This is a genomic window from Flavobacterium oncorhynchi (assembly GCF_002217355.1).
GTDB lineage: Bacteria > Bacteroidota > Bacteroidia > Flavobacteriales > Flavobacteriaceae > Flavobacterium > Flavobacterium oncorhynchi.
Window position 1 is genome coordinate 57672 of sequence record NZ_MUHA01000017.1, and the last position, 57671, is coordinate 115342.

The 57671-nt window shown below is 32.9% G+C and carries 46 protein-coding genes and 1 pseudogene (2 of these 47 cut by a window edge); 15 read left to right on the forward strand and 32 right to left on the reverse strand.

The genetic code is table 11. The annotated features are described in order from the left end of the window. Positions 1-1107, forward strand: the 3' portion of a protein-coding gene (locus tag B0A75_RS12400) for an FAD-binding and (Fe-S)-binding domain-containing protein (RefSeq protein ID WP_089054586.1). It extends 1800 nt beyond the left edge of the window; 1107 of the gene's 2907 nt are visible here — the last part of the coding sequence; its start codon lies beyond the left edge, outside the window; it ends in the stop codon at positions 1105-1107. A gap of 467 nt (positions 1108-1574) precedes the next feature. On the opposite strand, the gene B0A75_RS12405 is transcribed toward B0A75_RS12400, so the two are convergent. Continuing rightward, entirely contained in the window at positions 1575-3734 is a 2160-nt protein-coding gene (locus B0A75_RS12405; RefSeq protein ID WP_089054587.1) for a S9 family peptidase, read from the reverse strand. A 474-nt stretch (positions 3735-4208) separates the two neighbouring features. Here B0A75_RS12405 and B0A75_RS12410 point away from each other — a divergent pair, with 474 nt between their 5' ends. Together B0A75_RS12410 and B0A75_RS12415 are read left to right on the forward strand one after the other, a co-directional pair. Continuing rightward, complete coding sequence (locus B0A75_RS12410; protein ID WP_089054588.1) at positions 4209-6140, forward strand: amino acid permease; 1932 nt, start codon at positions 4209-4211, stop codon at positions 6138-6140. 148 nt (positions 6141-6288) lie between these two features. Next, entirely contained in the window at positions 6289-7383 is a 1095-nt protein-coding gene (locus tag B0A75_RS12415) for a DUF695 domain-containing protein (RefSeq protein ID WP_089054589.1), read from the forward strand. A gap of 166 nt (positions 7384-7549) precedes the next feature. Here the strand turns inward: B0A75_RS12415 and B0A75_RS12420 are convergent, their stop codons facing one another. Continuing rightward, positions 7550-8752, reverse strand: a complete 1203-nt coding sequence (locus tag B0A75_RS12420) for an aminotransferase class I/II-fold pyridoxal phosphate-dependent enzyme (protein WP_089054590.1) — start codon at positions 8750-8752, stop codon at positions 7550-7552. A gap of 269 nt (positions 8753-9021) precedes the next feature. On the opposite strand from B0A75_RS12420, the gene B0A75_RS12425 reads away from it, so the two are divergent. Next, entirely contained in the window at positions 9022-9480 is a 459-nt protein-coding gene (locus tag B0A75_RS12425) for an Lrp/AsnC family transcriptional regulator (RefSeq protein ID WP_089054591.1), read from the forward strand. A gap of 221 nt (positions 9481-9701) precedes the next feature. On the opposite strand, the gene B0A75_RS12430 is transcribed toward B0A75_RS12425, so the two are convergent. From B0A75_RS12430 to B0A75_RS12450, 5 genes are all read right to left on the reverse strand, one after another. Further along, a complete protein-coding gene (locus B0A75_RS12430) occupies positions 9702-10109 on the reverse strand; it encodes a hypothetical protein (RefSeq protein ID WP_089054592.1) in 408 nt (135 codons plus the stop codon). 137 nt (positions 10110-10246) lie between these two features. Continuing rightward, positions 10247-10690, reverse strand: a complete 444-nt coding sequence (locus B0A75_RS12435; RefSeq protein ID WP_089054593.1) for a hypothetical protein — start codon at positions 10688-10690, stop codon at positions 10247-10249. Positions 10691-10860: 170 nt separating this feature from the next. Further along, positions 10861-12000, reverse strand: coding sequence for a tetratricopeptide repeat protein (locus B0A75_RS12440; RefSeq protein WP_165765123.1), 1140 nt, complete (start codon positions 11998-12000; stop codon positions 10861-10863). Between the two features lie 109 nt (positions 12001-12109). Further along, positions 12110-12799, reverse strand: a complete 690-nt coding sequence (locus B0A75_RS12445) for a hypothetical protein (protein ID WP_089054595.1) — start codon at positions 12797-12799, stop codon at positions 12110-12112. 4 nt (positions 12800-12803) lie between these two features. Next, on the reverse strand, positions 12804-13382 hold the full coding sequence (locus tag B0A75_RS12450; protein ID WP_089054596.1) for a hypothetical protein: 579 nt from the start codon (positions 13380-13382) through the stop codon (positions 12804-12806). Between the two features lie 583 nt (positions 13383-13965). Between B0A75_RS12450 and lpdA the strand changes: the two genes are divergently transcribed. Then, complete coding sequence (gene lpdA, locus B0A75_RS12455; RefSeq protein ID WP_089054597.1) at positions 13966-15369, forward strand: dihydrolipoyl dehydrogenase; 1404 nt, start codon at positions 13966-13968, stop codon at positions 15367-15369. A 54-nt stretch (positions 15370-15423) separates the two neighbouring features. On the opposite strand, the gene B0A75_RS12460 is transcribed toward lpdA, so the two are convergent. The 3 genes from B0A75_RS12460 to B0A75_RS12470 form a co-directional block, all read right to left on the reverse strand. Further along, a complete protein-coding gene (locus tag B0A75_RS12460; protein WP_123872367.1) occupies positions 15424-16077 on the reverse strand; it encodes a hypothetical protein in 654 nt (217 codons plus the stop codon). 564 nt (positions 16078-16641) lie between these two features. Further along, positions 16642-17016: a DoxX family membrane protein gene (locus tag B0A75_RS12465; protein ID WP_089054599.1), complete on the reverse strand. Its 375-nt coding sequence runs from the start codon at positions 17014-17016 to the stop codon at positions 16642-16644. A 210-nt stretch (positions 17017-17226) separates the two neighbouring features. After that, the gene (locus B0A75_RS12470; RefSeq protein ID WP_089054600.1) at positions 17227-18120 is read right to left on the reverse strand and encodes a DUF4349 domain-containing protein; all 894 of its coding nucleotides are present in this window, start codon (positions 18118-18120) and stop codon (positions 17227-17229) included. Positions 18121-18384: 264 nt separating this feature from the next. Between B0A75_RS12470 and B0A75_RS12475 the strand changes: the two genes are divergently transcribed. The 3 genes from B0A75_RS12475 (at position 18385) to B0A75_RS12485 (ending at position 23316) form a co-directional block, all read left to right on the forward strand. Further along, positions 18385-19671, forward strand: a complete 1287-nt coding sequence (locus B0A75_RS12475) for an anthranilate synthase component I family protein (protein ID WP_089054646.1) — start codon at positions 18385-18387, stop codon at positions 19669-19671. A 232-nt stretch (positions 19672-19903) separates the two neighbouring features. After that, a complete protein-coding gene (gene tilS, locus B0A75_RS12480; protein ID WP_089054647.1) occupies positions 19904-21214 on the forward strand; it encodes a tRNA lysidine(34) synthetase TilS in 1311 nt (436 codons plus the stop codon). After that, positions 21214-23316 (forward strand): protein-disulfide reductase DsbD family protein, encoded by a 2103-nt coding sequence (locus B0A75_RS12485; RefSeq protein WP_089054601.1) that lies wholly within the window; start codon positions 21214-21216, stop codon positions 23314-23316. The genes tilS and B0A75_RS12485 overlap by 1 nt, the downstream gene beginning before the upstream one ends. Before the next feature lie 138 nt (positions 23317-23454). Here B0A75_RS12485 and B0A75_RS12490 read toward each other — a convergent pair whose 3' ends face one another. The 3 genes from B0A75_RS12490 to B0A75_RS12500 all read right to left on the reverse strand — a co-directional run bounded on the left by B0A75_RS12490 (position 23455) and on the right by B0A75_RS12500 (position 29457). Beyond that, on the reverse strand, positions 23455-24771 hold the full coding sequence (locus tag B0A75_RS12490; RefSeq protein ID WP_089054602.1) for an ammonium transporter: 1317 nt from the start codon (positions 24769-24771) through the stop codon (positions 23455-23457). A 341-nt stretch (positions 24772-25112) separates the two neighbouring features. Beyond that, a complete protein-coding gene (locus tag B0A75_RS12495) occupies positions 25113-26420 on the reverse strand; it encodes an amidohydrolase family protein (RefSeq protein WP_089054603.1) in 1308 nt (435 codons plus the stop codon). Between the two features lie 37 nt (positions 26421-26457). Further along, positions 26458-29457 carry an amidohydrolase family protein gene (locus tag B0A75_RS12500; RefSeq protein WP_089054604.1) on the reverse strand — a complete coding sequence of 1000 codons (3000 nt, stop codon included), beginning with the start codon at positions 29455-29457 and terminating at the stop codon, positions 26458-26460. A gap of 202 nt (positions 29458-29659) precedes the next feature. On the opposite strand from B0A75_RS12500, the gene B0A75_RS12505 reads away from it, so the two are divergent. The 5 genes and pseudogenes from B0A75_RS12505 to B0A75_RS12525 all read left to right on the forward strand — a co-directional run. Further along, positions 29660-31195 carry a YifB family Mg chelatase-like AAA ATPase gene (locus B0A75_RS12505; protein ID WP_089054605.1) on the forward strand — a complete coding sequence of 512 codons (1536 nt, stop codon included), beginning with the start codon at positions 29660-29662 and terminating at the stop codon, positions 31193-31195. Positions 31196-31850: 655 nt separating this feature from the next. Next, complete coding sequence (locus B0A75_RS20525; RefSeq protein ID WP_165765124.1) at positions 31851-32015, forward strand: hypothetical protein; 165 nt, start codon at positions 31851-31853, stop codon at positions 32013-32015. Positions 32016-32076: 61 nt separating this feature from the next. Continuing rightward, positions 32077-32793, forward strand: a complete 717-nt coding sequence (locus B0A75_RS12515) for a GLPGLI family protein (protein ID WP_089054607.1) — start codon at positions 32077-32079, stop codon at positions 32791-32793. A gap of 9 nt (positions 32794-32802) precedes the next feature. Next, positions 32803-35472, forward strand: coding sequence for a carboxypeptidase-like regulatory domain-containing protein (locus B0A75_RS12520; protein WP_089054608.1), 2670 nt, complete (start codon positions 32803-32805; stop codon positions 35470-35472). A 150-nt stretch (positions 35473-35622) separates the two neighbouring features. After that, positions 35623-35739: pseudogene (locus B0A75_RS12525) on the forward strand (magnesium chelatase subunit ChlI family protein); the annotation flags it as partial. A 149-nt stretch (positions 35740-35888) separates the two neighbouring features. On the opposite strand, the gene B0A75_RS12530 reads toward B0A75_RS12525, so the two are convergent. From B0A75_RS12530 to gltB, 18 genes are all read right to left on the reverse strand, one after another. Beyond that, positions 35889-37478 (reverse strand): ABC-F family ATP-binding cassette domain-containing protein, encoded by a 1590-nt coding sequence (locus tag B0A75_RS12530; protein ID WP_089054609.1) that lies wholly within the window; start codon positions 37476-37478, stop codon positions 35889-35891. Positions 37479-37629: 151 nt separating this feature from the next. Beyond that, positions 37630-37998 (reverse strand): nuclear transport factor 2 family protein, encoded by a 369-nt coding sequence (locus B0A75_RS12535; RefSeq protein WP_089054610.1) that lies wholly within the window; start codon positions 37996-37998, stop codon positions 37630-37632. 35 nt (positions 37999-38033) lie between these two features. Continuing rightward, positions 38034-38720: a GNAT family N-acetyltransferase gene (locus B0A75_RS12540; protein WP_089054611.1), complete on the reverse strand. Its 687-nt coding sequence runs from the start codon at positions 38718-38720 to the stop codon at positions 38034-38036. A 5-nt stretch (positions 38721-38725) separates the two neighbouring features. After that, a complete protein-coding gene (locus tag B0A75_RS12545; RefSeq protein ID WP_089054612.1) occupies positions 38726-39592 on the reverse strand; it encodes an alpha/beta hydrolase in 867 nt (288 codons plus the stop codon). 83 nt (positions 39593-39675) lie between these two features. Continuing rightward, the gene (locus B0A75_RS12550) at positions 39676-40173 is read right to left on the reverse strand and encodes an SRPBCC family protein (RefSeq protein ID WP_089054613.1); all 498 of its coding nucleotides are present in this window, start codon (positions 40171-40173) and stop codon (positions 39676-39678) included. A 43-nt stretch (positions 40174-40216) separates the two neighbouring features. After that, positions 40217-40717, reverse strand: a complete 501-nt coding sequence (locus B0A75_RS12555) for an SRPBCC family protein (protein WP_089054614.1) — start codon at positions 40715-40717, stop codon at positions 40217-40219. Then, on the reverse strand, positions 40707-41033 hold the full coding sequence (locus tag B0A75_RS12560) for an ArsR/SmtB family transcription factor (RefSeq protein ID WP_089054615.1): 327 nt from the start codon (positions 41031-41033) through the stop codon (positions 40707-40709). The genes B0A75_RS12555 and B0A75_RS12560 overlap by 11 nt, the downstream gene beginning before the upstream one ends. Before the next feature lie 208 nt (positions 41034-41241). Then, a complete protein-coding gene (locus tag B0A75_RS12565) occupies positions 41242-41796 on the reverse strand; it encodes a hypothetical protein (protein WP_089054616.1) in 555 nt (184 codons plus the stop codon). 43 nt (positions 41797-41839) lie between these two features. Next, positions 41840-43024, reverse strand: a complete 1185-nt coding sequence (locus B0A75_RS12570) for a hypothetical protein (protein WP_089054617.1) — start codon at positions 43022-43024, stop codon at positions 41840-41842. A 260-nt stretch (positions 43025-43284) separates the two neighbouring features. Then, positions 43285-43665 carry a VOC family protein gene (locus tag B0A75_RS12575; protein ID WP_089054618.1) on the reverse strand — a complete coding sequence of 127 codons (381 nt, stop codon included), beginning with the start codon at positions 43663-43665 and terminating at the stop codon, positions 43285-43287. Beyond that, positions 43662-44024 carry a hypothetical protein gene (locus tag B0A75_RS12580; protein WP_089054619.1) on the reverse strand — a complete coding sequence of 121 codons (363 nt, stop codon included), beginning with the start codon at positions 44022-44024 and terminating at the stop codon, positions 43662-43664. The genes B0A75_RS12575 and B0A75_RS12580 overlap by 4 nt, the downstream gene beginning before the upstream one ends. A 58-nt stretch (positions 44025-44082) precedes the next feature. After that, complete coding sequence (locus tag B0A75_RS12585) at positions 44083-44532, reverse strand: hypothetical protein (protein ID WP_089054620.1); 450 nt, start codon at positions 44530-44532, stop codon at positions 44083-44085. A gap of 62 nt (positions 44533-44594) precedes the next feature. Further along, the gene (locus B0A75_RS12590; RefSeq protein ID WP_089054621.1) at positions 44595-45236 is read right to left on the reverse strand and encodes a hypothetical protein; all 642 of its coding nucleotides are present in this window, start codon (positions 45234-45236) and stop codon (positions 44595-44597) included. 93 nt (positions 45237-45329) lie between these two features. Beyond that, on the reverse strand, positions 45330-45728 hold the full coding sequence (locus B0A75_RS12595; RefSeq protein ID WP_089054622.1) for a helix-turn-helix domain-containing protein: 399 nt from the start codon (positions 45726-45728) through the stop codon (positions 45330-45332). Positions 45729-45905: 177 nt separating this feature from the next. Beyond that, positions 45906-46187: a GIY-YIG nuclease family protein gene (locus tag B0A75_RS12600; protein ID WP_244284392.1), complete on the reverse strand. Its 282-nt coding sequence runs from the start codon at positions 46185-46187 to the stop codon at positions 45906-45908. 285 nt (positions 46188-46472) lie between these two features. Beyond that, positions 46473-47696, reverse strand: coding sequence for a diaminopimelate decarboxylase (gene lysA, locus B0A75_RS12605; protein WP_089054623.1), 1224 nt, complete (start codon positions 47694-47696; stop codon positions 46473-46475). 553 nt (positions 47697-48249) lie between these two features. Next, a complete protein-coding gene (locus B0A75_RS12610; RefSeq protein WP_089054624.1) occupies positions 48250-49704 on the reverse strand; it encodes a glutamate synthase subunit beta in 1455 nt (484 codons plus the stop codon). Between the two features lie 95 nt (positions 49705-49799). Then, positions 49800-54314 carry a glutamate synthase large subunit gene (gene gltB / locus B0A75_RS12615; protein ID WP_089054648.1) on the reverse strand — a complete coding sequence of 1505 codons (4515 nt, stop codon included), beginning with the start codon at positions 54312-54314 and terminating at the stop codon, positions 49800-49802. Between the two features lie 415 nt (positions 54315-54729). Here gltB and sucC point away from each other — a divergent pair, with 415 nt between their 5' ends. Next, on the forward strand, positions 54730-55923 hold the full coding sequence (gene sucC, locus B0A75_RS12620) for an ADP-forming succinate--CoA ligase subunit beta (protein ID WP_089054649.1): 1194 nt from the start codon (positions 54730-54732) through the stop codon (positions 55921-55923). A 209-nt stretch (positions 55924-56132) separates the two neighbouring features. Here sucC and B0A75_RS12625 read toward each other — a convergent pair whose 3' ends face one another. Beyond that, positions 56133-56930, reverse strand: a complete 798-nt coding sequence (locus B0A75_RS12625) for a DUF5694 domain-containing protein (protein ID WP_089054625.1) — start codon at positions 56928-56930, stop codon at positions 56133-56135. Positions 56931-57152: 222 nt separating this feature from the next. Here B0A75_RS12625 and B0A75_RS12630 point away from each other — a divergent pair, with 222 nt between their 5' ends. Then, positions 57153-57671, forward strand: the 5' portion of a protein-coding gene (locus tag B0A75_RS12630; protein ID WP_089054626.1) for a sensor histidine kinase. The gene runs 522 nt beyond the window's last position; the window shows 519 of its 1041 coding nt (coding positions 1-519); its start codon is at positions 57153-57155; the stop codon falls past the right edge of the window.

The following is a 57671-nucleotide window of genomic DNA, read 5'->3' on the forward strand; positions in this document are numbered from 1 at the left end:
TTACGTGAATATTTAACGTATTCTGAAAAAGAAAACAAATTTGATCAGAAAGAATTATACGAAGTTTTTGAGTTGTGTGTAAGCTGTAAAGCCTGCGCGAGCGAATGTCCAAGTAATGTTGACGTTGCAACTCTTAAAGCAGAATTTTTATATCAATATCAAAAAGCAAACGGATTTTCGACCCGAAGCAAGATTTTTGCCAACAACGCAAAATTGAACAAAATGGGAAGTTTGTTTCCGTCGATTACGAATTTTATTTCGAATCAGCCGCTGGTTAAAAAATCAATGGGAATTGCGCCAGAAAGACAAGTACCGCTTTTGGCTAAAAAGACTTTCAGAAAATGGTATGAAAATAACAAACCTAAAATTGCAGATTTTCCAAACGGAAAATTGTATTTATTCGTTGATGAATTTACTAATTATTACGACGTAAATATTGGGATTGATGCTTTTGAATTGTTGACAAAATTGGGGTACGAGGTTTTAATTACAGATCACGAAGAAAGCGGAAGAACGTATCTTTCAAAAGGATTTTTAGAAGAAGCCAAAAAGATAACTGATATAAATGTCAATATTTTCAAGGATTTAATTTCGAGCAATACATCTTTAATCGGAATTGAACCTTCGGCGATTTTGACTTTTAGAGATGAATATCTGCGATTGGCATCGGATAAAGAAAATGCCGAACGAATTTCGCAAAATGCCTTTACAATCGAAGAATTCTTCAAGAAAGAAATAATCGATGGAAAAATCAGACCAGATTCATTTTCTGAAGAAACAAAAGAAATTAAGATTCACGGACATTGTCATCAAAAGTCTTTAAGTTCTGTTGAAGCCACTTTTGCGATGTTGAATTTACCTAAAAATAATACGGTAACCATTTACAATTCGGGTTGCTGCGGAATGGCGGGTTCTTTTGGATATGAAAAAGAGCATTATAAAGTGAGTATGCAAATGGGTGAAGATACTTTGTTTCCAAAAGTTCGCAATACTGCCGAAAATGTAAAAATTGCCGCTGCAGGAACCAGCTGTCGTCATCAAATTTATGACGGTACAAAACGTGAAGCGCAGCATCCGGTTAGTATTTTGAGAAATTGCTTGAAGTAAAGAGGAAGGAAGCCTGAGCGTAAAGAATTACATAAGGGAACACTAAGAAAAAAAGTATCCAGATAGCTATCTGGTTACTTTTTTTTCACGCAGATTTGGCAGATTTCTTTTTTTGACTTTATAAATAGTAAAATCTGCATAGATCTGCCAAATCTGCATGAAAACTATTTTGACACAGATTACAGGATTAAAATTATTTTTTTTCTCATCTTATGACATTTCGACTGAAAGGAGAAATCACACGCGGAAATCTGCAAAGGAAGTCACTAATCTTTGTCGATGTACTAGTGATTTCTCCTTCGTCGAAATGACAAACTTTGAGTGTTTGTTATTAGTTTATTTTAAGATATTCTGTAAAAATCATTCTTAATAAATGGTGAAAAAAAGCGTAATCCATTAAAACGACTAAGCCCCATTATTCCGAAGAATAACAGGGCTTAAAAATGACAAGTTTACATTTTTGTAGATTATTTGGCGCCAGGAGGACAATGCTCTTTGATGTACTTTGTAAAAGTATCAGCAAGATGTTTTGTTGTTCCTTCTCCCTCGTATATACTGTGTGAACGATTTGGATAAATCATCAAATCGAACATTTTATCATATTTTACCAATTCATTAATCAGAACCTCGGCATTTTTATAATGTACATTATCATCGCCCGTTCCATGAATGTATAATAAATTTCCTTTCAGGTTTTTAGCATGAGTTACAGGTGAAGCCTTTATGTAAGTCGCTTCGTTTTCACTTGGTAAGCCCATATATCTTTCCGTATAAATATTGTCGTAAAAATGCTGATCTGTAACCGCTGCGATCGCAATTCCCGTTTTGTAAATTTCAGGAAATTGAAACATCAAATTCAAAGTTACAGCGCCGCCGCCGCTCCATCCGTGAATAGCAACTCTATCAGAATCAATAAAGTTCCATTTCAAAACTTCTTTCGCAGCCATAGCTTGATCGTGCGTATTGATAATTCCGATGTTTTTGTAAATCGACTTTCTCCATTTTGTACCTTTCAATACAGGAGTTCCGCGGTTATCCATTGCAATTCCAATATATCCTTCAGGAATTAAAGAGGCAATAAAGGGATAAAAATACGGTTCATCGTTTGCAACAGACGCCATTGGTTCGCCATAAACATAAAAAAACACAGGATATTTTTTAGAAGCATCAAAATTCAAAGGTTTTGCCATAACGCCGTCTATTTCGATTCCGTCAACAGTTGTGACTTTAAATTTCTCTAATGAATAATTGCGTCTTGGTGCCGAAAATGAATCTGCAGCAGCTGGAAGTATTTTTTTATGACCAGATAAAGCAACTAAACGCTTGTTGTAATCGCGATTGATATTCGAATTTACGTGCTTAGCATATTTAGCATCAGTCGAAAAACTGTATTCATTTGTACCTTCAAATTCTTGAGGAGTTACACGTTTCGTTTTCTTTGTATTTAAATTAGTTTCGTACAAATAACGTTGTGTAGCATCTTTTGGGCTGGCAATAAAATAAACAGATTTTGTTTCTCGATTGTAAGCTTTGTAGTAAGCATCAAAATTTTCAGTTGTAACAAGTTCTTTCTTTTTGCCGTCGCTGCTGATTTTGTAAATATGCATCCAGCCGTCAGCATCTGAACTCCAAAGAAACGATTTTCCGTTATCTACAAACTGACACGGAAAAACATCATATTCGCCAGAAGAAATATCAAATACATCAATCCAAGAATCTGATTTTTCCTGATAGATTAAATTCGCCGTTCCAGATTTAGTATCACATTTATAAATAGAAGCTTGATTTTGATTTCTATTTAATTGAATAACCATTACATTTTGATTGCTGATCCATTCCATACGAACTAAATAATTATTATCAGGCTCGCCTGGAATATTCAACCAGTTTGTTTGTAAAGAAGCAATATCAATTATACCAATTTTTACAGATGAAGGTTTTTCTCCAGCTTTAGGATATTCTACCGGAATCGTAAACGGATAAAGAGCATCAGTATTATTGATCATCAAATGAAACTTCGTTTTTGAAGCATCTACACGCCAAAATGAAATACTCTTTCCATCAGGACTCCATCTAAAACCGTCACGAGCAGCAAGTTCTTCTTCATAAACCCAGTCAAAAGTTCCGTTTATGATTTTATCTGTACCATCTGTTGTCAAAGGCGTTATTTTTCCAGAGTTTAAATTTTCAAGATAAATATTATGCTGCGAAACATAAGCCACATTTTCGTTATCGTTAGAAAATTTAGCAAACATCAGTGACGACTTTTCTAAGCTCGTTCCCAGTTGTCTTCCTTTGCCTGTTGCTAAATCAAAATACCAAAAATCTCCTTTGGTATTGGCTCTCCAGACTTTTTTAGAATTGGTAAAAACCAACACTTTCGTTTTGTTTTCATTCCAAACCAAATCTTCAATTTCTCCCGTAAAACCAGATTTTTTTAATTGATCATCAGTTAAAATAGTTTTCTTTTGATTTAGTTTGTCAACATCATAAACCACAACATTGTCTTGAGAGTTTACCCAAAAAGAGTGTGAGTTTGGCAGCCAGTTTAGTTGATTAATATCAATATCCTCTTGTGCAAAAACGCTGGAGCAGATTAATAAAAAGAGTAACAAATGTTTCTTCATTATATAGGTGTTTTTAGTTTGTTATAGTATTGTATTTTGAAGAAGTAAATATAATAAGTATTTTGTCTGACTAGGAATTAACTTATGAACTCTACTTAAATTTAGACATTATTTGAAGAGTATTAATATAAGAAGAGAAAAATAGAAGCGGCATTACTTTAAATTTTACACTGAAATAAGTTGGGATAAAAATACTATAGGCTTCCCTTCAAAATTTGTATTATATTACTATTTAATAGCCGAATATTATCTTATTTTGGGTTAATATATTATTGTTTTGAGTTTGGTTTAATTGCTTTAAGAAAAAAACTTAAATGATTATTTTGATTCAGTTTATTCCTGTTTATTTTGTTTGAATATCTATTGAAGAAAACAAAATCGTTTTATATATTTGAAATCACGATAAAAATTGCATTATTTGCAAAATAAAAGCATAATCACTACTATAAATTAATTTAAAAAGTAAATCCATATATGGCATTATCAGGTTTATTCCGAAAAAAAACGGTACAAGATATTCTGAAGCAGGTTGCAAAGAACGAATCAGATGGTCATGATGCATTAGGAAAGCATTTGACCACAAGAGATTTAACCGCGTTTGGTATTGCAGCTATTGTAGGAGCAGGTATTTTTAGTACCATCGGAAAAGCCAGTGCAGATGGCGGCCCTGCTGTTATTTTTCTATTTTTATTTACTGCTTTAGCTTGTAGTTTTGCGGCTTTTGCTTACGCTGAATTTGCTTCAATGGTTCCAGTTTCTGGAAGCGCTTATACGTATTCTTATGTTGCATTTGGTGAAATTATTGCTTGGATAATCGGCTGGGCGTTAATCATGGAATATGCTGTAGGAAACATAACCGTCGCCATATCGTGGAGTGATTATTTTACGGGACTTCTCCAGAGCGGAGGGATTCATTTACCGCAATGGATTCAGATGGATTATTTAACGGCTTCAAACGGCTTTAAAGATGCCGAAGCGTTAATGCGAGGTGGAAAATCATTCGAAAATTTAAGTACCGCATTGCAGGCTGCACACACAGCTTGGACTACGGCACCAACAATAGGATCATTTCATTTTGTAACTGATATTCCGGCTTTATTTATCATTATTTTGATTACGGCGTTGGTTTATAGAGGAATGAAAGAGTCTCGTAATGCCAGTAACTTAATGGTAGTTGTAAAACTGTGTGTCGTTCTTCTAGTAATTGCAGTAGGAGCATTTTATGTAGATACAGCAAATTGGGATCCGTTTGCTCCAAATGGAGTTGGTGGTGTATTAAAAGGAGTATCAGCAGTTTTCTTTGCTTATATTGGGTTTGACGCTATTTCTACAACTGCAGAAGAATGTAAAAATCCGCAGCGTGATTTACCTCGAGGTATGATGTGGGCAATTATTATTTGTACCATTTTATACATAGCGATTGCTTTAGTTTTAACAGGAATGGTTCGTTATAACGAATTAAACGTTGGAGATCCATTAGCATTTGTTTTTGAAAAATTAGACTTAAAATGGATGTCAGGAATTATTGCAGTAAGTGCAGTAGTGGCAATGGCGAGTGTTTTATTGGTTTTTCAAATGGGTCAGCCTCGTATCTGGATGAGTATGAGTCGTGATGGTTTATTGCCAAAGAAATTCTCTAAGGTTCATCCAAAATTCAAAACTCCGTCATTTGCCACAGTCGTAACCGGTTTTGTGGTTGCAGTTCCAGCTTTGTTTTTGAATCTGACAATGGTGACTGATTTGTGCAGTATTGGAACTTTGTTTGCCTTTGTATTAGTTTGTGCAGGAGTTTTAGTATTACAAGATAAAACAGATATTCCGAGAGGAAAATTCAAAACTCCTTATATCAATGCAAAGTTTATTTTACCATTGGCAATAATTGCAGGATTGTATTATTCTTTTGCTTTTAATAATAAAGCAACAATGGCCTTTATTAAAAATGAAACACAAATAAACGATGCAACAACTATTATTACCTCTTTAAATAAAGGCGAATCTGAAAAAGTATTCAATTATTTAGAAAGTATTGATGTTGATAATAAAACGGCAGAAACTTCAGATTTAGAACATTTACTAAGTCAATATCAAGATAATGATGCAAAATATGCCGAAGTTGTAAAAGGAATGCCTATTGCAGATTCTTTAAAATACGAATCTGGCATTAGCTTATTCAAACATAAAATTCCAATGTGGATTTTCCTTTTCGTTTTAGTTGGATTAGCCGTTTGGGCATTTAGAAAAAACCTGTCTTTAATTCCACTTTTAGGATTAATCTGCTGTCTTTATATGATGGCTGAATTAAGTGTTTGGAACTGGATTTACTTTACAATTTGGTTGCTGATAGGATTATTGATTTACTTTACTTATAGTAGAAAAAACAGTAAACTGAATGTAGCAGAAGCATAAATTAAAAGCTGAAAATTATAAATAAAAACCGTTTTGAAAAAAAATCAAAACGGTTTTTTTATGGCTTTTTTATAAAAATATCCTCCTGTTTACGAAAGTTTTTTCTTAGGTTTGTTCTGTCGTAAAATTTAAATTGTTTTTATTATAAATGAGTTTTTTAAAAAATATATTAGGTAGAAAAGAAGTAAAAATAGAATCCTCTAGTGATTTTTGGAACTGGTTTTTAAAACAGGAAAAAGAGTTTTTTAAAATCGTTCAAAACGGAGAAAATATTCATAAAGGTTTCTTTGATAAACTGGCACCAAAACTGGAAGAAATTCATTCTGGAATTTATTTTTTGACAGGAATGAGTGACGATCAAACAGCTGAGTTGATTCTAACACCTGACGGAGCATTAAGAAATATCTATGTTATTGAAGAGTTGGTTGAGAATGCTCCCAAGATCAACGGTTGGAAATTTACTGCACTTAAACCAGCTTGTGATATTAAAGATGTAGGTATTAAGTATGAGAATTTTGAATTCAATAAAGACAATTTGAAATTTTATCCTAACATACATAAAAGCTATCCAGATGAAATAGATTTAACGATTGTGTATGATGATTACAGCGAAGAAAAAAAGGCCGCTGTAACCAACGGCGTTCATATTTTTTTAGACAACTATTTGGGCGAAATGCATTCAGTTACACTAATCGATAATTTAAAAGTTATAGGAAACAGCGAAGTTTCAGAAGAGTTAATTCCTATTGAAAAATTAAGCGGTTATTTGATTTGGAGAGAGAAAGAATTTGTCGAGAAATACGAAGGAATCAGACATAACACGGAAAATGATGGTTATACCAATTTTGAAGGAAAACGTAAAGATGGTGGAATCGTATTAGCTTTGATAAATACAACCCTTTTAAAATGGGATAAAAAAGCGTCGCATCCATGGGTTTTTATTCTTGCACTTGAATTTGAAGACTGCGATAATGGAGGGTTGCCAGACGGAAAAACCAATAGTAGATTAGAAGAAATTGAAGAAGAAATAATAAATTATTTACCAGATTTTGAGGGATATTTAAATATAGGAAGAGAAACAGCAAACAATAAAAGAGAACTCTTTTTTGTGTGTAAAGATTTTAGAAATCCTTCAAAGACGGCAGACGAGTTAATAAAAAAATACAGCGGAGATTTTAAAATAAGTTACGAGCTGTATAAAGACAAATACTGGCAGTCTTTTAAACATTTTGAACAAGATTAAAATAGAAAATCGTTCTGAAAATTTCAGGACGGTTTTTTTGTTTTTACCAGAGATTGCTGGACTTGTTTTTAGCAATAAAAAAAATCCGCATAGAGAAAAATCTCTAGCGGATTCAAACAAACTAAAAAAAATCGTGCAAATTTATTTATAAAGAATTGTTTCAAATTTATAAAACACCAAGTTCAATCATACAGGCCTTCATCATTTCGTAAGTACGCTCAATGTCGTTGTCTAATCCGATAGAAAAACGAATTAAACCATCAGTCAGCCCCATTTCTTGTTGTTCTTCCAGCGGAATTTCACTTGAAGTTGAAGTTCCAGGCGCACTAAACAGTGTTTTGTAAAAGCCTAAACTTACCGCCAAATAGCCTAAATTTCGAGCCTGCATTAATTCCATTAACTCATTGGCTTTCTCCAAAGAACCAACATCAATTGTCAGCATACCTCCAAAACCATATTCTGGGTTAATCATTGTTTTGTATAATTCATGGCTTGGGTGACTTTTTAATCCTGGATAAACCGTTTTTAAACCGTCTTTTTCAAATTGATCGGCTAGAAAATGCGCATTGTGACTGTGTTGTTTAATTCGGATATGAAGTGTGCGCAGGTTTTTCATCACACTTGCAGAACGTAAACTGTCCATTGTAGGGCCTAAAAGCATACTTGCTCCAGAATTTACATTTTTCAAAGCATTAATAAATTCTTTCGATGCACAAGTCACGCCGCCAACAGTATCACTACTTCCATTAATGTATTTTGTTAAACTATGAATGACAATATCAGCACCTAATTTTGCAGGTGAAACTGATAAAGGCGAAAATGTATTATCAACCACCAATTTCAGATTATGTTTTTTAGCAATCTGAGCCAAACCAGTAATATCAGCAACCTCTAATAACGGATTACTAACTGTTTCACAATACAAAACTTTCGTTTTTGGTGTAATCGCAGCCTCTACAACATCTAGTTTTGTAATGTCAACAAAGCTTGTTTCAATCCCAAATCTTGGCGTAAAGTTTTTCAAGAAAGCGTAAGTTCCGCCATAAATCGTTCTGCTCGAAACAATATGGTCGCCCGCGCCGCACAATTGCAAAAGAGTAGGGGTGATAGCTCCCATTCCTGAAGCCGAAACATTTGCTGTTTCTGTTCCTTCCATTGCTGCCAAAGCCTGATCTAAATACAAATTACTTGGCGATGAATGACGAGAGTATAAATAACAGCCTTCCATATTACCTTCAAAAGTATCAAACATGGTTTTAGCCGAAAGAAAAGTATAAGTTGAAGAATCAGAAATCGACGGATTTACGCCTCCAAATTCACCAAAGTATTGTAAATCCTGTATTTTATCTGCTGGGTTAAAGTCTTTCATTAGTTAATGGTTTATTGTTGGTTGAATTGGTTTACGAGCTGATTCCTGATCGAAGTGCTATCGCTAGGATTCGGACTGGAAAACTCATTTTCAAAAGAAATTCTGTTCAAAATAAGATCTATTTAGATTATTAATCAATAGTTGTCTTTGTGTTTAGTTTTTAAAACTATAAAAATGTATTTGTTGTGATTTTTAATCTAAATTTGATGAGAAAAAAGTAATTCAATAGATTTTTTTTCATTTCGACAACTAACCATCAAACTGAAACCATGACTTTAGACGCCATAGATAAAAAGCTTTTAGTTTTATTACAAACTGACAGCAAGCAAACCAATAAAGAATTGTCATTGAAACTTAATCTTTCAGTAACAGCAGTATACGAAAGGATAAAAAAGTTGGAGCGCGAAGGAATAATTAAAAGCTATGCGGCTCTAGTTGATAAATCTAAAATCGAAAAAGGATTTGTAGTTTTCTGCCATTTAAAACTCATTCAGCATACAAAAGAATTTCTAACCAAATTTGAAAGCGAGGTTATCAAACTCAACGAAGTTCTAGAATGTCATCACGTAAGCGGTGATTACGATTATATCCTGAAAGTATTAGTAAAAGATATGGAAGCGTACCGAGAATTTTTGGTTACAAAACTGACTTCATTGCAACATATTGGGAGTACGCAGAGTACTTTTATGATTAGTGAGGTCAAGAATTCGACGGTGATTTCTTTTTGAGAGGCTCAAAGGTTTTTGATTTTAGGTTTCCAGTCTTTGTGCACATTTTATGTTATTTCGATCGAAAGGAGACTTGAGCGATAGCGAACAGATGAAGCAATTATTCAAATGCAAAACCAACTTTGCATTGAGCTAATTGCCCAAATTCATCGTAGTAGCTGTTATGCACAATGCTTTATATTTTCGAATACCTGGTGCAATAATTTAGGTTAACTTAGGTTTTATTTTTCTTCAATTTTAGAATTTTTAGGATATGGGAAATATGCGGTATATAATTTTCCTTTTATTCTTAGCATTATTGCAATAAAATTTATTGTTTTTTCCGTGGGAATATCGGCTACGAATACATTATTTTTTCCTTTTTTTAAGTCATTTTGGAATTTATATGTTTCATCAGTGTATATAAAACTTACGGCAGCATTTAAATTTTTGACAGGAATAGTTGTCTTTAGCGAATCTGTAGCATAACATTCAATTGTGTTTTCATATTTAGTAAGTCCAATTATATAACCGTCATCAACTTTGACTAAACCTTTTAATGGTTTTTGAAGCTGTTCTTGAGCGTAACAGATGTTTAGCCCTGATAAAAGTAAAATGAAATGTATAATATTTATTTTATTTAATGTCATTTTTAAAAGATGTTATTTAAGGATTGTTTTTTGTGTTTAATTTTTAAGATATTGTATATAACATTCTGGTACTTAAGAAGGTTTGGGAGTAAATTAAGTTTATTTCCTAAAGCCATTGCGTTAGCTGTTGTAGGCAGCTACTTTTTGTCTAAATCTAAATAATAAAGTTTAGCCGCTTCTTGGATTTCAGCATCTAAACTGTCATCAAGAGCGTATGAATATAGTACCCATTTGGTGCTTGGTTTGTAAAATTTAAATATGAATCTAATAGGTTGCCTATCATATTTTACGAGATATGAGTATAGAATAAAACTTTCAGAGAATTTTTTCGTTGTGATAATTTCGTATCCATTATACTTCCCCATGTAATTTTCTGTAAAACCATTTACTGTTCCAATAATTTTATCAATGTCATCTTTTGCTCGTTCTGTCCATTTGTTTGATGCGTATAAATCTTTTATAGCTTTTCCTGTATCTTTTTCGTAGGTCTTAAAAAAACTGTCCAACAATTTCTGTGGTTCCGATTGAGCAAAGATATTTCCTGATATGGAAATTAATAAAATCAATAAAAGTCTTTTCATAATAGTTTAATCTGTTTATTTATGGTTCTTAATAATTATCTACGACTCCTCATTATAGTTGGTTTTGGACTAAATTAAGCTCTGTTTTTGGATTTACCAAATTGAAATCAACTTTCCATTTAATCAATTACCAAATCCGTTGTAATAGCTGTTATGCTCAGTTATTCTGCTTATCTAGTTGGTCTTGATGTTGCTGTCGGTTTTACTTTTTCTTCAAGAACGTCAATTACACTTTTCTTCAAATCATCATATTTGAAGTTCTCGTTAAAGCCAATGTTGAATGTAGAATGTGTATCTCCTTTTGTTCGGCAGAGTAAATACTTTGTTCCATCTCGCTCTACTAAAATTGGAGAATATTCTGTTTGAATACGATATTCAATTTTATCATCTTGATTTATAATATAAAACAAATGTTTGTTGTATACATCTTTAGAGTCTTCTTGGTATCTTTCGAAAGCTTGGATTAATTTGTCATTCCATTTAAATTGGTCGTAGCAAAACATATCTTTCAAATTATCTTTAAGCTGATTTTTCTTGTGAGCCTCATACAATTTGTCTTTATATGGTTTTGCTTTGTCATACTCTTTTCTATTATAATATATTTGAATAAGTTTAGTGTAAGTGTGATAGTCTGTTGGGTCTAATTGCAAAAGTTCAACAAAGGCGGGTTCTGCTTTATCATAGTTACCTTTTAGAGATTCAAGAAGTCCGATGTTGAACAATGCATTTATGTATGAATTAGATTTTGTATCAATTTTTGATTTTGCTATGTAAAATGCCTCTAAAGCTTTATCGTTATTTTTTTGATCAGAATAAATTTGAGCGACAAATGAATAAGGTCTAGCAGGGCAATTCTTTTGTTCTGTTGCCTTTTTGTATGCTTCTAAAGCTAAATCTAATTTTTTTAAATTATAATAGGAATCACCAAGTCCACTATAAAATTCGGCATCATCCGATTTTAAATTAATTGCGGATTGAAAATTTTTTACAGCTTCATCATATTTCTGCATATAATTTAAAGTGGATGCCTTAATGTAAAATGATGCAGGGTCTTTTGAGTCTTTGTCTATGGATAAATTCATAAACTTGATGCAATTACTATCGTCTTCTTTCATGTAATAAGCTAGTCCAATATAATATAATGATTTTGCAGAATAGTCTAAAGATTTAGAAGCGTGCTGTTCGATAATTTTATCGAATTCGTTATTGTCATTTAAAGTTTTTAGCTCTGTAGTTATTTGGTCTTGAGCAAAAGTTGTCAAGTTAGAAATTATTAGAATGAGTAGTGCTAAATTTTTTTTAATTGCCATTATGTTGTCATTTTTATAATTGGGCATCGTATCTATTTACTACAGGGGGGGAGGACTAAATTAGGCGTTATTTTCAAATTTGCCAGATCTGTTGTAGCAGCTGATAGGTCTAGTTTTTACTAAATTTCTTTTTGTTTTTCAATACATAATTGTCAATATCAGGAAAGTTTTTCATTTTTTTGAATTTGTATACTTTATTTATTTCATGCTTTTTTCCTGTTTGAAAGTCTGTTGCATTGGTCAGAACAAAGGTGGAATCATTTTTAATTATTCCTGTTTCTTCATATAAATTGTAATCACCAATGGTATTGTAGAAAATTTGAATTGTAATAGCATTATTTTCAATTTTATATATTCCTTGATCCCAAATTTCTGCCTTGGAATTCAAAAAAAATAAATTCTTATTTTTCAATTCAGTTAAATAACATTGAAAATGTTCAAATGCACTTTCCAAAGTATTGTTATCTGGTAAATCACATTTAATTCCAAAATTATACGCAAGATTGTCTTGCATTCCAGAATATGAACCTAATTTCATTGCAGAACCATTTTCTTTTAAGGCTAATGTAGAAATTCGGACTTGGTAAAAGGTTTTTGTGGAATCTCTAACATAACCACCATATTCATTTCTGTAATACGGATTTGTTTTAACATAACTCTCTGTATAGTAGTAGCCGTCTTTTCTCAAAGTATTCGAGTCCCCAATATTGTTTAGCGACATCAGTTCTTTTTTGCCTTTTATAGAAATACAAGAAACAATTGTCAATAAAAAAAAGACTATAATTATTCGGTTTTTCATGTTTTTACTCTTTCCAAATTTTTACATTAAGATTATTTTTCAAGAAGTATATAATATTTCCCCATCCTTCTTGATTTGGTGCGTTATATCCCCAAATTTGATCTACTTCTTTTTCAAGTTTTTCTATTGCATTGCGATAATTTTTCCGAATTTGAGATTTTTCTTCAGAAGAATATTTCTCGAATTTTTCTTTATTTTTAATAAATCGATAGTGTCCCTCCAGAAAATTAATTACATCACAATAGTCTTGGTCATTCTTTGTAAAGTCTGTTTCCTCAGGAAATAAATGGATTGTTTTTTCGACAAGCTTGGCTACATTTTCTAATTGTAAACTTTTCATTGCACTTGGAATATATGGAACAATTTCCGGATAATTTCCAAAAATCTCAATTGCCCAGCCACCCGATTTCCAACAGCCAATTGTTTGAACTCCAATAAAAATTGCGAATGCTTCGAGTGTTGTTTTATTTTTTATTTCTTCAATAGACTCTTCAATGAATATTTTATCTGAAATTTTGAACAGCGCCTCTTCTGTTTCGATTGAAATACCATTCAATATTTCTCGGATTGTTTTCTTGTTCATTTTATGATTTTATTTCTCATTTATTTTGCCCGCAAGCGAATAGCGTTATCGAAATTTGGGCTGTAATCAAAAGTTTATTTTTCATTTAAGTAGCTGTAAAGTAATTCATAACTCATAAACATGTGTGCATAAATTTATTCAGTTTTGTTCTAAGCAACTATATTAGCTAGATGTTTTATTTGTGCTTTTACATCTTGATTTTTAGAAGCAATATATTACAAAAATAGAGTTATTTCTCGCATGTCAAAGCAATTAAATATGTTTTGATAATTTATGATGTAATATGAGAAGATCAAGTAAGGACAATAATTAAGAGAAAGATTTTACGGTGCTTTACAAAGAATGAAAAAGAGAAGAAACAAAAAGAAACTTTTGCAAATTTGTGTCTCCGTGAGCAAAATTCCATGTTTCTAAAAAAACTTTAGCGAACCTCTGTGTAAATCTCAGCGCTCTTAGCGGTAAAATAAAAGCACTTCACGATAAAACTCCCACCCAAAATTTCACACAAAAAACATTGAAAATTAAACTTCAAACAGAACTTTATTCCTTAATTTTGTAACCGCTAAAATAAAAACAAAATACTATGAGTTCATTTGACGTAGTCATTATAGGTTCAGGTCCTGGAGGATATGTATCAGCAATTCGTTGCGCACAATTAGGTTTCAAAACTGCAATTGTAGAAAAATATAATTCATTAGGCGGAACTTGCCTTAACGTAGGTTGTATTCCTTCAAAAGCATTATTAGCTTCTTCTCACCATTATGCAGAAATTAAACATTTCGCAGATCACGGAATTGAAGTTTCTGGCGATGTAAAGATCAATTTAGAAAAAATGATCGCCCGCAAACAAGCCGTTGTAGATCAAACTTCAGGTGGTGTGAACTATTTAATGGATAAAAATAAAATTACTGTTTTTAATGGTTTAGGTTCTTTTGTAGACGCAACACATATTTCAGTTGCAAAAGCAGACGGAACATCTGAAACTATTGAAGCAAAATATACTGTAATTGCTACAGGATCAAAACCATCTTCTTTACCATTTATCAAAATTGATAAAGAAAGAATCATCACTTCTACGGAAGCTTTGGCTTTAAAAGAAGTTCCAAAACACTTAGTCATTATTGGCGGCGGTGTTATCGGAATTGAGCTTGGACAAGTTTATCTTCGTTTAGGAGCGCAGGTTTCTGTAGTTGAATTCATGGACAGAATTATTCCTGGAATGGATGGTTCGCTTTCAAAAGAATTAACTAAAGTGTTGAAAAAACAAGGAATGAAATTCTACGTTTCTCACAAAGTAAAATCAGTAGAAAGAAATGGCGATGCTGTTACAGTTCAAGCTGAAAATGCAAAAGGAGAAACAATCACTCTTGAAGGAGATTATTCATTAGTTTCTGTTGGTCGTCGTCCTTACACAGACGGATTAAACGCTGACAAAGCTGGAGTTAAAATTTCAGATAGAGGACAAGTTGAAGTAAATGATCATTTACAAACTAACGTTCCTAATATTTATGCGATTGGAGATGTTGTTCGTGGAGCAATGTTGGCACACAAAGCAGAGGAAGAAGGAACAATGGTTGCTGAAATATTAGCAGGTCAAAAACCGCATATCGATTATAACTTGATTCCTGGTGTTGTTTACACTTGGCCAGAAGTTGCTGCAGTTGGACAAACGGAAGAGCAATTGAAAGCTGCAGGAGTAGCTTACAAATCTGGAAGTTTCCCATTTAAAGCGTTAGGACGTGCAAGAGCAAGTGCTGATTTAGACGGATTCGTAAAAATCCTTGCTGACGAAAAAACAGATGAGGTATTAGGAGTTCACATGATTGGTGCTCGTACAGCTGATTTAATTGCTGAAGCGGTTACTGCGATGGAATTTAAAGCTTCTGCTGAAGATATTTCAAGAATGAGCCATGCACACCCAACTTTTGCTGAGGCAATAAAAGAAGCAGCATTAGCAGCAACAGATAATAGAGCTTTACACGTATAATTTTTTACGTATAAATATATTTAAACCGTCAAAAAATTAATTTTGACGGTTTTTTTATTGCCTCATTATTTTAAAAGTATAATAAGTTTCTTTGTTTTTCATGTAAACACTATAAGCACCTTCAGCTTCATTGTAGATTCTGTAAAGGTATTTGTCACCTTTAAGACTTAAATTTTTTCGAGATAAATTATTACTCTCTATAAACTCTAATTCAAATTCACAATTGCTTTTTTGTTTAAAATGCAGTTTTGAAAAAGTATCGTCGCTGAATTTTTCTATCCATAAATTATCATTTATAGTTACTTCTACTTTATTGCCGTCGTTTTCATAATAATAGTATTGTGCGGCTTTTTCAAAACTATTGCATTGTTCTCTAGAAATGTTTTCTATTGGTTTCTCAGTTTGCATTGACCAACTGCTTTTTGTTGATTCATTTGGAAAAAGAGCTACAAATTCGTTACAGTTTTTATGCAGTCTGAAAAATATTTGCTCAAATACTTTTTTTTGAATAATGCTGTCCTTAAATTTTGATAGGTAAGGAGTAATGTGGGCATTATTTATAGTATTGACCCTAATCTCATTATTCAAGTTTTTATTTTGAATCAATGATTTACATATTTCAATGTTTAATGAATCAACAGATTGTATAGATTGAGATTTGGAAATAGAAGTGTAAAATAAGAGAATAAAAAATAGGTAGATTTTCATTTAAATAGGTTAGTTAGTATACCAAATGTAGGTTTTAGTAAGGATATTCTAATAATATAAAAGAAACTTTTTTTGAATTTATTTTAGACGCTTTTTAATGGTCGAAAAAATATTAAGTGTCAGGGAATTTTTGTAAATTAGAGGTATAATTCTGATAATGTGTTTATTGTGATGTTTTTTTTTTCTAAAAACCAAGAATTGAATTATGCTCTATTTCTGCAAAATGCAGTGTTAAGGAGAATTGTATAAAACTGCTGTATGCTAAGAATGATTTAAGTACCATAAAAGTCAGTAATTAGGACTATAGTGTCAAAAAAGACAAATGGGAATAAAGCATCTGGAAAGCCAAGTTTGTCAAAAAGGACGATGTTGGTATGCTCAGGGTCTCATTTTGGTCCTTTTTATTAAGGATAAATTTTTTAGATTAAAAGATGCACTTGCAGCCGGCGAAAGTTTAAGATATAAGTATTCTTTCGAGTGAAACATGAAGAAAAACGAGCTGAAAAAATAAACCCGGAAGGTTTTTAAATCTTCCGGGTTTATTTTTTTTAGATAAAAAACGAATCAAGGAGTAAAAACAGTTTTATAATTATCCCAGTATCTGTAAATTAAGAATAAATTCCCCAAGAAAAGTAATCCAGCTATTGGCAGGCTTTCTGGAGTTAAAAAATAATTAATAAACAAGATGTTGATGGTAATGGGAAGGATCATAATATTTGCTAAAGTTACAAAGCGGCCGCTTACAAACGAAATTCCGCAAAGCAATTCAACTGTTTTAGCCAATGGAAGCAAGTACGTTGAAGCAACTAACCCCATATTAAACGCCTTAAAGTTGCCAGTCGTTTCTGGCTCTGGAGCCAGCTTAAAGAAAAATGAAATGGAGGCAAACAGCAATAACAGGCCGATTAAAACGCGGACAATAATAGTAGCAATTTTCATAATACTTAAGATTTTAAAAGGTTAAAATGATATAATTTATGTGCTGAAAATGCAAAATCTATATTCCCCAAATAAAGTTGTATGCGTAATAAAATAAGACTTTATTGAGGATTTAATAATTAGTATTATTCTGTTTTTGAGATTAATTTAATGCTATATCAAATATAACGATTTTTTCATTACGAAATTGCTATTTTATTAACACTTTTCTTATTTCTTTCCGTATTTTTTGTAAATAAAGAATCCTGCTATGCCGATTAGAATAAATGGCCATAAGTTGACAAAGAAAACAAAAATAGACTGCAATATAAACCAACCGCTTTTTAAGGCATCAATAATCTGAATTCCTAGATTTGGTTTATAGTCAGAAGGATCTTTTTCGCCTGCAGTGATTTCCTGTTTTATCGTTTCATTTTGGTATAACTGTAATGTAATTGTGCTAAAATTAACCTGATCTTCAAGCGATAAATTTTCAATTGTACTATTGTCATTTTGTTCTTTTTGATTGGCCAATGTATTTTCGGCATCAATAACATCGTTTATTTTTTTACCCTTAGTATCAATTGCTTTTTCTATCCTTTTTTCGCTTACACTGCTTCTTTTTTGTGAAAGCTTATTAGCTAATAATTTTAATGAAACATCATCTGCTTTGATTATTCTAAAGTCCAAAAAATCGATTTGCTTTGCAATTATCTTAATTACCGTGTCCAGTTGTGTATTAGGAACTCGAATTGTAATATTGTTTTCTACTGAATACTTTGTAGTTTCAAGCGTACTGTCTTGACTGATTTTGGTTTTAATCTGATCGCGAATATTGCTTTGTAAATTCGTATAAGTGACAAAGCCTCCAAATTTTTGGGTGGCATTTTCAATTGCATAAGTAGATTTGACAACGTTTTTGACTTTGAATTTAATGTCTGCCGTTCGGATAAATTTTTGCTTGCTGCCTTTCTTTTCAACCGCTGCCGATGATGAAACAGCAGTGCTGTCTGCAGCCATTTTTAAATCTGCAGATTCACCAGAAGAATAATCTGCTTTTTTACAAGAAAATAATACTGTAATAATAATCAAGGAAGTCAATCCTAATTTTGCAATTGTTTTCATAAAGGTTATATAATTTGATTAATAAAATATGAAGTCTGTACTTCAGACTTTTTTAGCTTTAGATTAGAAGATTTATAGGATTATATAAATCGGTATAAATCTTTTAAAGTTTTTTTGCGAGTAATTTTTTAATCAAATAGCAGGAAAAGGTTTAATAATTAGCATTAATTCGATATACTAAAAAGTGTGCCAATTTTTTTTGAGGATTCTTTATATCGAAGGATTTTTTTTGTCGTAATTTTGAAACCTAAAATTCATACTTCTTTGAGAGTTTCAATTCATAAACATATTTCCAATCCAGCGCAATTTAAAAAACAGCTGATGAGCTGGTCACAGCAGTTTCGTGAGATCGTTTTTCTAGACAGCAATTTGTATCCGCAGGAATATTCAAGCTTTGATTTTATTTTGGCTGTAGATGCCTTTACTTCTTTAAAAACCGATTTTCAAAATGCGTTTGATGATTTAAAACAATATCAGCAGACTACCAAAGATTGGCTTTTTGGTTATCTTTCTTATGATTTGAAAAATGATATTGAAGATTTAAAATCAGATAATTTTGATGGGTTAGACTTTCCGGATTTATTTTTCTTTCAGCCAAAAAAAATATTCTTGTTGAAAGAAAATCAGCTCGAAATTCAATATTTACACCTTTGTGATGATGAAATTGAAGATGATTTTAACGAGATAATGGAAAGTCGAAAATCAGAAATGGAGAGTTCAGCATCTTTAAAAATTGAACAGCGTATTTCCCGAGATTCATATGTTGAAAAAGTCAATAAAATGCTGCAGCATATTCATCTTGGAGATATGTACGAAGCAAATTTTTGTATGGAATTCTACAGTGAAAATGCTGTTATAGATCCGTTAGAAAAATTTCTAAAACTAAATGAAATTTCGCAGGCGCCATTTTCAGTATTCTTTAAAAATCACAACCAATATCTACTTTCGGCTTCACCAGAACGATATCTTAAAAAAGTTGGAGAGGATATTATTTCTCAGCCGATAAAAGGAACTTCAAAGCGTTTTTCAGATCCAATCGAGGATCAAAAATCAAAAGAGTATTTGGAATCTGATGCAAAAGAACGAGCTGAAAACATTATGATTACAGATTTGGTTCGAAACGATTTGTCACATACCGCACAAAAAGGCTCCGTAAAAGTGACGGAGTTGTGCAAAATATATTCGTTTTTGCAGGTGCATCAAATGATTTCGACGATAACTTCAAAATTAGATGCCCAATATTCACCAGTCGATGTTTTAAAAACGACTTTTCCAATGGGAAGTATGACGGGAGCGCCAAAGATTTCAGTTATGAAAATTATTGAAAATTTAGAAGAAACCAAGCGTGGCTTGTACAGCGGTGCCGTTGGTTATTTTACACCCGAAGGCAATTTTGATTTCAACGTTGTAATTAGAAGTATTTTTTATAATCAAGAGAATAAATATGTTTCTTTTTCTGTTGGAAGCGCTATAACATCACAATCAATCCCTGAAAAAGAATACGAAGAATGTTTGCTGAAAGCTAAAGCAATGCACGAAGTTTTACAATAGAGATATTGCCACGAATTACACGAATTTGCACTAATTATTTTTTCTTCAATTTTAGAAAAAATATAGCCACAGATTAAAGGATTAAAATGATTAAAAAAATCTGTGTAAATCTTTTTAATCTGTGGCGAAATAAAAAAAAATAATTAGTGCAAATTCGTGTAATTCGCGGCGAAAAAGAATGCTTAACATTTCATTTAAAAATAGATCGAATTTAATTTTTTACTTTTATCAAATGTTTTCAAAATTTCAAAATCATATCGTTTCAAGATTTCCATTTTTGGTAGAAAAAAAACTTTTTCTTGCTGTGAGCGGCGGTTTAGATAGTATGGTATTGTTACATTTGTTAAAACAGCTGCCATACGAAATTGCTGTGCTTCATTGTAATTTTCAGCTTCGCGGATTAGAAAGTTTTGGAGATCAGACTTTTGTCGGAAATTATTGTGATCAAAACAATTTATCAGTATTTACAACTCAATTTGATACTGAAGCTTTTGCAAAAGACTATAAATTATCAACACAAGTTGCCGCTCGTGAACTTCGTTACAGTTGGTTTTATGAGCTTCTTGAAGAAAAAAACTTCGATTATATTCTAACAGCACATCATGCTGATGATAATTTGGAAACATTCATAATCAATTTGTCTCGAGGAACGGGATTAGATGGATTGAGCGGAATTCCAGAGCAAAATGATAAAATAATACGACCGCTTTTGCCTTTTTCAAGAGAAGAAATCTTGAAATATGCCGAAGAAAATAAGATTGAATGGCGTGAGGACAGCAGTAATGCATCTAACAAATACCTGAGAAATAAAATACGCCATGATTTAGTTCCGATTTTAAAAGAACTTAATCCAAACTTTTTAAATGCTTTTCAGAAAACACAGTCATATCTGCAAGAATCTCAGGTTATGGTTGAAGATGCTTCGATTATGATTTATCAGCAGGTTGCAAACGAGGCTGGTGACGATATTCATTTCGATTTAAAAAAACTTAAAAAATTACCCAATTATAAATCTTATTTATACCAATGGCTTCATGAATTTGGTTTTTTGGCGTGGAATGATATTTATGATTTGGTAAATGGGCAGTCGGGTAAACAAGTTTTCTCGGCGGAGTTTAGACTGCTGAAAAATAGGGATATTTTAATTTTGAGTCCCATTTCTGAAATGTCAGAAAAGGAACAGTTTGAAATTAATGAAAACGAAAAAGAAGTTAATTTTCCCTTAAAGTTAAAGCTTTGTAACGTAGGTCACATAACAATAGATTCAAATAGAACTATATTTGTGGACGCCGATAAAATCCAATTCCCGTTAGTTTTACGTAAATGGAATGAAGGAGATGTTTTTCATCCGTTTGGAATGCACGGAAAATCAAAAAAAGTGAGCAAGCTTTTTAAAGATGAAAAGTTATCTCTAATTGAAAAGGAACAAACTTGGATTTTATGTTCAGATGATAAAATAGTCTGGGTGGTTGGCATTAGACAGGATGAACGTTTTAGAATAAAAAATACCTCAAATAAAATACTTAAAATAGAACTACAATAATGAATTTTACTCAATCTAATCAAGCAGGAATGCTACAAAGTTTCAGGAGCAAATCGATTTTATTTTTACTGTTTTTCATTTTTGCCTTTGCAAAAAGTAATGCTCAAATTTTAGAGCCGGTTAAATGGACCGCAAAAATTGAAAAAAAATCAGGAAACAATGCAGTATTAATTTTTGATGGAACGATCGAAAAAGACTGGCATATGTATTCGCAGTTTACGCCAGACGGCGGGCCGCTTGCGTTGGAAATTACGTTTAAAAATCAAAAAGGAAATTACGAATTAGTTGGAAAAGCAAAAGAAGGTAAAACCAAAACAGCTTTTAATGATGTTTTTGGTGTAAATGAAACTTTTTTTGAAGGAAAAGCACATATTGAACAAGAAATAAAAATCATAAACCCAAACTTAAAAACAGTTGATGTAGATTTTGATTTTCAGGTTTGTAAAGAGGTTTGTATCAATTCAAGCAAGAAATTCTCAATTGCAGTGCCTTCAACATTCAAAATGGATGAGGTTCCTGCGGTTGCAGAATCCAAATTGGATGAAACGAAAGTAACAGGAATAGCAGTTGATACGGTAAATAAAACAACAGCAGTTGAGAAAGTAGAGCCAGCGAAAGTTGATAATGCAGCTGCTGAAGCTGTTGATGATGTACAGAAACCAGCTCCTGCAAGAAGTTTGTGGTCAATCTTTTTTATTGCTTTTATCTCAGGATTTGCGGCTTTATTAACGCCTTGTGTTTTCCCAATGATCCCAATGACGGTAAGTTTCTTTACGAAGCAAAGTAAAAGTAGAGCAAAAGGAATTAGAAATGCTGTAATATACGGACTTTCGATTATTGCTATTTATGTAATTTTAGGATTAATAGTAACTAAGATATTTGGTGCAGATGCTTTAAATGCGTTGTCAACAGATGTATGGTTTAACTTGATTTTCTTTGTAATCCTGATCATCTTTGCTACATCATTTTTGGGAGCTTTCGAAATTATGCTGCCAAATTCATGGGCAAACAAAGCCGATCAGCAAGCTGATAGAGGTGGGATAATTGGAATTTTGTTCATGGCTTTGGCTTTGGCAATTGTATCATTTTCTTGTACAGGTCCAATTGTTGGGACTCTATTGGTTGAAGCGGCTTCAAACGGAGGAATTGCTCCAATTGTTGGAATGTTAGGTTTCTCATCAGCTTTAGCTTTACCATTTATGTTGTTTGCAATGTTCCCAGGTTGGTTAAATTCGTTACCAAAATCTGGCGGATGGTTAAATACAGTAAAAGTTGTTTTAGGATTCTTAGAATTGGCTTTGGCATTCAAATTTTTATCAAATGCAGATTTGGTGCTGCAATTACACTTTTTAGAAAGAGAAGTTTTTATTGCGATTTGGATTGCTATTTTTGCGGCTTTGACTTTGTACTTATTCGGAAAAATTACTTTACCGCATGATAGTCCGTTACATCATATTTCAGTAGGAAGATTGTATTTAGGATTGCTTACGCTTGTGTTTACAGTATATTTAATTCCAGGACTTTGGGGAGCACCTTTAAAATTAATTAGTGCATTTCCGCCGCCGCCGCAATATAGCGAAAGCCCGTTTGGTGTAGGAGGAAACTCATCAGTTGGGAATAATAGCACAGGTGCTGTGAAAGGAATGCCGGAAGGCGCTGAATTAGGGCCGCATGGAATTATGGTTTTTCATGATTATGAAGATGGATTAGCGTATGCAAAATCGATCAACAAACCAATTATGTTAGATTTTACCGGTTATGCTTGCGTAAACTGTAGAAAGATGGAGAATAATGTTTGGTCTGAACCAACGATTCTGCCAATTTTAAAAAATGATGTTGTTTTGATCTCTTTATATGTTGATGATAAACGCGAATTGCCAAAGGAGGAGCAATTTGTAACTGCTTCTGGTGATAAAATCATTACTGTTGGTGATAAATGGACGGATTTTATGATCTCAAAATATAAAACGAATACACAGCCTTTGTATATAATTACAGATTTAGAAGGAAATAATTTGAATGCTTCTAAACCAACAATTAGTTATGTAAGCGCAGATGAATATTTGCACTGGCTGAAAGAAGGAATTTCAAACTTTAAATAGTTTAATAAAGAAATATCTTAAATGCTATAATTTGAAAGTTATAGTTATTGTATAAGGAAGAATTTAATTCAAAAAAAAAGCACTCTAAGTTTAAACTTAGAGTGCTTTTTTATTTAAAGGCAAAAGGGAAATTGAATCTTATAAAAACTCTCCGTGTTGAGAGATATCTAATCCTAACTCTTCTTTTTCTTCAGTAACTCTTAGAGGAGTAATTTTATTTACGATAAAGAATAAAGCATAAGAAGCAATAAAAGCAAAGATAGATACCACTACTAATGCTGTTAATTGGTTGATAAACAATGTTGGCGTTCCAAAAACTAAACCTTGGTTGTCTCCAACAGCTGGGTTGATAGCTTTTGAAGCAAACACTCCAGTTAACAGCATACCTACCATACCACCAACACCGTGACAAGCAAATACATCAAGAGCATCGTCAATTTTTCCTTTAGGGAATTTGCTTACTACAAGATTACTTACAATTGCAGCAAATGCACCAATAAAGATAGCGTGAGATATACTTACGAAACCAGCTGCAGGTGTAATAGCAACAAGACCTACAACAGCTCCTATACAAGCACCAAGTGCAGATAATTTGTGACCTAAAATTTTATCCAAGAAAACCCAAGCCATAGCGGCAGCTGCAGCAGCAACAGTTGTTGTTCCTAAAGCTTGTACGGCTAAACCATTTGCTCCTAAAGCTGATCCAGCGTTAAAACCAAACCATCCAAACCATAATAAACCAGTTCCTAACAATACATATGTAATTCTGGCAGGGTTAACTTTTTGAACTTTTCTTTTTCCTAAAAAGATTGCTCCAGCAAGAGCTGCCCAACCTGCACTCATATGTACAACTGTTCCTCCTGCAAAGTCAAGAACTCCCATTTTAAAGAAAATTCCATCAGGATGCCATGTCATATGTGCTAAAGGAGAATATATGAAAATGATAAATAAAACCATGAATAACAAGTAAGCCCAAAAACGTACACGTTCTGCAAATGCACCAGTAATTAAGGCAGGTGTAATGATTGCAAATTTTGCCTGAAATAACGCGAATAACATAAACGGAATTGTTGGTGCAAGGCTCCATGCTGTGCTGGTTCCAACACCTTCAAAGAATAAGTTGTATGATGGATTTCCGATGATTCCTCCAATTGAAGGACCAAAAGCTAATCCAAAGGCAACCACAACCCATAGAATTGTAACTATTACCATTGCCATAAAACTTTGAAGCATTGTGCTGATAACGTTTTTCTTACCTACCATTCCGCCATAGAAAAAACCTAATCCAGGAGTCATTAACAATACAAAAGCCGTCGCAACGATCATCCAGGCAGTATCTCCCGTATCAAATTTTACCGCTTCTGCAGGAATTGGGTTATCTGCTATGATAAAATTTGATATAAAGGTTAGTACTAAAATAGTGATAAGAATCACACTTAAAATAATTTTTCGCATAGTTATTTAGTTTTAAAATTTTTGATAAAAGTATAAAATCATTCAATACCCCATAAAAAAATAGGGGTAAGTGTTTTATTTTTATTGAATTTTCATTTTGACCCCTATAATTTTAAATCTATTTCTTAAAATAAACTTAAAATTTACAATTTGTTAATCGTTGCAACGTGATTTGTACTGTTTGTGGGTTTTGTTAACAAAAAAACGTAAGAATAGTTTTGTTTTTAAGAGTAACTGTGCGTAAATAATTGAAAAATGTTGAAAAAGCAGTTTTATTTGTAAATAAAAAAGGCATCAGATGAATTATTCAAATGATGCCTTTTTGGGAAATAACTAAAGGTTTATTTCTGATTGAACTTTGCCTTAAATTTATCGTTTAATTTGGTTTGAAAAGTTTCTAAAATAATGGTTCTTCCTTGAATAAAAGCGCTCGTTAATTTATTTGTTCTCATATCCAGTGCATCACCTTCGGAGATAAATAAAGTTGCATCTTTACCCGTTTCTAATGTTCCGCAGCTAGTATCAATGCCAAGTAACTTTGCTGTATTTAAAGTTATGAGCTGTACAGCTTTTTCCTTATCTAAACCAAAAGCGGCGCAAGTTCCTGCTAAAAACGGAAGGTTTCTAACACTCATACGTTCATGATCTCCGCTGTTTTCTAATCCTACTACTATACCTTTGTCTGTTAAGATTTTAGCCATTTTATAAGGCAGGTTTACATCTTGATCATCGCTTGTAGGCATGTCATGTACACGTCTTAGTAAAACACCTACGTTGTATTTTTGCAATGCATCAGCTGCTTTGTAAGCTTCAAATCCTCCAACAATAACAATCTTTTTAATTTGATTGTCAACTGCTAATTGAATAGCATCTACAATTTGCTTTTCTTCATCTGCATGAATATAAAGAGTTTGTGTTCCATCAAAAAGACCTTTTGTAGCTTCAAGAACAATATTTCTCTCTTTACTCGAACCTTGATTATAGACTTTAGCATTTATTAAAAATGCATTTATTTCTTCGGCTTGTTTAGGATAATCTTTATTTGCTTCAATTAGTCCGGGTTCAAACCATGAACCAGATCTTTTAAAACTAGATGGAAAATTAAGATGGATTCCGTCATTCTCTTTTACAATAGCATCCTGCCAGCTCCAAGCATCTAATTGAACAATAGAAGACGTTCCTGAAATCCTGCCGCCTCGTGGCGTAACCTGTGCGATTAAAATGCCATTTGGACGAACGGTTTCAACAACCTTAGATTCTGAATTATAAGCAATAATACTTCTTACATTCGGATTAAAACTTCCAATTTCTTCTTGATCGTCTGATGATTTTACAGCATCAATTTCGACTAATCCTAAAGTGGTGTTTGCAGCTATAAATCCTGGGTAAACGTGTTTCCCACTGGCATCGATAGTCGTATCATAAGCGTTGGCAGCTAATCTGATCGTTGTTGCATCTGCCACCAAGGTAATTTTTCCGTCTTTAAATCCAATAGCACTATTTTGAATTACGTTACCATTGCCTAAATGTGCAGTGGCATTTAAAATCAAAACAGATTTAGTTTGTTTTGATGCCGGAATTTGCTGTGCATATATTGAAACAGAAGCAAAAAAAACAGGCAGCAGTTTATAAATATATTGATGTATCATGTTGTCTTTTTTTATTATTTTGAAATTTTTAAAAGTTTTATAACTGTTCTAAAGTGTCACAGTGATATTCTTTTTTTTCTTTTCGTGTTGGCTGCTGTGTGCTGTTTCCTTTGTTTTTTTCTTGCAGCATTTGTCCAATCAATTCATTTCTTTCTTTTGTAATTGCCAATTGTTTTTGTGCATCTTTTTCAAGATCAAAATAGACAACTCCTTCGATGATTGTTTTTTCTGCTTTAGCATAAATAGATAATGGATTTTCGCTCCACAATACGACATCTGCATCTTTACCGACTTTTAAACTTCCTACTTTATCATCGATGTGTAATAATTTAGCAGGATTTAGAGTTACAAACTTCCAAGCTTCTTCTTCAGAAATGTTCCCGTATTTAACTGCTTTTGCAGCTTCTTGATTCAATCTGCGAGACATTTCGGCATCATCTGAGTTGTAAGCAACTACCAATCCTTCATTGTGCATAATTGGTCCGTTAAACGGAATAGCATCATTTACTTCAAATTTATAAGCCCACCAATCAGAGAACGTCGAAGCACCAACACCGTGTTCCTTCATTTTGTCAGCTACTTTGTAACCTTCAAGAATATGGGTAAATGTATTTACTTTGAAATTAAATTTTTCGGTAACATTCATTAACATTAAAATTTCAGATTCTACGTAAGAGTGGCAGGTAATAAAACGTTCTTTATTTAAAATTTCTGCAATGGTTTGCAATTCTAAGTCAACTCTTGGCGCTTTTCCTTTTTTAGAACCGGTATTGAATTTTTTCCAGTTTTCATCGTATTCTTTAGCAAGCTGAAAATAATCGGTAAAAACTTGTTCAACTCCCATTCTGGTTTGTGGAAAACGAGTAGGATTATCAATCCCCCAATTGGCTTGTTTTACATTTTCTCCCAAGGCAAATTTGATAAACTTAGGCTGATTTTTATACAACATTTCGTCTGGAGAAGAACCCCATTTCCATTTTACAATTGCAGAGCGACCACCAATAGGGTTTGCTGATCCGTGTAATAATTGCGAAATGGTTACACCTCCTGCAAGATCTCTATAAATATTAATGTCTTCAGAGTTTACAACATCTTGAATGGTAACTTCTGCAGTAGAATTATGTCCGCTCTCATTCACACCTTTTGAAATGGCAATATGAGAGTGCTCGTCGATAATACCGCTTGTAATATGCTTGCCTTTTGCATCAATAATAGTTGCAGAAGCGTCAGAGAGATTTTTGCCAACAGCAGCGATTTTTCCGTTTTTTATTAAAACATCAGTTTCTGTTAGAATCCCATCTTTTTCATTCGTCCAAACAGTAGCATTTTTAAACAATAAAGTTTGTGCAGTTTGTTTTTTAGCATCTCCAAAAGCAATATTAGGATACGTTACAGGGATAACACTATTAGGTTTCTCTACTTTAGCAGAATCTTTTACAGCAACAAACGGACTTGTTTTTACTGCATTCCAAACTAATTCATCTCCATTAGATAAAACTGCTTTTCCAGACAAACTCTCTAGTTTTTCAATAAATCCTGTTAAACGTGTAAAAGTAGATTTAGTAGAATCTGCTGGTTTAATAACTAGAGAAATCCAATTTTTAGAAACTCCAAAAGTTGTTTTTAGTTTTTTGGCATCAACGGTAGTTATTTCAGATTTCGGACTATCGGCAGTTCCGTTAATTTTCCATTTGTAGCTGTCTTTTCCAATAGTTAAATCATAATTGCCGCGAATATCTTTTGCATTAATATCGGTTACTATAAATTTATTTCCTTGAACCCAGTTTTCAAATAAGATTGTTTTTTCGTCAAAAACTTCTCCCGAAGTAATAATGAAATTGGCATAACTGCCTGTTTTTAAACTTCCAACTTCATTGCTTTTTCCTAAAATTGCTGCAGGAATTGTAGTTAGTGCTTCTAATGCTTTTGTTTTATCAAAACCATATTTAATGGCTTTTAAAAGATTAGGTTTAAAATCTTCTATTTTTTTTAGCTTGTCTGTAGTCAAGGCAAAAACAATTCCGTTGTCCGAAAGCACTTTTAAGTTCGTTGGAGCTTGATTCCAAAAACGCATATCAGCCAGTTCAATCTGATTGGATAAATAAGGATTTGTGACATCGTAAGCTTCTGGAAAACTTATTGGGATAATAAATTTAGCATTTGTGTTTTTAATTTCTTCTATTCTTTCAAATTCATTACCGCTTCCTTTTAGAATATAGTTTAAACCAAATTCTTTGGCAATTTTTGATGCTCTTAAGCTGTTTAACTTATCTTCTGAAGTAAAAATTTGAACTAGTTTTTCATTGTTTGCCAATGCTTCTAAAGATAAATCTTTGGTTTCAGAATTTCCTTTTTTGTACCAATCCAAATCTAAATACATTTGGCGTAACAATGCCATCATACCCATTAGCGAGCTTGGATAAGCTTGGTTGGTCAGTGCACTTCTGGTAAAGGCAAAATGGTTGGTCAATTTGTTGGCAATAATTTGTTTGCTGTTGTCAGTATTGTTTAAAGCAACCAAAGCGCCAGTTCCTTGAGCAACTCCATCTGGAATATGGGTTCCAACAACTCCAAAACCTGCTTTTAATAATTCTTCGGCTTTAGGCTGGTCGTATTTAAAAGTTTCATATGAGTTTACTTCTGGAAGTATACTTTCGTTCCAATAATAACCCGTTTTTTTGGTGTCATACAAAGGACTGCGGTCACGTCCTCGGGTCAAGTTGGATTTTGGTTTTTCTACTCCAAAAGAAGTATAAATATCAATAAACGAAGGATAAATTGTTTTTCCTGTAAGATCTATTGTAATACTGTTTTTAGGAATCGAAATTGTATTTCCAACAGCAACAACTTTACCGTCTTGAATAAGTAAGGTTCCTTTTTCGATTTTTTGCGTTGGAGTTACATAAATCGTTGCATTTGTGAATACCGTGTAGTTTTTAATTTTGTTATGTACACTTTCGTTAACAGGGAAATAATCTTGGGCATGTATTTTTGTTAAAAATATGCTCAAAAAGAGTAGGAGTAAGGTTTTTTTCATGGATAATAAGGCTAATTTTTCATAAAAATAACAATTATTAGTATTTAACCAAGTGTAAAATTTAAAAAGTGTTTTTTTGTTAGGTAGAAATTAATAACTGGCTCGGTTAAAATAAAAGTTTAAAATTTATGTAATAAAATATTTACAAAAAAATAAAGGTTTTCAATTAAATTAAATACTTTTACTTTTCATTAAAGATATTATGCTGGTAAAAGTTTACGGAAGTGCTGTTTTTGGAGTGGAAGCAACAACGATTACGATCGAAGTGCATATGGATAAAGGAATTGGTTATCATTTAGTTGGTCTTCCTGATAATGCAATTAAAGAAAGCAGTTTTAGAATTGCAGCAGCGCTTAAAAACAATGGATTAAGCTTACCTGGAAAAAGAATCACAATAAATATGGCGCCCGCCGATCTTCGTAAAGAAGGTTCTGCATACGATTTACCATTGGCTATGGGGATTTTGGTTGGTTCAGATCAAATAAAAGCACCAGAAATTGAACAGTATATTATTATGGGTGAACTTTCTCTTGACGGAAGTTTACAACCTATTCGCGGCGCTTTGCCTATTGCTATAAAAGCAAAAGAAGAAGGATATAAAGGCTTTTTTCTGCCCATTCAAAATGTAAAAGAAGCGGCTATTGTTGCTGGTTTAGATGTTTACGGTGTTTCTAATTTACAAGAAATAATTGATTTTTTTGGTGGAAAAGGTACTCTTGAACCAACAGTAATTGATACTCGAGAGGAATTTTACAAAACACTAGATTTTCCTGAACATGATTTTTCTGATGTTCGTGGACAAGAAAGTATAAAACGCTGTATGGAAATTGCAGCGGCAGGAGGGCATAATATTATTTTAATTGGTCCGCCCGGAGCTGGTAAAACGATGCTTGCAAAACGTGTTCCGAGTATTTTGCCTCCGATGACATTGCGAGAAGCACTTGAAACTACTAAAATTCATAGTGTTGCCGGAAAGTTAAAAGAAGTAGGTTTAATGAATCAACGGCCTTTTAGAAGTCCGCATCATACTATTTCGAATGTAGCACTTGTTGGAGGAGGAAGTTATCCACAGCCTGGAGAAATTTCGATGGCACATAATGGTGTTTTGTTTTTAGATGAATTACCAGAGTTTAAGCGTGATGTTTTAGAAGTAATGCGTCAGCCGTTAGAAGATCGTGAAGTAACAATTTCAAGAGCGAAATTTACCGTAACTTATCCCTCATCATTTATGCTTGTGGCAAGTATGAATCCAAGTCCGAGTGGTTTTTTTAATGATCCAAGCATGCCGAATACTTCATCGCCGCACGAAATGCAGCGTTACATGAGCAAAATTTCTGGACCATTATTAGATCGAATCGATATTCATATTGAAGTTACTCCAGTTCCATTTGATAAATTAGCCGACGATCGTAAAGCCGAAAGTAGTGTCGAAATTCGTAAGCGTGTTACAGCAGCGCGTGAAATTCAAACCAAACGTTTTGAAAACGTAGAAAACATTCATTACAATGCACAAATGAGCAGTAAGCTCATTCGGGAGTTTTGTGCTTTAGACGAACAATCTAAAGTACTTTTAAAAACAGCTATGGAACGATTAAATCTTTCTGCAAGAGCTTACGATAGAATTTTGAAAGTAGCCCGCACAATTTCCGATTTAGATAATTCAGAAAATATAATTTCGCAGCATATCGCCGAGGCAATTCAATATCGAAGTTTGGATAGAGAAGGATGGCTGGGATGATTTTAGATTTCAGGTTTTAGATTGTAATACTTTGGATGAAAATTTTGGCAGAGGTTCTATAATCTTGTCAATTCTGAGGAACGAGAAATTGCATTAGAAACTCGACAACAGCGCGTGCTCAGCGTTTCTGATTTCTCGTTCCTCGAAATGACAAACTTTAGTATAATTCAATAAAATCCTCAATATGTATTTCCTCCAAAAAAAAACAGCATCGTGCGAAATTTGTGAAACCAATATCTGAGAATCTAGATATGAGTTACTTCTTGAATTGGAATTAAAATAAAATGAATAAAACTTAAAAAAGTTGTGAGGAGTTGATGTTTGTAAAAAGTAGATTGAAGAAATTAATCAGCTGAAAATAATGGATAAAATGCATTAGTAAATGATGTTTATTTTGGATAAACTTAGTTAATTAAGAAATATGGCATTACTATTAATAAAAAATGTAAGATATTGCTGTATAGAGATTTATCCTTTTGGCAAAGCAAATATTGTTAATTAATAGTTAATAAAGTAAGATTTTTTTTAGCATTAAGCGAATAATTTTAATTTTTGTAAAAGGTTAACCAAAAATATTTGTAAAATTTAAATCAATTTAATTATGAAAAAATTAGTATTTACCGCTCTTTCGGTGGTAGCGTTTAGTGGTACAATAATGGCGAATACAATCAATGTAGAGTCTGAAGTAGATTACACTCTTTATACAACTAGTTGCACAGATGTGTATCATAGTACTTACATTGAATTTGTAGATGCAGGTTTACCTTATGATGCTCCTGGTGAAGCTTGGGCAGCTTATAAAGAGTGTATGGGGCATTAAAAATTATTGATATTAATAATCCGTTTAGATATTTAGTCTAAACGGATTAAAATTAAATTTTATGAAATATAAGTATATTGTTTTTTTCTTTTTTTCTTTTGCATTAACTGCTCAAAATCTAGCCAAAGTAAATTATATAGTTTTACCTGAGGGAGGCTCTTTGGAAAAAAATGAAGTCGTCGTAAAAAGTAAATTGCGTGTGGATGGGATTGATGAAGAACTCAAGAAATTAGAGTATGAGTTATTGATAAAAAATAACAAATCTTTTTTTTATCTAATTTCTGCATTGGATATTAATGAAAGGATTACAAGAATAGCTAAGATGTTTGCTGGAAAATATGATTATTATAGGGATAATGATAAAAAGACAGTTTTAAAAGTTATTGATTTTTCTGGAGAAACCTTTAATGTGTTATCGGAAGTAGATAATAATTGGCAACTTACAAATGAAACTAAAACAATAAATGGTTATTTATGTTATAAAGCATTAATACAAAAAAAAGTTCCTATGAAAAAAACAAATAATAGGATAGAAGTGATAGCTTGGTATTGCCCAACTATACCATTAAGTTATGGACCAAAAGAGTTTGGAGGATTACCAGGTTTGATATTAGAATTGCACGACGATAAAATAGTCTATTTAGTCTCAAAAATAGATATAAATTCAAATTTGGATATTAAGATTAATGAAGTAAAAGGAAAGATAATTACAGAAGAAAGTTTTGATAAGATAGTAGAGCAGACTCATCAGAATAATATGAATGCTATGCCAAAATAATGTTTGTAAATGATTCGTTATATACTATTCTTGCTTTTTTCGACTATTTCTTTTTCTCAAACTAAAAGCTTTATAGGTGTGGTTTCTGACGACATAAATAAACCATTAGAATCAGCAAATGTAATTGCTAAGCCATTACAGGAAAAAGCAAGTCTCAAATTTTCTATTTCAGATAGCAAAGGGCGTTACCGTTTAGAACTCGATAAAGAGGTGAGGTATGAGATTACGGTTTCTTATATTGGGTTTGTAGAAGAAGTACTTATATTAGAACCTGAATCGGATAAAATGTCTCATGATTTTAAATTAAAAACCACTGGCGAAAATCTTAAAGAAATTGTGATTAAACATGATTTTAAACCAATTATAGTAAAAAAAGACACCTTGATTTTTGATGTGAAGGCTTTCTCAAATGGGAGTGAACGCAAAATGAAAGAAATATTGGAAAAATTACCAGGTGTAGAAGTAGATAAAAATGGGACAGTAACAGTACAAGGAAAAAAGGTAACGAAAATGCTAGTGGAAGGGAAATCTTTTTTTGGTGGTGGATCGAAATTAGCAGTAGAGAATATTCCAGCAGACGCACTCGATAAAATTGAAGTAATTGATAATTTTAATGAGGTAGGATTTATGAAGCAAGTTTCAGATAGTGACGATCTTGCTATGAATGTAAAGTTAAAGGAAGATAAGAAAAAATTTGTTTTTGGTGATGTACAGGCAAGTGCAGAAGTGGGTACTGAGGATAATGGTTTTTATTTGGCACATGCCGCTTTGTTTTATTATGCTCCAAAGACCAATATTAGTTTCATTGGAGATGCCAATAATATAGGTAAAAGTACTTTTACTTTTGATGATTTAATGCGTTTTGGAGGAGGCTTTAGTAGTTTTCTTTCAGGAAGAAAAGCACTAACTAATTTGCGTACTTTTTCTAATGATAATATAGATGTAGTTCAAAGCAAATCACAATTTAGCGCCTTTAATTTTAGTCATGATTTCTCACCAAAATTTACTTTGTCCGGATTCGGAATATTTTCTAAAGTTTTTACGGTTTCGAGGATAGATAATACTATTGAATATCTGAATAACAATAGTACAGTTGATTATGAAAATAAAACAAGAAACGTAGATAATACTGCTGTTTTAGGAATAGGAAATGTAAAACTAGACTATTCTCCCACAACTAAAGAAAAATGGTATTATAACGGCCAATATCAGTCGAGTACTAATGATTTGACAAGTGTTTTGAATTCTGTAACAGATTTAGGTTCAAGTATTTTTGAAACAATCAATAAAGCTGACAATGCATCAGTAAAACAATACATGGAATGGCATAAAAGTTACAATGAGCACCACACAACGACCTTTGTAGTCAATCAGGCTTATGATAAAATTACTCCCACAAATAATTGGTTTACAAATGAACCTTTTTTGCAGGGATTAATACCATTAATTGAAGATGAAAGTTATATTATTAATCAAGTAAAAAGATCAGAGGTAAATAGTATTGATGCTCTTTTTAAACACTATTGGATTATTAATAATTTTAATCATTTGTATACTAATATTGGTAATAATTTTGAAAAGTCTAATTTTAAAACTTCCGAAAAACAAATTTTAACGGATGGTTCCATTAATGATTTTGCAACAGCTGGTTTTGGAAATAATATTAGTTATAAATTAAATGATGCGTATGTTGGTCTAGAGTATAAATTTAAGATAGGAAAATGGGTAAATAAGCCTGGGGTTTATTTACATTGGTATCAGTTAAATACAATTCAAAATGATGGCAATTATAATGTTTCAAAAGTATTGTTTCAGCCACAATGGAATAGTGATTATGAGTTTAATAAGTCAGAGACTTTAAGTTTTGCTTATAAATTAGAAAATAAATTTCCAGACGTAAATCAATTGGCAAATAAGTATACTCTTGAATTTTACAATGCAGTCTATAAAGGTAATGCACTATTAGGAAACGAAAAGTATCATTCTGCGAGCTTGCGTTATTCAAAAATGAACACATACAGAGGGATTATTTGGAACGGAATGCTAAATTATTCTAAGAAAGTAAAAGTGATTCGAAATGAAACTCAATTGGATGGGATAGATCAATTTAATACTCCAATTTTAACTGATAATCCAGAAACGAATATTGGTTTTAATGGTTTTGTCTCTAAAAGAATCTATCGATTTAATTTGAAATTAAATACGAGGTTATCAAGGTTTACTTACTCACAAACTTTAAATGATGTTACCACAAATAATAAAAGGAATAATCAAGATATTGGTTTGATTTTTAAAACTGCATATAAAAAATGGCCAGATTTTAGTATTGGTTACAGCAAAGGCTTTAGTGATTTTTCAGGTTTAACAATATCTAAATATGAAACAGATGCCATAACAACTGCACTTGAAGTTACCTTTTTTAAATTTTGGAAGTATAAGATTGATTATGAGTATTTAAAAAACACAAATAATGCCAAGCAGTCTAATTTTTACGATATCGCGAATACATCACTTTTTTATCAAAAGAAAAATAAACCATTAGGTTTTGAATTATCAGTTAATAATTTGTTCGATATTAAAAAGAAAAATAGCTACTCATTTTCGGACTATATGATTAGTGAACAAAATACATATATTCTGCCTCGAGCTATTTTATTTTCGATAAACTATAAGCTTTAGTGAAACCATTCCTGTTACAAATGTACTAGTCAAAATTAATTTAAAGTTTTCCAGATTTAGTTCTTTACTAAGTTCTTCCATCTTTAGTTCGTTTTATTTTAATTTTTAATAAAATAGACTATCTCAGTTTTAAGCTATATATTATTAATAGTTATTAAAGTAGCCCGCACAATTTCCGATTTAGATAATTCAGAAAATATAATTTCACAGCATATAGCCGAGGCGATTCAATATCGAAGTTTGGATCGTGATGGATGGTTGGGGTAATTGACTTTAGATTGTAATACTTTGTACAGAAAACTTTGTCAAAGTTCTGCGTAATCTTGTCATTCCGAGGAACGAGGGATCTTCATCAGAAACTCGACAACAGTGCGTGCCCAGCGTGTGTGATTTCTCTTTCCTCGAAATGATAAAATTTAATATAATTCAATAAAATCCTCTATATGTATTTCCTCCAAAAAAACAGCATCGTGAGAAACTACAATTAAAGTTCCTTTGTATTCATTAATTGCAGCCGTCAAAATTTCGATATTTTGAATATCAAGATTGTTTGTAGGTTCATCCAAAATAATGATATCTGGAGCTTGATCATTAATCGTTAAACAACAAAGCATCAAACGCATTTTTTCACCTCCGCTTAAAGCCGAGCTGGATTTATTCCAATCATTTTGTAAAAACAGAAACTTGTTCAGTTTCATTTTTATATCATGTTCCTGTAAACCCGAAACATTAAATTTTTGAGCCTGTTCATAAACCGAAATTCCATTTTCGATAAGTGAATAATCTTGATCGATATAAATAATTTTCGAATCGGCTTTGTAAATTGTTCCTATTTTGGGATGCAATTCACCCATGATTATTTTAATCAAAGTTGTTTTTCCAGAGCCATTTAAACCTTTCAGCGCCACACGCTCACCACTTAGAATTTGGAAACTGAGCGGTTCTTTCCATAGCAAATGATCTTCGTAACTGTGGTTAATAGCAGCTGCAGAAAAAAGTGTTTTGCCTTTATGCAAATCTGTTTTGGCAAAGCCAAATTTCATTTGATCAATATCAGGTAAAGAGGATCGTAATTCCTGTAATTCGTTTGATATTCCACTAATCTTTTCAGCATGAATACCTTTCGTTTTAGCGGTACTGTTTTCGGCATTGTTGCGCAAAGTATTCATCATAATTCGAGAAACTCCAGCTTTCTTTTGCTTCTTTTCACCGCGGGAATCAAGTTTGTTTTGACGTTCGAGCGTTTCTCGTTCTTTCTCTTTTGCTTTGCGTAAAGCTTTTTCTTTACCCTGAATATCTTGGCTTAAAGCATTGTTTTCAATACGTTTTTGTTCAGTATAAAAATCGTAGTTACCGCCATAAATCGTAATTCCGTATTTTGATAATTCGTAAACCGAATGCAATAAATTAAGCAGTTTTCGATCATGACTTACAACAATCAAAGTTGAAGAAGTACTTTTTAGAAAATTGTATAGCAATTCTCTTCCCGAAACATCTAAATGATTACTTGGCTCGTCAAGTAAAACAAGTTCAGGCTGATGAATTGAAATTCCGGCTAGAAAAACTTTTGTTTTTTGTCCGCCGCTTAGTGTTTCCAATTTTTGATTCCAATTTAAATCCTGCAATTGCCAATATTGCAGTGCTTCATTACAGCGATCTTCAATTGTCCAGTCGTCGTTTAAAGTGCTGAGATTTTCTTCGGAAACATTTCCGTTAAGAATTTCCTGAAGCGCATTCATTTTATCTTCAACCTGTAAAGCCTGAGCAATACTAAGATGATTAAACTGTCCGAATATTTGCGGCAGATAATATGGCTTAGAATCGGTTTTTAATATTCCGTCAGCAGGTTGTAATTCACCTGCAATAATTTTTAATAATGTCGATTTTCCAACGCCGTTGCTTCCTATTAAAGCAATTTTTTCGCGAGGATTAACGGTAAAAGTGATTTTATCAAACAGCAAATCTTTGTTTGAATGCAGGTATGAGATATTTTGTAAAATAACCATAATTTCTTTCTTTAAGGAATAAACAAATGAGCAAGCCTTTTGAGGCTTACCTTAAAATTGTCCGAAAGAAATTTTTAATCACATAGAGTTTGTGCGGTTTATTTAGTGTGGCAAAGATATAAAAAATATTTTTTAAGATTTGAATTCCAGATTATTCAAATTTTAAATTGGCATTTTTAGACATTAGATAGGAAGTGAGTTTTTTTATTTTTCCGTTTTCCATTTCAAAAACATCACAAAAAACGGCATCCAGTTTGTTACCGTTTTTCATGTTTCCTTGAACAGCACCTTCGGCAATCACGATATTATTTTCTTCGATTAATTTTATAATCTGAATCGTTGGACTGCCAATAAAATTGTCATTTTCAATTTCTTTATCAAAAGCTTCTTTACCCACATGCCGGTATATTCCAGGCATTTCCCAAACTACATCATCAGTCAGACAGGCAAGAATTCTTTGATGGTCGCTTACCATAAAAGCAGCCATATATTCGTTTATGGTTTGTTTATTTGATGTCATGATTCGTAAAATGATAAATGAATAGAAATCTAAATTTACAACTTTTTAGAAATATTCCAGAAACTCATTTTTCTTCGTGTAACAAAGCCTAGTTTTTCATAGAGTTTTATGGCTCCAAGATTAGTTTCGACAACGTGTAAAAACGGAATTTTGCCTTCATCAAAAATATTGTTTACAACATGCGAAGTCAGTTGTTTGGCGTAACCTTTTCCGGTATGATCTGGATGTGTTATAATGGCGCTGACTTCGGTAAAATTATTCATTTTCATTCTTTCGCCGGCAATTGATATTAACTTTCCACTGGAGAGAATTCCGTAATAACTGCCTAATAAAAATGTATTGGTTTTAAAATATCCGGGTTGAACCAAATTTACCAATTCAAATAATTCTTCTTTATGTTCTTCGGTAAGTTTAATGATTTCATTATCAAATGTTATTTGAATTTTCTCACGAACAATCATTTGAAGACAAACGAGTTCCTTGGCAATTTTTAAAGTGTCACCAATTTTAGGCTTTTTGCCAACAATAAAGAAATTTTCGCATAATGAAGCATATTTGCGTGCTGATTCTAGAGTGTTCTCAAGTTCCAAAAATCCTCCAAACGGACAATAATCAGGATTATAAAACTTGGTTCCGTTATACTCTAAAGCAAATTTTTGATGACTTTCAGATAATGAATTCCAAACGGGATTGTCTAATTTGCTTTCTTCAGTAATTTTCATTTTTATTATTTGCTTTGGGGATAAAAGAATTTAAAAGAATTTGAAACGGCAGGATGTAAAATTGTACCGTGATTCTCCTCTGGGAAATAATCAAAATAGACTTTTATATTTTTGCTCTGAGATGCTTTTATTTTTTCTGCCAATAGATTAGCGTCAACTTCCATGACACGCGGAATTTCTGTAGGCGTAAGTCCTTCTTTGCCTACTGCAATATAAATCTCTGTTTTCTGTTTGAAATTTTCCGAAAGAATTTCTGGATTCTGATTTAAAATAGAACCATTATTCCACCATAAACTCGGACTTACGATTACGTATTTATTAAATAGTAATGGTTTTTTGAATAAGATTTCTGTTTCCAGTAACCCTCCAAGAGATTGTCCGATAATGGTTTTGGAATGGTTGGTTTTGTATTTTTTATCAATAAAAGGCTGTAATTCTTTTTCGATAAAAGCAATAAATTTATCCGAATGCCCCGTTGTTGGAAATCGGTTTTTATCATTTTGAACAGTTGTAGGAAAAGTAAAATCTCTTCTTCGATCTAAGGTTGCAATACCTACAACAATCGATTTTGGAACTTGATTGATCCATTCAAAACTATTAAATTGTACTAAACCTGAGATATGGATAAAATCTTCATCTGCAGAGCCATCCAATAAATAAATTACAGGATATTTCGTGGTGTCTTTTGTTGTGTAGCCTTCAGGAAGATAAATGTTTAAAATTCGATTTTCGCCTAATTCTTTCGATTGTATTTCATCAATAACCCCAAGTACAAATGGTTTGCTGGCGTCTGTCGATTTTGATTTGGTATTCTGGCTGAAAATAGAAATTGAAAAAAGGAATAAGAGGATTGAAGTAGAGAAATTGTTCATTGTTTAAAGGAAATAGTATAAAGACGAAAGTTACGATTTTATTTTTTGAAGCTTTCGTCTTTATACTATTTTAATGACTTTTTTTATTTTTTTGCAAAAATTTCATCCAAGCCTTCAAGAGCAATTGTGAAACCTTCTTTGAAGCCCATTTCGATAATCTTTTCTAGATCAGATAATTTATCGTGTTTAATGGCAATATCTACAATTGTTGAATTTCCTTGCTCAGAAAAGTTAACGGTCCAGTCAGAACGTGGGAAATCTGCGTTTAAGTTTCCTTCGTTATCACTAAAAGCATCTAGATATTTAAAATTAGTTTTAGGCGTTATCGATATAAAATCGGCTATTGCCCAGTGTTCTTCGCCTTCTGGTCCTACCATAGCATAAAGTCTACGGCCGCCTTCTTTAAATTCCATGCTTTTTGTTCTGGCTTTCCAAGGAGCTGGCGCCCACCATTGATCTAGGATTTCTGGTTCTGTCCATGCCGACCACACATTTGCTAGAGAAGCATTAAACTCACGTTTTACATTTACGGTGCTATTTTCTTTGTCTACAGTAAAATTCATTAATAGATTAGATTTCATTTTCTTTAGATTTTAGATTTATTACTATTTTTTGACTCTGTTTTTATTTTTGTGTTTCAAAGATTTTGTCCAAACTTTGCATAGTGGCTGTAATTCCTTCTTTGAACCCCATTTCGATTATTTTTTCTAATTCCTCCAAGCTATCTCGTTTAATTGCAATATCAACAACCGTCAGATTCCCTTTTTCAGAAAACGTTAAATCCCAATATGAGCTTCCAAAAGCTGAATTTGGATTTCCATCAGCATCACAAAAGGCAGCTGAATATTTAAAGTTTGTTTTTGGAGAGATAGAAGTATAATCAAAAGAACTCCATCGTTCTTCGCCTTCCATACCAACCATAGCATACAGTCTTCGTCCGCCTTCTTTAAAATCCATACTTTTTGTTTTCGATTTAAATGGAGCGGGCGCCCACCATTGATCTAAAATTTCGGGCTCGGTCCATGCCGACCAAACGTTTGATAAAGGAGCATTAAATTCACGTTTTATGTTTACCGTTTTGTTTTCTTTATCTACAGTAAAACTCATTGCTAAATTAGATTCCATTTTCTTTAGATTTTAAGTTCATTAATACTTGATCTAATTGACTGAAACGGCTTTCCCATATTTGTTTAAATTGTTCAAGCCATTGATCAATTTCTTTCATTTTGTCAATTTTGAGTTGATAATAAATTTCTCTTCCCATCTTAGTTTCATTCAACAATTCGCATTCGTTAAGAATTTTAATGTGTTTAGAAACTGCTTGTCTTGTTGTATTAAATTGTTCTGCAATTGCATTGGGTGTTAATGCATTAGAAGCAATTAAAACCAGAATTGCTCTTCGGGTTGGGTCAGCAATGGCTTGAAAAATATCTCGTTTCATTTTTTAATTATTTAAATAAGCAACTAATCAGTTGCAAATATACGCAACTTTTTGGTTGCGCAATATGAATTTTGACTTTTTTTTACCTCACAACTACAAAATATAGTAAAACAGAGCAGAATGAAATGCTGTAAAACAAGCAGAGGCTCACTGTATTAAGTGAGCCTCTGCTTAAATCTAAATGTAATGTTTTTGTAAATCTATAAAATTATTCTTGCTGAATCCATTTGTATTTTCCGTTTTCCAAATAAATTATTCCACCGCCGCAGCTTTCTTCGGCGTGAATAAATATTCCGTCATTTAGCAGTTTTATTTTGTCTTCTTCTTTGATTTCTTCATCTGCAAGTATATCGCCATTTTCGCCTACGTTATCCCAGTACAATTCATTTTTGGGTGCTTTTTCAAATATTCCAGCCCAGTCGATCTCATCAAAACCTTGATCCAAAATGTCATTTCCCATGCCAAAATAATCGGTTTTATTTCCGTGCCCGAAAATGATTCTCAAACCGCTTTTTCCATTTTTAGTGCTTCTTACAATTTCAACAGTTTCATTTAAACCATCTCCATCAAGATCACATAAAATTTTATTTGTCTTATGTTTTTTTGATAATACGATTGTATCAGCAGTATTTTTGATTTCTGTTTTTTCCGTTTTTTGAAGTGTATCTTTTTTCGTAGTTACAGTTGAGTCAGCCGGTTGTTTATCTTCTTTTTTGCAAGAGATAAAAAGGAGTGTGGCGATAATTAAAATTCTAAATTTCATATTTTGTTTTTTAACTACTTCTATTTTAAGTTAAATGGGATTATTATCTGAATTTATTTCGAACAATAATATCTTTAATTTTTGCTTTTAAATCTTCGCCCGTATCATAAACCATTTGTTCGTTGTTAGGAAAAGGAACTGCGCGTTTTGTAAAATAACTAATATAGTTATCGTCGCAGGCATTTCTGTCGCCTTTGTAAGTCGAGTAAATATTCTCAAAGAAATATTCGCTGGTTACAGGAAATGATTGAAGTAATTGATTTGTTCTTACATCAACATAATCTACAACTGCAGTAACTTGACAAGACTTAAATTGTCTAAATTCGTAAACATTTGCGCGAAGCATTCTGTAATTATCCACTTTTATTTCCTTGCCCAAACTGTCTTTTACAGGTCTCCCTCGACTGTCTAAAAGTGTTTTCATACCATCTTTAATCTGTCTTTCCTTTATAAATTCTTTCTCCTTAATTTGTTCTGGTGAAATATTTATTTGTCTAAAATTGATTATTAAGCTGTAATCGTAAGTAACATTTTTTTGTCGGGCGCTGTGGTAAACGGTCCATTTATCATTTAGTCCGTACGTTTTAAAATCCAATAAATCGTCTTGAAGCATTTTCGGAATCACCATATTGGTTTGATTTTTAGCATAAACATCTACAAAATCAGTTCCTTTAAACAGTGCGTCTTCCATTAGTTTTTTAGCATTCTTATAGTTTGGACTAATGTTTTCTAAATACGTTAAATCGTCATAGGCTTTTCTATAATCAAGTTTATTGTTTGATTTTAAAAGAGTCAAAGCATTTTCGTATAAATATCTGGTAAGAGCAATTTTACTGCTTATAATTTGGTTTGAATAGTTATCAAAAGAAAAAGAAGCATTTTTTCCCTGTTTTAATAACGGAAGAGGTAATAACGGTCTTATTTTTTCCTGACGGTTATTCAATTGTAAATAGGTATTGTAAACACGTTCAGCATTTGTAGGAGTAGCTTCTTTAATCATTAAATCAAGATCACGAAGATCTCTTTCTTTGGCTTTTGCAAAAGCTTCTTCTAGTAAATACACATAATCTTGTTTTCCTTTTGAATCTTTTTTTGTTCTCAAAGCTTCAACTGCGCGATCAATAGCACCGTCATAATTACCATCGCTTATTAAAGCCTGAGTTGTTTTTACGCCGCACGATGATAGAATTAGAAAGAATATAGAGAATAATAAAGTAGTTTTTTGCATAGTATTTTTTTGAAAGTGCAAATATATTTCATTTAATTTTCAACAACCATGCCTTTTTTTAATTTATTTTAAGGAGCAGAGCTTTATGTTTTTACAAGAACTTTTAGTCCCGCTTTCGCCTTTATCTCTGTGAAGATATTGGCTAAAATGAAGTTCAACGAACAAAAATTAAAATATATCTTTAGTGAAGTAATCGGGACTAGATTAGGACGTTTGTTGTTTTACAAGAAATAAAAGTTTTTATGTATTTTTTGACGGTTTTATTTACCCGCCATATGAAGTGCAATTCGATTTCCTTCGCAGTCTTTAAATTCTGCAACCCAGCCAAATTCTCCATTTGATGTTACTGGAAATAAAATTTCGGCGCCATTTTTTACCGCTAAATCTAAAGTTTCATTGATATTATTTGTTGCAAAATATATCAGCGTTCCATTTATTGTAGGATTGTATATTTCGCCTTGTGCCAATGCTCCCGAAATTCCGCTTTCGTTTTCTGAAACAGGAAAAAAAGCCATTTCGTTTCCATGAATAACATCTCGTTCAAAATCAAAATTAAATACAGCCGAATAAAATTGTATTGCTCTTTCGATATCGAGTACCGGAATTTCAAAATAAACAACTGGATTTGATTTGTTTGTCATGATTTTCTAATTTTTATCTGATACACAATTTCCCAAAAAATAATAGATAAAAGAGCATTTGTAAATATGGCTGTTTTAACTAAGTAAGGATCATAATTTGAAAGCAAATGTAAATTGGCAAACTGCACTGCTAAAAATAATGCTAATGCGGCAATGGCAATAGAACAAATTATGTTTAGCAGTGGTTTCCATTTTAATCCTAAAAAAGCATAAATACAATTTAAAACCGCAAAACCGCAGCCCATAGTTATATAAGGATCCGTTTTTAATATTTCGCCAAGTGATAGAAAAAAATGAGTTGAGGTAAGGTATAAAAAGAATAAAATGGAATAAAGCAGAATTCGTATTTGTAGTTTCATTTTTGTTGTTTTTTAGCGAGTAAAATTAATCATTTAAAATGAAGCTTTGATTAGGATTTTATTGTAAAAGTGTCTCTATTTTAGTTTCGGACTTTTCTTTTAGCGGACTGTCTGAATGCAAACTCCAAATAACTAGAAATTTTCCTTTTGCGAGATATTCTTCAGGATGTTCTTTAGTTGGCTGACCGTCTTTTCCCCATAATAATCCTTGCAGAAAACGATCGCCTTTAAAAACGTGTTCAAATTCAAAGTACAGTATAGAACCGCGATCTGTTTTGCTTTTAAAACTCTGAATAGTTTTACTTTTTACAGTTCCAACAATATTGCTGTAGGTTTCTATATCATTGTAAAAAGTACAAGCTTGCGGTGTTACACAAATATTGCCGTCACTTAAAGTATAGGTTTTTGGAATTTCTTTTGGTTTTAGTTTTAAGTCTGTGATGGTTTGGCTGAATATATTGGTTGTAAGCAGTAGGGAAAATATTGATAAGGAAATCGTGATTTTCATGGATTTGGTGGTTTGATTTGTTTAGTTCTATTGAATTTTACTGCAGGAGTAAAATGGTTGTGTTATTCATCATCTTTGAGATACCTGCTGTCAAAATAAATCTTGTATTCCATTGTGTTTTTTTCTTTGTAAGGTTCTCCAGTTTTTTTGTCTTTCATTTCAATAAAAAAATCTTCGCTTAAAAAATCGACACAGCCATAAATATGTTTACGATCAGATTTATTGTTAGGTAATCTGTTGAGAACAAGTTTTGAAGTTCTTGTATAAACGAGTATTTCGCTTTTAGCATCTACCTGGTCTCTACTTGTAAAATAAGAGGGATAACCCCAAAATTTGCGCAATTTTATTTCTGCGGTTTTATTTGGAAATACTTTTGCAACGAAACCGTAAACCTGAAATCTACTGCCAAAACCACCTTTAATAATAAGTGTGTCATTTTCGTAATAATGATTGCACATAAAATCTTTTTTTGTAAAATCATTTTTTAGATGATCATAAAATATAGTGTCTTCGACCATGTTTTTTCCTCTATAAATTGTTCCATAAATCGAATCTATCGCATATTGTGATCCGTTGTTTGTTGTATTTATATTTTCAAGAGCCAACGCTTTTATTTTTGGGTCTAAAATTATTTTGATTGTTTTTTGAGAATAAATAAAACTTGCTGATAAGACAAAAAATAATGTGAGTAGATTTAATTTCATAGGTTTAAAGTTTGGATTGGAATTTTGGTTGTGCACAAAAAAAGCACAAAATAAAAAGATATTTGTGCTTTCATAAAATTTATTGTTGAGGAATTATTTTCCTTTTAGTAATTTTTCTAAATATTCGTTTTTGTCTTTTTCAGCCTTAATCAAACGTTCGTAAAGTTCTACAACTTTGTCAAGTGGGTTGAATGTGCAATTGTTTGGATTATTAAAAATTCCGTTTCCTGCTGTACTATTATCGTAAAAGTTATTAAAATAATTGAATACATTTTCTTCTGAAAAACTTTCAATAGTTTCTATCGAAACTCCTAATGCTTTTGCAATTTGAGCAAGTTTTTCGGGATCTATAGTTTCATTTGATTCAATTATGGAAATTGCTTTCTGACTTGCTCCAATAGCTTCTGCAAGTATTTCCTGCTTCATACCTCGAAGTTCCCTAATTCGGCTGATGTTTCTGCCGATATGTTTTGGTTTTGCTGTTGTGCTCATATTTCAAAGGTATTTAATTTTTTTGATTTTATTGAAGAGTAAATATATGATTTTTCTGAGGTGATTTGTTATTCGAAGTTTCAGTTTTCAAGTTTCGATTATCCACAATCTTGTCATTTCGACGAAGGAGAAATCTCCGCAAGTAGCTCCACAAAGATTAGAAACGTTAAATATAAATCAATTAAATAAGTAATTCCAGAAATCAAGATCAGGATTAATAGTTTTGATTAATTCAATTTTCTTTTCTCTTCGCCAGTCTTTTACTTCTTTTTCACGGGAAATTGCGTCTTGAATCCATGTAAATTTTTCAAAATATAGTAAGTATGTGGCATTATATTTTGACGTAAAACTTTTGTTTTTATTTGTATTGTTTTCTTTATGCTGGCTTAAGCGGATTCTTAAATTATTTGTTACTCCAGTATAGAAAACAGTTTTGTATTTATTGGTTAGTATGTATATTTAGTAAGTGTGATAGCCTTCTTGATGCATTTTTTTGATGCTAAAGATAAGATTTGTTTTAAGATTTTTCTTTCTTTTTTTTTATGTGATTTTGTTTTTAATCTTTGTGGAGCTACTTGCGAAGATTTCTCCTCCGTCGAAATGACAAACTGGGTGCTTACTTTGTGCGGGCTTCGACTTCGCTCAGCCTGACAATTATACTAAACAGAAAAATCTGCGAGAAACAAAAAAATCCCGTCTCAATTAAGAAACGGGATTAAATAGATATTCTCTTTTTTTTTTATTTTAAACTGTTGCAGCAATTTCTTGTGGCAACGGAATTTGATTTTTAAGTAAATCTTCAAATGTTTCAGCTTGGCGAATTAAGATTCCTTGTCCGTTCATCCATAAAACTTCGGCTGGTTTGTATCTTGAATTGTAGTTGGAAGACATTGAGAAACAATATGCTCCAGCATTTCTGAAAGATAAAATGTCACCTTCAGTAATTTCTTGAATTCTACGGTTGTTTGCAAAAGTATCTGTTTCGCAAATGTATCCTACAACTGAGTAAAAACGCTCTTTCCCTTTTGGGTTTGAGATGTTTTCGATATGGTGTGAAGATCCGTACAACATTGGACGAATTAAGTGGTTGAAACCACTGTCAACTCCAGCGAAAACTGTTGATGTTGTTTGTTTTACTACGTTTACTTTTACTAAGAAATGACCTGCTTCGCTCACCAAGAATTTTCCTGGTTCGAAAATCAACGTTAAATCTCTGCCGTATTCTGTACAGAAAGCGTTGAATCTTTTAGATAATTTTTTACCTAATTCTTCGATGTCTGTTTCGATATCGTCTTTTTTGTAAGGAACTTTGAATCCGCTTCCGAAATCTAAGAATTGTAATTCTTTGAAATGTTTTGCGGTATCAAATAAGATTTCAGCAGCATACAAGAATACTTCAATATCTAAAATATCAGATCCTGTGTGCATGTGAATACCCACAATGTGCATTTTTGTGTTTTCAACAATTCGCAAAATATGCGGAATCTGGTGAACAGAAATTCCGAATTTACTATCGATATGTCCAACTGAAATGTTAGCGTTTCCGCCCGCCATTACGTGTGGATTGATACGAATACATACTGGAATATGTGGATGTTTTGTTCCGAATTGCTCTAAAATAGATAAATTGTCGATATTGATTTGTACTCCCATTGCGGCAACTTCTTCGATTTCTTCAAGAGAAACGCCGTTTGGTGTAAAGAAAATCTTTTCGGGTTCATAGCCAGCATGAAGTCCTAACTGAACTTCCTGAATTGATACAGTATCTAAGCCAGACCCCATGTTCTTTAATAACTGAAGAATCGCAACGTTTGACAATGCCTTCATGGCATAATTAACTCTTAAGTTTTCTACCTTAGAGAAAGCTTTAGTTAACCTGTTGTACTGAGATTGGATTTTTTCGGCATCGTAAACATACAATGGACTTCCAAATTGGTCTGCTAACTGCAGTAAATCTTTTGCTTGCATTTTTCAAATTATTTTGAGCAAAGTTATTACACTTTTGATTACCAGCAAATAAATTGTAGAAAAATAACAAATTGTAACAAATTGTTTAATTTTGAACAAAAAGTTGCTTATTTTGAGTTTTTGTAACCTTTTCTGAGGTTGTAAGATTTTAGGATACTAATATAGTAAGTTTTTTAGCCACGAATTACACGAATTTTCACGAATTTATATTTTTTTTCGCAAAATGTGACAAAGCATAACCCGTGGTTTCAACCACGGGAAACGTTACGGATTGAGCGTTATCATATATTGCGTTCCTGTGGTTGAAACCACGGGCTATGTTTGAAATAGAAACCAGCCAAAAAATGAAAATTCGTGTAATTCGTGGCAAACAAAAAAATCCTTTAAATCTGTGAATCCCGATAGCTATCGGGAGTGGCTAAAAAAAACAAAACCCCTGAATATAAATTCAAGGGTTTGTTAGTAGTTATGTTGTTTATCGGAAAAGATTAAATAAAATGCAAGGAAAAAAAACTTAGTATCTTAGAACCTTAGCATCTCAGAACCTTAAAAATTATAAGCTCGGTAAATCTCCTCTTCCTTTAGTAGGCAGGTTGGTAGAGCCCATAAGAAACAAATCTACCTCTCTTGCTGCTTCGCGACCTTCTGAAATAGCCCACACGATTAATGATTGTCCTCTTCTCATATCACCTGCAGTGAAAATGTGAGGAACATTGGTCTGATAGTTGTGCGCTTTGTAATTGCTTCTAAAATCAGTTTCGATTCCTAATTGCTCGCTTAACGTTTTCTCTGGACCTGTGAATCCAAGAGCTAATAATGCTAAATCACAAGGCCAGATTTTCTCAGAACCTTCTTTCTCGATTAATTCAGGACGTTGACCTGGAGTCATTTTCCATTGTACTTCAACGGTTTTTAATCCAGTTAATTCACCTTTATAGTTAGAAATGAATTCTTTAGTGTTTATTAACCAGTTTCTGTCACAGCCTTCTTCGTGAGAAGAAGATGTTTTTAACTGCAACGGCCAGAAAGGCCAAGGCGTTGACTCGCTTCTTCCAACTGGAGGTTTTGGTAAAATCTCAAAGTTAGTTACCGATTTTGCTCCGTGTCTGTTTGAAGTTCCGATACAGTCAGAACCAGTATCTCCACCACCAATAACGATTACATCTTTACCAGTTGCTTTAACTTGATCTGGAATTGATTCTCCAAATAAAACTTTAGTTTGTTGCGTTAAGAAATCCATTGCCTGAACAACGCCTTTGCTTTCGATTCCTTTAGTTGGCAAGCTTCTTCTTTCAGTTGCTCCTCCGCATAAAACGATAGAATCGAATGCGTTTAATTCTGCTACACTAAAGTTAACACCAACATTTACATCAGTTTTGAAAGTGATTCCTTCTGCTTCAAGAATCGCTACACGTCTGTCGATAATTCCTTTTTCTAATTTGAAGTTCGGAATTCCGTAACGTAATAAACCTCCAATTGCATTGTCTCTTTCAAAAACGGTAACGGTGTGTCCTGCTCTGTTTAATTGCTGTGCAGCTGCAAGTCCCGCAGGTCCTGAACCAATAACAGCAACTGTTTTTCCTGTTCTTGTTTTTGGAGTTTGTGGTTTAATCCAACCTTCTGCAAAACCAATTTCAACGATGTTTTTCTCGATGTTTTCGATTGATACAGGATCTTTTATAATTCCTAATACACATGCTTTTTCGCATGGAGCAGGGCATAAGCGACCTGTGAATTCCGGAAAGTTATTAGTCGATTGTAAAATCTCTAATGCACTTTGCCATTCTTCCTGATGTACCATGTCGTTGAAGTCCGGAATTAAATTTCCTAACGGACAACCACTGTGGCAAAAAGGAATACCACAATCCATACATCTTGAACCTTGTTCTTTTACTTTATCTTTTGCTAACGGAATAGTAAATTCGTTGTAGTTAGAAACGCGTTCTGCTACTGCTAAATTACTTTCGTCGGCTCTGTTATATTCTTTAAATCCGCCTATTTTACCCATGACATTTTTAATAAAATTTAGTTGTGAGTTGTAAAATGTGAGAGGTGAGTTAAAAACTTAGCACCTCTGCACCTTTGTATCTCAGAACCTTTTAATTAAGCTATTAATTCTTCTATTTGTTTTTCTTCTGCAATTCTTTGTAATGCTTTTTTGTAATCAGTTGGCATTACTTTTACGAAGTGCTGTTGTTGGTTTTCCCAGTCTGCTAAAATTCTTTTTGCTAATGGACTGCTTGTGTACAATGAATGATTTTTGATCAATCGTCTTAGTTTCGTAACGTCCTCTTCTTCTAACGGATCGAATGCAACCATTTCCATGTTACAAACTGTCGAATCGAATTTCTTATTTGGATCGTAAACATAAGCTACACCACCGCTCATACCAGCTGCGAAGTTTCTTCCTGTTTTTCCTAAAACTACTACTGTACCACCGGTCATGTATTCGCATCCGTGGTCTCCAATTCCTTCAACAACTGCTGTTGCTCCAGAATTTCTCACACAGAAACGTTCTCCGGCCATTCCATTAATATAAGCCTCTCCGGTAATAGCTCCGTAAAGGGCAACGTTTCCGATAATGATATTGTCTTCAGGTTTAAAAGTTGCAGTAGGAGGTACTTTTACAATTAATTTTCCTCCAGAAAGACCTTTTCCTAAATAATCATTACAGTTTCCGTGAATTTTAAATGACAATCCGTTTGTTGCAAAAGCACCAAAACTTTGTCCGGCAGAACCTTCAAAATCAACTAAAATAGTGTCATCAGGTAATCCTTGTGCGCCGTAGATTTTTGAGATTTCGTTACTCAAAATCGCACCTACAGAACGGTCTGTATTTTTAATTTTAAAGGTTACTCTTGTTTTCTCTTTTCTATAAATAGACGGAATCGCTTCTTTAATAATGTCAAAATCTAATACGTTTTCAAGTTGGTGATCTTGAGTAGTTGTATTGTGATTTGGCTGCGTTTTCGCTTTTTCCGGTTTGTATAGAATTGGTGACAAGTCTAAACCATTTGCTTTATAATGTTTGATGGCTTTGTTCACATTTAATTTTTGTGACTGACCTACCATTTCTTTTAAAGTTCTGAAACCTAACTGCGCCATGATTTCTCTTAACTCTTCAGCAATGAAATACATGAAGTTGATTACGTGCTCTGGAGTTCCTTTGAAATTTTTTCTTAATTCAGGATCCTGAGTTGCAATACCAACCGGGCAAGTATTTAAGTGACAAGCTCTCATCATGATACATCCAGAAGCTACAAGCGGTGCAGTTGCAAAACCAAATTCTTCAGCTCCTAATAAAGCTGCGATAGCAACATCACGACCTGTTTTCAGCTGTCCGTCACACTCTAAAACTACACGACTTCTTAAATCATTTAAGATCAAAGTCTGCTGCGCTTCAGCTAAACCAAGTTCCCATGGAATACCTGTGTGCTGTAAAGATGTTAATGGTGCAGCTCCCGTTCCTCCGTCGTAACCAGAAATTAAGATAACGTCAGCTTTTGCTTTGGCAACACCGGCAGCGATGGTTCCAACTCCAACTTCAGAAACTAATTTTACGTTTACGCGCGCTTCACGGTTTGCATTTTTCAAATCGTAAATTAACTGAGATAAATCCTCAATTGAATAAATATCGTGGTGAGGAGGAGGTGAAATTAAGCCTACATAAGGTGTAGAATTTCTTGTTTCAGCAATCCAAGGCACAACTTTTTCTCCAGGTAACTGTCCACCTTCACCAGGTTTCGCACCTTGAGCCATTTTAATCTGGATTTCTTTAGCGTTTGTCAAATAGTTGATCGAAACACCAAAACGTCCTGACGCAACTTGTTTGATTGCAGAGTTTCTAGAATCTCCGTTAATTTCTTTTTGGAAACGTTTTGGATCTTCTCCACCTTCTCCAGAGTTACTTTTTCCACCGATTCTGTTCATTGCAATCGCTAAATTCTCGTGTGCTTCTCTAGAGATAGATCCGTAAGACATTGCACCCGTTTTAAATTTCTTCACAATTTCTGTCCAAGGCTCTACTTCATCAATAGAAATCGGATCTAAGTTGTTGAATTCAAATAAACCTCTAATGGTCATTAAGTTTGAGCTTTGCTCGTTAACGGCATTTGAGTATTCTTTATAACTTTCTGGGCTGTTTAAACGAACCGCTTGTTGTAATTTAGAAATAGTGGTTGGGTTAAACATGTGTTTTTCTCCACCACGTCTCCATCTGTAAATACCTCCAATTTCAAGAGAAAGCAAACTTGCCACTTTTGAATTTGGGAAAGCTTTTTGGAAACGTTTTTTTACTTCTTTTTCTACTTCCATTAAACCAATTCCTTCAATTCTTGATGGCGTGTAAGGGAAGTATTTAGAGGTGAATGTTTTGTTTAAACCTAAAATCTCGAAAATTTGAGCAGCTCTATACGAATGTAAAGTAGAGATACCAATTTTGTTCATGATTTTCACGATTCCTTTTGCAATCGCTTTGTTGTAGTTAACTACAGCGTAATCTGCTTTTACTCCAGTGATGAAACCTTGCGCAACTTGATCGTAAATGATTTCGTTTACCATGTACGGATTGATTGCGCTTGCACCGTATCCAAACAATAAAGCAAAATGATGAGGTTCGCGTGGTTCAGCAGATTCGATGATGATTCCGAATTTAGAGCGAACCTGTAAAATGTTTAAAGAGTGGTGAATGTAAGAACAAGCCAATAACATTGGAATTGGAGCTAGTTCTTCGCTAACTCCTCTATCAGAAAGAATGATAACGTTGCATCCTTCAGAAACAGCTTTAAAAGTTGCTTGAACACATTTTTCAAGAGCACGTTCTAAACCATTTACTCCTTTTTCTATTTTGTATAAAGTAGAAATGGTAGCCGATTTGAAATCTGCGTGGTCAATGTTTCTGATCTTATCTAAATCCTCATTAGAAATAACTGGATTTTGAATTTTTAGTTTTTTACATTGTTTTGACTCAATTTCAAAAATATTGAAATCACCGCCAATCGCTAAACTAATATCAGTAATAATTTCTTCACGAATACCATCCAAAGGCGGATTAGTAACCTGAGCAAATAATTGTTTGAAATAGTTGTATAACAATTGAGGCTGATCTGACAATACTGCTAATGGTGTATCGTTACCCATAGAACTGATTGCTTCAGCTCCTTGACCTCCCATTGGGTTGATGATTGTTTTTAAATCTTCAATTGTGTAACCAAATAAACGCTGTCTTGTTAAAAAATCTAGTTTTTCAACAGGAGTAGGGTTGTTGGTATAAGGAACTTTAGCAAGAGGCAATAAGTTAGCATCTAACCATTCTTGGTAAGGGCGTTTTGTAACGATTGATTTTTTTACTTCTTCGTCTTCAATAATACGACCTTCGTTCATGTCAACCAAGAACATTTTTCCTGGTTCAAGACGTCCATGCTGAATTACATCTTCTGGATCGATATCTAGTACACCAATTTCTGATGACATGATTACGAAACCACTGTGTGTTAATGTATAACGAGAAGGACGCAATCCGTTTCTGTCTAGTAAAGCACCAATTACGTTTCCATCTGTAAACGGAATAGAAGCAGGACCATCCCAAGGTTCCATAATACAAGCGTTGTATTCATAGAAAGCTCTTTTTTCTGGAGACATGGTTTGGTGTTTTTCCCAAGCTTCAGGAACTACCATCATCATTGCCTCTGGAAGCGAACGACCCGTCATTAATAAAAGTTCAACCACCATATCCATAGAAGCAGAATCTGATTTTCCTTCTAAGATAATTGGGAATAATTTTTTGATATCATCGCCAAAAACTTTGCTCTGCATAAGCTCTTCACGAGCACGCATGCGGCTTACATTTCCACGAAGTGTATTGATCTCACCATTATGACACATGTATCTAAACGGCTGCGCTAAGTCCCAAGAAGGGAATGTATTTGTTGAGAAACGTTGGTGTACAAGTGCTAAACGCGTCACCAAGTCCGGGTCTTTCAAATCTATATAATAACGGCTGATGTCTTCCGGCATCAATAAACCTTTATATATGATAGTAGTTGTCGATAAACTAGTAAAATAAAACATGTGGCTTTCAGAAGTTTTAGATCCTCTTACGGCATGTTCAGCAATTTTTCTAGCTGCAAAAAGTTTTGCATTAAATTCTTGTTCAGTTAAATCCTGTCCGTTTTTAGAAACGAAAACTTGTTTAACTGTTGGTTCTTTTTCTGCGGCAATCTGCCCTAAATTTTCAACGTCAACTGGCACATCTCTCCAACCTAAAACTTTTAAGTTTTGATCTTTGATAGTTGCTTCAAATGCATTAATACAAAAAGAAACTTGGTTTTTGCTTTTTGGTAAAAAAACCATTCCTACTGCATACTCACGCGCTTCTGGGATTTCAAAGTCACATACTTTCTTAAAAAAATCATGAGGGATATCAAACAAAATCCCTGCTCCGTCTCCAGTTCTTCCATCAGAACTAACGGCACCACGATGTTCCAATTTAATTAAGATGTCTAATGCTTTGTGAATAATATCGTTTGATTTAATACCATTCAAATTACAAATAAATCCTGCACCACAATTGTCGTGTTCAAATTCAGGCAAATAAAGCCCTTGTTCTTTAACTTTCATTCTTGATATTTTTTCTGCAAAAATAAAGATTTCGTTAAACATAATGTATTGAAATTATAAATTGACTTACATTTTTGTTGTAATAATAGAAAAACGCTTCTTAATTGATAATAATGTTATATTGACCATTGCGAAATGATAAAATGACAATGCACTTTAAAATATATTAAGAAAAATCGTCGTTGAGCTACTGAATTCGGTGAATTTTTTGTTAAATCTCAAACGATATAGTGATTTTAAGTTAACATTAACAAAGTGTTTCGGTAACGATTTGTTTGCTTTGAAAAAGAATAATCCTATAATACCTATTTGAGGTGTTTTTTAATTGAAAAAGATTTTACTATTAAGTTGAATTTTGCTACTTTTGTCGCACTTTTATTCTGAAATAAATTCAGAACCAGACAAATTCTATATTATGAACATACACGAATATCAAGGAAAAGAAATTTTAGCAAGTTACGGAGTACGCATTCAACGCGGAATTGTGGCTAACAATGCGGTTGAAGCTGTAGCTGCTGCAAAACAATTAACTGCCGAAACTGGTACAGGATGGCATGTTATTAAAGCACAAATTCACGCAGGTGGTCGTGGAAAAGGTGGTGGAGTTAAGTTGGCTAAAAACTTGCAACAAGTTGAAGAAATCGCTGGACAAATCATCGGAATGCAATTAATTACGCCTCAGACATCTGCTGAAGGTAAAAAAGTAAACAAAGTTTTAGTTGCTGAAGATGTTTACTATCCAGGTGAAAGCGAAACTTCTGAATTTTATGTTTCTGTTTTATTGAATAGAGGTACAGGTCGTAACATGATTATGTATTCTACTGAAGGTGGAATGGATATCGAAGAAGTTGCTGAGCACACTCCACACTTAATCTTTACTGAAGAAATCGATCCATCTGTTGGATTACAAGGTTTCCAAGCAAGAAGAATTGCCTTTAACTTAGGTCTTTCTGGAAATGCTTTCAAAGAAATGGTTAAATTCATCGATGCATTATACAATGCTTACATTGGTTCTGATGCTTCAATGTTTGAAATTAACCCAGTTTTAAAAACATCTGACAACAAAATTTTAGCTGTTGATGCTAAAGTTAACATTGATGATAACGCTTTATACAGACAACCTAAGTATGCTGAAATGAGAGATATCCGTGAGGAGAATCCAATCGAAGTTGAAGCTAAAGAAGTTGGTCTAAACTATGTTGACCTTGACGGTACTGTAGGATGTATGGTAAACGGAGCTGGTCTTGCAATGGCAACTATGGATTTAATTAAATACGCTGGTTTTGAGCCTGCTAACTTCCTTGACGTTGGTGGAACTGCTGATGCAAAACGTGTTGAAACAGCTTTCAGAATTATCTTGAAAGATCCAAACGTAAAAGCTATCTTAATTAACATCTTCGGAGGTATCGTTCGTTGTGACCGTGTTGCTCAAGGTGTTGTTGATGCTTACAAAAACATGGGTGACGCTATCAATGTGCCAATCATTGTTCGTTTGCAAGGAACAAATGCTGAAATTGCAAAAGAATTAATTGACAATTCAGGTATGCCAATCTTATCAGCTGTTCAATTCCAAGAAGCTGCTGACCAAGTTAAAGCTGCTCTTTCTTAATTAAATAAGAAATCAAATTATATAGAAAATCCATTCCACTTCGGAATGGATTTTTTTATTTAACCGCAAAGCACGCAAAGTTTTTTTGCTAAGGATTGTGAATACAAACGTAAAGTTCGCAAAGCTATATGGAGATAAGCTTTGCGAACTTTGCGTTTATGAAGAGTATTATACTTAAAAAATCTTTGTGTGCTTTGCGGTTAAAATAACTATTTCAAAACAGTCGATAAGTCTACAAGTTCAAACGTTGGGTCATTTTCAATAAGCTGTCTGAACATCGCAGCATGGCCGCCGCCAACTAGAACCATTATTTTATCATCTTTGCTTTCAGTTAGTTTTTGGATTAAAGAATACATATATAAGTTTCGTTTGTACCAATTTGTCACTAAAGAGGCGCCTGTAAAATCATCTGGTTTTCCAGTTCTGTTTGCTACTTCTAAGTACCATTGTAAGTTATCTTTGTCCGTTTCTTTTTCGTTGAAATAAAGCATAAGTTCTGTTAAAGTGCTTTTTGAAATTCTCTCATTTTGTTCTTTCTGATATTGTGCCATCATGTTTTTAGTCTTCTCCATCAAATCCTTTTGATCCGCTTTTTCCATACTCATCATTAAACTATCGTAAGGAAAAGGAGTGCGATAATCAATTGCGTATAATTTTTTGTGATTTAGTTTTTTCGCCGTGCGAAGTGCCAATTGCGTAATTTCGTTTGCATCTTTTTTGAAAAGACTATCAGTGTTTTTATTGTAAAACTTATCTAATTCAGCTTGTTTGGTGAATCTCCATTCAACAAAAATTTTATCTGGGCCAAATTTCTTGATTTTGTCGCTCATGGTTTCAAGCTCTTTTTGACTTTTTTCAGACATAACATTAAATGTTTTTATTTTGGCAACATCATTTCCTGGATTTGCAAAATGAAAAGTTCCAATTAGCAGGATTTGTTTCTTTTTTGTTTGCGCAGATGATAGGTTAAATGTAATAAGTGCTAGTAATAAGATGATTTTTTTCATGATGATTTTGTGTTTAAATTCATTGCAAATGTAGGGGCAGATTCCAGGCTTTTTTTTCGGTTTTGATGAACACTTAGTTTCACTTGACCAACTGTCTATATTTTGTTTTCAAAATGTTGGTATACTATTTTTCATGGTTCATCATTAAAAAAATAGGGTTTCATATAAATACCATTTGGATTTAAAGTCATAATTGTATTTTTGAACTTATAACTGATATTTATGAAACTTAAAATTCCTTTTTACTACCACATTATTCTTTTTCTTGGATTGTTTTTAACCTACTGTCTTTGGGATTATGGAATTAATAATAAAATAATAATGGTCGAGCGAACCAAGCTTTACTTTTGGATTACATCGACTTTTTTTCTTTCTGTTTTTGTAGTTTATATAGTCAATTTTTATATGGTTTGTGATTGGTTTTTGAATAGAAAGAAAATTCTTTTTTATTTTTTAAGCATTCCATTTTCGTTAACCCTTTTTGCTGGAGTCAGATATGTTTTTCAAGAAGTAATAATGTTTAATATTATTGGAGTGCATAACTATCATGTTGGCGATTTAGAATGGAGTTTTTATATTCGTGATAATTTCTTTTTTGGATTACCTGCTGTTATTTTTAGCGCGCTGAGTTATTTGTTTTGGCAGTTTCAGAGCGCACAGCAGCAAAATCAAGAATTACTTTTAGAGAATAAAAAAGCTCAATTTCAAATGTTGAAAGCTCAGGTGAGTCCTCATTTTTTG

Bases quoted from the DNA above. Each gene is read 5' to 3' on its own strand.
- B0A75_RS12405 (WP_089054587.1), bottom strand. From the start codon at position 3,734: ATGAAGAAACATTTGTTACTCTTTTTATTAATCTGCTCCAGCGTTTTT.
- B0A75_RS12410 (WP_089054588.1), top strand. From the start codon at position 4,209: ATGGCATTATCAGGTTTATTCCGAAAAAAAACGGTACAAGATATTCTG.
- B0A75_RS12415 (WP_089054589.1), top strand. From the start codon at position 6,289: ATGAGTTTTTTAAAAAATATATTAGGTAGAAAAGAAGTAAAAATAGAA.
- B0A75_RS12420 (WP_089054590.1), bottom strand. From the start codon at position 8,752: ATGAAAGACTTTAACCCAGCAGATAAAATACAGGATTTACAATACTTT.
- B0A75_RS12425 (WP_089054591.1), top strand. From the start codon at position 9,022: ATGACTTTAGACGCCATAGATAAAAAGCTTTTAGTTTTATTACAAACT.
- B0A75_RS12430 (WP_089054592.1), bottom strand. From the start codon at position 10,109: ATGACATTAAATAAAATAAATATTATACATTTCATTTTACTTTTATCA.
- B0A75_RS12435 (WP_089054593.1), bottom strand. From the start codon at position 10,690: ATGAAAAGACTTTTATTGATTTTATTAATTTCCATATCAGGAAATATC.
- B0A75_RS12440 (WP_165765123.1), bottom strand. From the start codon at position 12,000: ATGGCAATTAAAAAAAATTTAGCACTACTCATTCTAATAATTTCTAAC.
- B0A75_RS12445 (WP_089054595.1), bottom strand. From the start codon at position 12,799: ATGAAAAACCGAATAATTATAGTCTTTTTTTTATTGACAATTGTTTCT.
- B0A75_RS12450 (WP_089054596.1), bottom strand. From the start codon at position 13,382: ATGAACAAGAAAACAATCCGAGAAATATTGAATGGTATTTCAATCGAA.
- lpdA (WP_089054597.1), top strand. From the start codon at position 13,966: ATGAGTTCATTTGACGTAGTCATTATAGGTTCAGGTCCTGGAGGATAT.
- B0A75_RS12460 (WP_123872367.1), bottom strand. From the start codon at position 16,077: ATGAAAATCTACCTATTTTTTATTCTCTTATTTTACACTTCTATTTCC.
- B0A75_RS12465 (WP_089054599.1), bottom strand. From the start codon at position 17,016: ATGAAAATTGCTACTATTATTGTCCGCGTTTTAATCGGCCTGTTATTG.
- B0A75_RS12470 (WP_089054600.1), bottom strand. From the start codon at position 18,120: ATGAAAACAATTGCAAAATTAGGATTGACTTCCTTGATTATTATTACA.
- tilS (WP_089054647.1), top strand. From the start codon at position 19,904: ATGTTTTCAAAATTTCAAAATCATATCGTTTCAAGATTTCCATTTTTG.
- B0A75_RS12485 (WP_089054601.1), top strand. From the start codon at position 21,214: ATGAATTTTACTCAATCTAATCAAGCAGGAATGCTACAAAGTTTCAGG.
- B0A75_RS12490 (WP_089054602.1), bottom strand. From the start codon at position 24,771: ATGCGAAAAATTATTTTAAGTGTGATTCTTATCACTATTTTAGTACTA.
- B0A75_RS12495 (WP_089054603.1), bottom strand. From the start codon at position 26,420: ATGATACATCAATATATTTATAAACTGCTGCCTGTTTTTTTTGCTTCT.
- B0A75_RS12500 (WP_089054604.1), bottom strand. From the start codon at position 29,457: ATGAAAAAAACCTTACTCCTACTCTTTTTGAGCATATTTTTAACAAAA.
- B0A75_RS12505 (WP_089054605.1), top strand. From the start codon at position 29,660: ATGCTGGTAAAAGTTTACGGAAGTGCTGTTTTTGGAGTGGAAGCAACA.
- B0A75_RS20525 (WP_165765124.1), top strand. From the start codon at position 31,851: ATGGCGAATACAATCAATGTAGAGTCTGAAGTAGATTACACTCTTTAT.
- B0A75_RS12515 (WP_089054607.1), top strand. From the start codon at position 32,077: ATGAAATATAAGTATATTGTTTTTTTCTTTTTTTCTTTTGCATTAACT.
- B0A75_RS12520 (WP_089054608.1), top strand. From the start codon at position 32,803: ATGATTCGTTATATACTATTCTTGCTTTTTTCGACTATTTCTTTTTCT.
- B0A75_RS12530 (WP_089054609.1), bottom strand. From the start codon at position 37,478: ATGGTTATTTTACAAAATATCTCATACCTGCATTCAAACAAAGATTTG.
- B0A75_RS12535 (WP_089054610.1), bottom strand. From the start codon at position 37,998: ATGACATCAAATAAACAAACCATAAACGAATATATGGCTGCTTTTATG.
- B0A75_RS12540 (WP_089054611.1), bottom strand. From the start codon at position 38,720: ATGAAAATTACTGAAGAAAGCAAATTAGACAATCCCGTTTGGAATTCA.
- B0A75_RS12545 (WP_089054612.1), bottom strand. From the start codon at position 39,592: ATGAACAATTTCTCTACTTCAATCCTCTTATTCCTTTTTTCAATTTCT.
- B0A75_RS12550 (WP_089054613.1), bottom strand. From the start codon at position 40,173: ATGAAATCTAATCTATTAATGAATTTTACTGTAGACAAAGAAAATAGC.
- B0A75_RS12555 (WP_089054614.1), bottom strand. From the start codon at position 40,717: ATGGAATCTAATTTAGCAATGAGTTTTACTGTAGATAAAGAAAACAAA.
- B0A75_RS12560 (WP_089054615.1), bottom strand. From the start codon at position 41,033: ATGAAACGAGATATTTTTCAAGCCATTGCTGACCCAACCCGAAGAGCA.
- B0A75_RS12565 (WP_089054616.1), bottom strand. From the start codon at position 41,796: ATGAAATTTAGAATTTTAATTATCGCCACACTCCTTTTTATCTCTTGC.
- B0A75_RS12570 (WP_089054617.1), bottom strand. From the start codon at position 43,024: ATGCAAAAAACTACTTTATTATTCTCTATATTCTTTCTAATTCTATCA.
- B0A75_RS12575 (WP_089054618.1), bottom strand. From the start codon at position 43,665: ATGACAAACAAATCAAATCCAGTTGTTTATTTTGAAATTCCGGTACTC.
- B0A75_RS12580 (WP_089054619.1), bottom strand. From the start codon at position 44,024: ATGAAACTACAAATACGAATTCTGCTTTATTCCATTTTATTCTTTTTA.
- B0A75_RS12585 (WP_089054620.1), bottom strand. From the start codon at position 44,532: ATGAAAATCACGATTTCCTTATCAATATTTTCCCTACTGCTTACAACC.
- B0A75_RS12590 (WP_089054621.1), bottom strand. From the start codon at position 45,236: ATGAAATTAAATCTACTCACATTATTTTTTGTCTTATCAGCAAGTTTT.
- B0A75_RS12595 (WP_089054622.1), bottom strand. From the start codon at position 45,728: ATGAGCACAACAGCAAAACCAAAACATATCGGCAGAAACATCAGCCGA.
- lysA (WP_089054623.1), bottom strand. From the start codon at position 47,696: ATGCAAGCAAAAGATTTACTGCAGTTAGCAGACCAATTTGGAAGTCCA.
- B0A75_RS12610 (WP_089054624.1), bottom strand. From the start codon at position 49,704: ATGGGTAAAATAGGCGGATTTAAAGAATATAACAGAGCCGACGAAAGT.
- gltB (WP_089054648.1), bottom strand. From the start codon at position 54,314: ATGAAAGTTAAAGAACAAGGGCTTTATTTGCCTGAATTTGAACACGAC.
- sucC (WP_089054649.1), top strand. From the start codon at position 54,730: ATGAACATACACGAATATCAAGGAAAAGAAATTTTAGCAAGTTACGGA.
- B0A75_RS12625 (WP_089054625.1), bottom strand. From the start codon at position 56,930: ATGAAAAAAATCATCTTATTACTAGCACTTATTACATTTAACCTATCA.